Source organism: Citrobacter sp. JUb117 (genome assembly GCF_024809055.1).
Classification (GTDB): Bacteria; Pseudomonadota; Gammaproteobacteria; order Enterobacterales; family Enterobacteriaceae; genus Citrobacter; species Citrobacter gillenii.
Genome location: NZ_JANUFB010000001.1, coordinates 172268 through 229938 on the forward strand (window position 1 = coordinate 172268; position 57671 = coordinate 229938).

56 protein-coding genes and 5 tRNA genes (2 of these 61 running past the window's edge) are annotated in these 57671 nt (G+C 52.3%); 42 read left to right on the forward strand and 19 right to left on the reverse strand.

The annotated features are described in order from the left end of the window. Window positions 1-1394 carry the 5' portion of a potassium-transporting ATPase subunit KdpA gene (gene kdpA, locus M2374_RS00825; RefSeq protein ID WP_181688361.1) on the reverse strand. 286 nt of this gene lie to the left of the window's left edge, so the window shows 1394 of its 1680 coding nt (coding positions 1-1394); it begins with the start codon at window positions 1392-1394; its stop codon lies beyond the left edge, outside the window. Continuing rightward, the gene (gene kdpF, locus M2374_RS00830; protein ID WP_008456132.1) at window positions 1394-1483 is read right to left on the reverse strand and encodes a K(+)-transporting ATPase subunit F; all 90 of its coding nucleotides are present in this window, start codon (window positions 1481-1483) and stop codon (window positions 1394-1396) included. Before kdpF ends, kdpA begins: the two co-directional genes overlap by 1 nt. 307 nt (window positions 1484-1790) lie before the next feature. Between kdpF and M2374_RS00835 the strand changes: the two genes are divergently transcribed. The 4 genes from M2374_RS00835 (at window position 1791) to M2374_RS00850 (ending at window position 5188) form a co-directional block, all read left to right on the forward strand. Next, window positions 1791-1997 (forward strand): YbfA family protein, encoded by a 207-nt coding sequence (locus tag M2374_RS00835; protein ID WP_096757857.1) that lies wholly within the window; start codon window positions 1791-1793, stop codon window positions 1995-1997. A gap of 96 nt (window positions 1998-2093) precedes the next feature. After that, window positions 2094-2663, forward strand: coding sequence for a DUF1722 domain-containing protein (locus tag M2374_RS00840; RefSeq protein ID WP_137400299.1), 570 nt, complete (start codon window positions 2094-2096; stop codon window positions 2661-2663). A gap of 18 nt (window positions 2664-2681) precedes the next feature. After that, entirely contained in the window at window positions 2682-4100 is a 1419-nt protein-coding gene (phrB, locus tag M2374_RS00845) for a deoxyribodipyrimidine photo-lyase (protein ID WP_137400300.1), read from the forward strand. Between the two features lie 161 nt (window positions 4101-4261). Continuing rightward, window positions 4262-5188 carry an Rpn family recombination-promoting nuclease/putative transposase gene (locus M2374_RS00850; RefSeq protein ID WP_115259064.1) on the forward strand — a complete coding sequence of 309 codons (927 nt, stop codon included), beginning with the start codon at window positions 4262-4264 and terminating at the stop codon, window positions 5186-5188. A 52-nt stretch (window positions 5189-5240) separates the two neighbouring features. Here M2374_RS00850 and dtpD read toward each other — a convergent pair whose 3' ends face one another. Beyond that, window positions 5241-6722, reverse strand: a complete 1482-nt coding sequence (gene dtpD, locus M2374_RS00855) for a dipeptide permease DtpD (RefSeq protein ID WP_181539910.1) — start codon at window positions 6720-6722, stop codon at window positions 5241-5243. A gap of 288 nt (window positions 6723-7010) precedes the next feature. Here dtpD and ybgI point away from each other — a divergent pair, with 288 nt between their 5' ends. The 9 genes from ybgI to M2374_RS00900 all read left to right on the forward strand — a co-directional run bounded on the left by ybgI (window position 7011) and on the right by M2374_RS00900 (window position 13948). Next, the gene (gene ybgI, locus M2374_RS00860; RefSeq protein ID WP_096759449.1) at window positions 7011-7754 is read left to right on the forward strand and encodes a radiation resistance protein YbgI; all 744 of its coding nucleotides are present in this window, start codon (window positions 7011-7013) and stop codon (window positions 7752-7754) included. A 29-nt stretch (window positions 7755-7783) separates the two neighbouring features. Next, window positions 7784-8440, forward strand: coding sequence for a 5-oxoprolinase subunit PxpB (gene pxpB / locus M2374_RS00865; RefSeq protein WP_181688360.1), 657 nt, complete (start codon window positions 7784-7786; stop codon window positions 8438-8440). Beyond that, window positions 8434-9366 (forward strand): 5-oxoprolinase subunit PxpC, encoded by a 933-nt coding sequence (pxpC, locus tag M2374_RS00870; RefSeq protein ID WP_115259062.1) that lies wholly within the window; start codon window positions 8434-8436, stop codon window positions 9364-9366. The genes pxpB and pxpC overlap by 7 nt, the downstream gene beginning before the upstream one ends. Beyond that, window positions 9356-10090 (forward strand): 5-oxoprolinase subunit PxpA, encoded by a 735-nt coding sequence (gene pxpA, locus M2374_RS00875; RefSeq protein WP_181219203.1) that lies wholly within the window; start codon window positions 9356-9358, stop codon window positions 10088-10090. The genes pxpC and pxpA overlap by 11 nt, the downstream gene beginning before the upstream one ends. A 180-nt stretch (window positions 10091-10270) precedes the next feature. Then, window positions 10271-10993: a DUF969 domain-containing protein gene (locus M2374_RS00880; RefSeq protein WP_096757850.1), complete on the forward strand. Its 723-nt coding sequence runs from the start codon at window positions 10271-10273 to the stop codon at window positions 10991-10993. Next, window positions 10990-11985 carry a DUF979 domain-containing protein gene (locus M2374_RS00885; protein WP_096757849.1) on the forward strand — a complete coding sequence of 332 codons (996 nt, stop codon included), beginning with the start codon at window positions 10990-10992 and terminating at the stop codon, window positions 11983-11985. Before M2374_RS00880 ends, M2374_RS00885 begins: the two co-directional genes overlap by 4 nt. 9 nt (window positions 11986-11994) lie before the next feature. Then, window positions 11995-12639, forward strand: a complete 645-nt coding sequence (gene pcp, locus M2374_RS00890; RefSeq protein WP_181688359.1) for a pyroglutamyl-peptidase I — start codon at window positions 11995-11997, stop codon at window positions 12637-12639. A gap of 14 nt (window positions 12640-12653) precedes the next feature. Then, entirely contained in the window at window positions 12654-13445 is a 792-nt protein-coding gene (gene nei / locus M2374_RS00895; RefSeq protein ID WP_181688358.1) for an endonuclease VIII, read from the forward strand. 86 nt (window positions 13446-13531) lie between these two features. Beyond that, window positions 13532-13948, forward strand: coding sequence for a hypothetical protein (locus M2374_RS00900; protein WP_181688357.1), 417 nt, complete (start codon window positions 13532-13534; stop codon window positions 13946-13948). Between the two features lie 9 nt (window positions 13949-13957). On the opposite strand, the gene M2374_RS00905 is transcribed toward M2374_RS00900, so the two are convergent. Together M2374_RS00905 and M2374_RS00910 are read right to left on the reverse strand one after the other, a co-directional pair. Further along, complete coding sequence (locus M2374_RS00905; protein ID WP_181688356.1) at window positions 13958-15007, reverse strand: AbrB family transcriptional regulator; 1050 nt, start codon at window positions 15005-15007, stop codon at window positions 13958-13960. A gap of 174 nt (window positions 15008-15181) precedes the next feature. Then, window positions 15182-16465: a citrate synthase gene (locus M2374_RS00910; RefSeq protein WP_115259051.1), complete on the reverse strand. Its 1284-nt coding sequence runs from the start codon at window positions 16463-16465 to the stop codon at window positions 15182-15184. A gap of 694 nt (window positions 16466-17159) precedes the next feature. Here M2374_RS00910 and sdhC point away from each other — a divergent pair. The 9 genes from sdhC to M2374_RS00955 all read left to right on the forward strand — a co-directional run bounded on the left by sdhC (window position 17160) and on the right by M2374_RS00955 (window position 28075). Next, complete coding sequence (gene sdhC / locus M2374_RS00915; RefSeq protein WP_161959010.1) at window positions 17160-17564, forward strand: succinate dehydrogenase cytochrome b556 subunit; 405 nt, start codon at window positions 17160-17162, stop codon at window positions 17562-17564. Beyond that, complete coding sequence (gene sdhD / locus M2374_RS00920) at window positions 17558-17905, forward strand: succinate dehydrogenase membrane anchor subunit (protein ID WP_115259050.1); 348 nt, start codon at window positions 17558-17560, stop codon at window positions 17903-17905. Before sdhC ends, sdhD begins: the two co-directional genes overlap by 7 nt. Beyond that, a complete protein-coding gene (gene sdhA, locus M2374_RS00925) occupies window positions 17905-19671 on the forward strand; it encodes a succinate dehydrogenase flavoprotein subunit (RefSeq protein WP_115259049.1) in 1767 nt (588 codons plus the stop codon). The genes sdhD and sdhA overlap by 1 nt, the downstream gene beginning before the upstream one ends. A 15-nt stretch (window positions 19672-19686) precedes the next feature. Continuing rightward, window positions 19687-20403, forward strand: a complete 717-nt coding sequence (sdhB, locus tag M2374_RS00930; RefSeq protein WP_115259048.1) for a succinate dehydrogenase iron-sulfur subunit SdhB — start codon at window positions 19687-19689, stop codon at window positions 20401-20403. Between the two features lie 385 nt (window positions 20404-20788). Beyond that, window positions 20789-23590, forward strand: a complete 2802-nt coding sequence (gene sucA, locus M2374_RS00935; RefSeq protein ID WP_117342253.1) for a 2-oxoglutarate dehydrogenase E1 component — start codon at window positions 20789-20791, stop codon at window positions 23588-23590. Window positions 23591-23604: 14 nt separating this feature from the next. Next, on the forward strand, window positions 23605-24828 hold the full coding sequence (gene odhB, locus M2374_RS00940) for a 2-oxoglutarate dehydrogenase complex dihydrolipoyllysine-residue succinyltransferase (protein ID WP_117342254.1): 1224 nt from the start codon (window positions 23605-23607) through the stop codon (window positions 24826-24828). 91 nt (window positions 24829-24919) lie between these two features. Beyond that, window positions 24920-26086: an ADP-forming succinate--CoA ligase subunit beta gene (sucC, locus tag M2374_RS00945; protein ID WP_096757838.1), complete on the forward strand. Its 1167-nt coding sequence runs from the start codon at window positions 24920-24922 to the stop codon at window positions 26084-26086. Beyond that, window positions 26086-26955: a succinate--CoA ligase subunit alpha gene (sucD, locus tag M2374_RS00950; protein ID WP_115259045.1), complete on the forward strand. Its 870-nt coding sequence runs from the start codon at window positions 26086-26088 to the stop codon at window positions 26953-26955. Before sucC ends, sucD begins: the two co-directional genes overlap by 1 nt. Before the next feature lie 226 nt (window positions 26956-27181). Then, window positions 27182-28075 (forward strand): PocR ligand-binding domain-containing protein, encoded by an 894-nt coding sequence (locus tag M2374_RS00955; protein WP_181490432.1) that lies wholly within the window; start codon window positions 27182-27184, stop codon window positions 28073-28075. On the opposite strand, the gene cobA is transcribed toward M2374_RS00955, so the two are convergent. After that, a complete protein-coding gene (gene cobA / locus M2374_RS00960; protein WP_181688355.1) occupies window positions 28054-28842 on the reverse strand; it encodes a uroporphyrinogen-III C-methyltransferase in 789 nt (262 codons plus the stop codon). The two genes, M2374_RS00955 and cobA, sit on opposite strands and share 22 nt — an antisense overlap. A 405-nt stretch (window positions 28843-29247) precedes the next feature. Between cobA and M2374_RS00965 the strand changes: the two genes are divergently transcribed. Continuing rightward, window positions 29248-30150: a LysR substrate-binding domain-containing protein gene (locus M2374_RS00965; protein ID WP_153880574.1), complete on the forward strand. Its 903-nt coding sequence runs from the start codon at window positions 29248-29250 to the stop codon at window positions 30148-30150. Between the two features lie 42 nt (window positions 30151-30192). On the opposite strand, the gene cobO is transcribed toward M2374_RS00965, so the two are convergent. The 10 genes from cobO to glmS all read right to left on the reverse strand — a co-directional run bounded on the left by cobO (window position 30193) and on the right by glmS (window position 41440). Beyond that, a complete protein-coding gene (gene cobO / locus M2374_RS00970; protein ID WP_117342258.1) occupies window positions 30193-30795 on the reverse strand; it encodes a cob(I)yrinic acid a,c-diamide adenosyltransferase in 603 nt (200 codons plus the stop codon). A gap of 9 nt (window positions 30796-30804) precedes the next feature. Further along, window positions 30805-32457, reverse strand: a complete 1653-nt coding sequence (locus M2374_RS00975; RefSeq protein WP_115259040.1) for a class I fumarate hydratase — start codon at window positions 32455-32457, stop codon at window positions 30805-30807. Between the two features lie 123 nt (window positions 32458-32580). Then, window positions 32581-33582: a glutaminase A gene (gene glsA, locus M2374_RS00980; RefSeq protein WP_115259039.1), complete on the reverse strand. Its 1002-nt coding sequence runs from the start codon at window positions 33580-33582 to the stop codon at window positions 32581-32583. Between the two features lie 154 nt (window positions 33583-33736). Further along, on the reverse strand, window positions 33737-35041 hold the full coding sequence (locus M2374_RS00985) for a dicarboxylate/amino acid:cation symporter (protein ID WP_115259038.1): 1305 nt from the start codon (window positions 35039-35041) through the stop codon (window positions 33737-33739). 168 nt (window positions 35042-35209) lie between these two features. Continuing rightward, window positions 35210-35527, reverse strand: coding sequence for a DUF4387 domain-containing protein (locus tag M2374_RS00990; protein ID WP_115259037.1), 318 nt, complete (start codon window positions 35525-35527; stop codon window positions 35210-35212). Continuing rightward, window positions 35524-36894, reverse strand: a complete 1371-nt coding sequence (locus M2374_RS00995) for an acyclic terpene utilization AtuA family protein (protein ID WP_096757828.1) — start codon at window positions 36892-36894, stop codon at window positions 35524-35526. The genes M2374_RS00990 and M2374_RS00995 overlap by 4 nt, the downstream gene beginning before the upstream one ends. A gap of 3 nt (window positions 36895-36897) precedes the next feature. Next, the gene (locus M2374_RS01000; RefSeq protein WP_117342261.1) at window positions 36898-38139 is read right to left on the reverse strand and encodes a methylaspartate ammonia-lyase; all 1242 of its coding nucleotides are present in this window, start codon (window positions 38137-38139) and stop codon (window positions 36898-36900) included. Beyond that, the gene (locus M2374_RS01005; protein ID WP_096757826.1) at window positions 38139-39584 is read right to left on the reverse strand and encodes a methylaspartate mutase subunit E; all 1446 of its coding nucleotides are present in this window, start codon (window positions 39582-39584) and stop codon (window positions 38139-38141) included. Before M2374_RS01005 ends, M2374_RS01000 begins: the two co-directional genes overlap by 1 nt. 18 nt (window positions 39585-39602) lie before the next feature. After that, a complete protein-coding gene (gene glmL, locus M2374_RS01010; protein ID WP_181688354.1) occupies window positions 39603-40991 on the reverse strand; it encodes a methylaspartate mutase accessory protein GlmL in 1389 nt (462 codons plus the stop codon). Next, on the reverse strand, window positions 40991-41440 hold the full coding sequence (gene glmS, locus M2374_RS01015) for a methylaspartate mutase subunit S (protein WP_096757824.1): 450 nt from the start codon (window positions 41438-41440) through the stop codon (window positions 40991-40993). Before glmS ends, glmL begins: the two co-directional genes overlap by 1 nt. Window positions 41441-42664: 1224 nt before the next feature. Here glmS and cydA point away from each other — a divergent pair. The 18 genes from cydA to pnuC all read left to right on the forward strand — a co-directional run bounded on the left by cydA (window position 42665) and on the right by pnuC (window position 54476). Next, window positions 42665-44233, forward strand: coding sequence for a cytochrome ubiquinol oxidase subunit I (gene cydA, locus M2374_RS01020; protein ID WP_096757823.1), 1569 nt, complete (start codon window positions 42665-42667; stop codon window positions 44231-44233). Between the two features lie 15 nt (window positions 44234-44248). Beyond that, complete coding sequence (gene cydB, locus M2374_RS01025) at window positions 44249-45388, forward strand: cytochrome d ubiquinol oxidase subunit II (protein WP_115259034.1); 1140 nt, start codon at window positions 44249-44251, stop codon at window positions 45386-45388. Window positions 45389-45402: 14 nt separating this feature from the next. Then, window positions 45403-45516: a cytochrome bd-I oxidase subunit CydX gene (gene cydX / locus M2374_RS01030; RefSeq protein ID WP_096757821.1), complete on the forward strand. Its 114-nt coding sequence runs from the start codon at window positions 45403-45405 to the stop codon at window positions 45514-45516. Next, on the forward strand, window positions 45516-45809 hold the full coding sequence (gene ybgE, locus M2374_RS01035; RefSeq protein ID WP_096757820.1) for a cyd operon protein YbgE: 294 nt from the start codon (window positions 45516-45518) through the stop codon (window positions 45807-45809). Before cydX ends, ybgE begins: the two co-directional genes overlap by 1 nt. Window positions 45810-46084: 275 nt before the next feature. Further along, on the forward strand, window positions 46085-46489 hold the full coding sequence (ybgC, locus tag M2374_RS01040) for a tol-pal system-associated acyl-CoA thioesterase (protein ID WP_045441116.1): 405 nt from the start codon (window positions 46085-46087) through the stop codon (window positions 46487-46489). Further along, window positions 46486-47178 carry a Tol-Pal system protein TolQ gene (tolQ, locus tag M2374_RS01045; protein ID WP_096757819.1) on the forward strand — a complete coding sequence of 231 codons (693 nt, stop codon included), beginning with the start codon at window positions 46486-46488 and terminating at the stop codon, window positions 47176-47178. Before ybgC ends, tolQ begins: the two co-directional genes overlap by 4 nt. 3 nt (window positions 47179-47181) lie before the next feature. Continuing rightward, complete coding sequence (tolR, locus tag M2374_RS01050) at window positions 47182-47610, forward strand: colicin uptake protein TolR (RefSeq protein WP_005125437.1); 429 nt, start codon at window positions 47182-47184, stop codon at window positions 47608-47610. A gap of 64 nt (window positions 47611-47674) precedes the next feature. Beyond that, window positions 47675-48946, forward strand: coding sequence for a cell envelope integrity protein TolA (tolA, locus tag M2374_RS01055; protein WP_181688353.1), 1272 nt, complete (start codon window positions 47675-47677; stop codon window positions 48944-48946). Window positions 48947-49074: 128 nt separating this feature from the next. Further along, on the forward strand, window positions 49075-50367 hold the full coding sequence (gene tolB / locus M2374_RS01060; RefSeq protein ID WP_096757817.1) for a Tol-Pal system beta propeller repeat protein TolB: 1293 nt from the start codon (window positions 49075-49077) through the stop codon (window positions 50365-50367). A gap of 34 nt (window positions 50368-50401) precedes the next feature. Beyond that, window positions 50402-50920, forward strand: a complete 519-nt coding sequence (gene pal / locus M2374_RS01065) for a peptidoglycan-associated lipoprotein Pal (protein ID WP_006685431.1) — start codon at window positions 50402-50404, stop codon at window positions 50918-50920. A 9-nt stretch (window positions 50921-50929) separates the two neighbouring features. Then, complete coding sequence (gene cpoB, locus M2374_RS01070; RefSeq protein WP_096757816.1) at window positions 50930-51718, forward strand: cell division protein CpoB; 789 nt, start codon at window positions 50930-50932, stop codon at window positions 51716-51718. 165 nt (window positions 51719-51883) lie between these two features. Next, window positions 51884-51959, forward strand: a tRNA-Lys gene (locus M2374_RS01075). 35 nt (window positions 51960-51994) lie between these two features. After that, window positions 51995-52070, forward strand: a tRNA-Val gene (locus M2374_RS01080). A 3-nt stretch (window positions 52071-52073) separates the two neighbouring features. Then, window positions 52074-52149 (forward strand) — tRNA-Lys (locus tag M2374_RS01085). 49 nt (window positions 52150-52198) lie between these two features. Then, window positions 52199-52274: transfer RNA gene (locus tag M2374_RS01090), tRNA-Lys, on the forward strand. Window positions 52275-52321: 47 nt separating this feature from the next. After that, window positions 52322-52397: transfer RNA gene (locus M2374_RS01095), tRNA-Lys, on the forward strand. 290 nt (window positions 52398-52687) lie between these two features. Next, window positions 52688-53731 (forward strand): quinolinate synthase NadA, encoded by a 1044-nt coding sequence (gene nadA, locus M2374_RS01100; protein ID WP_115259032.1) that lies wholly within the window; start codon window positions 52688-52690, stop codon window positions 53729-53731. A gap of 25 nt (window positions 53732-53756) precedes the next feature. Next, window positions 53757-54476, forward strand: a complete 720-nt coding sequence (gene pnuC, locus M2374_RS01105; protein WP_117341646.1) for a nicotinamide riboside transporter PnuC — start codon at window positions 53757-53759, stop codon at window positions 54474-54476. Here the strand turns inward: pnuC and zitB are convergent. Both zitB and M2374_RS01115 read right to left on the reverse strand, forming a co-directional pair. After that, window positions 54473-55414, reverse strand: a complete 942-nt coding sequence (gene zitB, locus M2374_RS01110; protein ID WP_115259031.1) for a CDF family zinc transporter ZitB — start codon at window positions 55412-55414, stop codon at window positions 54473-54475. The genes pnuC and zitB overlap by 4 nt on opposite strands. 113 nt (window positions 55415-55527) lie before the next feature. Then, window positions 55528-55902 carry a YbgS-like family protein gene (locus tag M2374_RS01115; protein WP_117341648.1) on the reverse strand — a complete coding sequence of 125 codons (375 nt, stop codon included), beginning with the start codon at window positions 55900-55902 and terminating at the stop codon, window positions 55528-55530. Window positions 55903-56219: 317 nt separating this feature from the next. Between M2374_RS01115 and aroG the strand changes: the two genes are divergently transcribed. Further along, window positions 56220-57272, forward strand: coding sequence for a 3-deoxy-7-phosphoheptulonate synthase AroG (gene aroG / locus M2374_RS01120; RefSeq protein WP_115259029.1), 1053 nt, complete (start codon window positions 56220-56222; stop codon window positions 57270-57272). A gap of 118 nt (window positions 57273-57390) precedes the next feature. Here the strand turns inward: aroG and gpmA are convergent, their stop codons facing one another. Further along, on the reverse strand, window positions 57391-57671 hold the final stretch of the coding sequence (gpmA, locus tag M2374_RS01125) for a 2,3-diphosphoglycerate-dependent phosphoglycerate mutase (RefSeq protein ID WP_096757810.1). Its footprint extends 472 nt past the window's final position; only the last 281 of its 753 coding nucleotides appear in the window; the start codon falls outside the window, past its right edge; the stop codon is at window positions 57391-57393.

The following is a 57671-nucleotide window of genomic DNA, read 5'->3' on the forward strand; positions in this document are numbered from 1 at the left end:
TTGGCGGCAGATGACACGGCGTACAGTACTTCGCTGAAACCATGCGGGCCGGGGTTGAGCATGGCGCTGCGTCCGGCGTCGCTCATCATGGCTATCGCTGTACCGAGCAGCACCAGCGCAGGCGTCACCAGAATCGCCAGCGCGGTCATTTTCATTTCCCGCACGTCGATTTTCTTACCCAGATATTCCGGCGTGCGCCCGATCATCAGTCCGGCGATAAACACCGCCAGCAGGACGAACAGCAGCATGCCGTACAAACCGGAGCCCACGCCGCCGAACACCACTTCGCCAATCTGCATCAACCACATCGGTACCATCCCGCCCAGTGCGGTGAAGGAGTCGTGCATCGCGATGACCGCCCCACAGGAGGCCGCCGTTGTGACGACCGCGAACAGACTGCTGACCAGTACGCCAAAGCGGCTCTCTTTCCCTTCCATATTGAGACTGCTGTCTGCGCCAAATGCCAGCAGATGCGAGTTCCCTTGAACTTCCGCCCACATCACAATCGCCACGCAGATGACAAAAATCAGCGACATGGCCCACAGTAAGGTGCGTCCCTGACGGCGATCGCCCACGACATCGCCAAAGGCAAAGCACAGGGCGGCAGGAATGCAAAAGACAGCCAACATCTGCACCATATTGGTCAAGGCGGTTGGGTTTTCAAACGGATGCGATGAGTTAGCATTAAAGAAGCCGCCGCCGTTGGTACCGAGCATTTTAATGGCCTCTTGTGAGGCAACCGGTCCCATTGGTAACAGCTGTTTTACGCCTTCAAGGGTAGTAAGTGACTGATAGGGCAGCAGGTTTTGCAGCGCGCCTTGCTGAATAAAGAACAGGGCGATAAGCAGAGAAAGAGGGAGCAGGATCCACAGCGTAATGCGCACCAGATCCACCCACGCATTGCCCAGGGTATTCATACTCTGGCGCGTAAAGGCGCGGATTAGGGCAAAAATCACCGCAATACCGGTCGCCGCAGACAGGAAGTTCTGCACGGTTAAGCCAGCCATCTGACTAAAGTAGCTTAAGGTGGTTTCGCCACTGTAAGACTGCCAGTTGGTATTGGTGACAAAGCTCACGGCGGTATTCAGCGCAAGATGCCATGACAGCCCCGGTAGCTGCTGAGGATTCAGTGGTAACAAGTTTTGCGCCATCAGCAGGGAAAACAGCACCAGCAGACCCAGGATGTTGAGCATCAGGATCGCCAGCAGGTACTGTTTCCAGTTCATCTCATGTTGTGAAACGCCTAACCCGCGCCAGAGAATACGCTCAACACCGGTTACGCCCGGAAGGGGGATGTTGGTGATGAGTCGTGCCAGCACGGCACCCAGCGGTCTGGCGATGACAAATAACACCAGTAAGAAACTGGCGATGAGTAAAAATCCTTGTGCCGCCATCAGAACGCCTCCGCCTTAATCAGGGCATACACCAAATAACCGAGTAATAAAAAAACCAGCACAATGCCAGTTATCACGCCTGCACTCACGGTGCACCTCCTGTGACATCAATGTGATAACCAGAGCGTAGGTTTTTGGTTGCAAAGATTTCGCAAAAATTGGCGGGTGGGGTGTAAAAAAAGTATAAAAATGGCAAAGACCGTTATTTAACTAATGATTAGTATTAATTTAACTTTTATGTAACCTAATTACAGTTTCAGGCTAAACGGAGCATCAATAGATAAAAATAAGTGGTCGGATGAGTAGCAAAATTACACACAAGGCGGTATTATTTTCATCAGTTAACCAAATTTATTTTCCGGTGCTATTCACCGAACAGATATAGGGGAGAGGATTATGGACTTGTATAAAGAATATCCAGCGCACATTGTCTTATTACGCCGTACTTTCGCCGTCGTGGCGGGCGTGCTGGCGCTGCCGGTCATGCTGTTCTGGAAAGACCGTGCCCGTTTTTACAGCTACCTGCACCGCGTCTGGTCGAAAACCAGTGATAAACCGGTGTGGATGGATCAGGCTGAAAAAGCGACCTGCGATTTCTATTAAGTCATCGTAATTGCTAAAAAAACCGCCAACAGCAATGTGGCGGTTTTTTTATGCACGGACGTCTACACTTACCCGAATAACGGATAAGGAGTCGTGATGAGCAAGAGAATTCCTGTGGGTATCCACACCTGTGTTACGGCACCTGCGGTTGGTTGTTCTGCCAGAGAAGCCTGCCCGTTTGACGACAGTACCCTGGTGCGTATTTATGCATTGCATGAACTGTATAAGCTTCACCAGCGGGGGCTAACGCGCGGAGCGTTGATTGACTATCACACCCGCTACAAACTGATCCTGCTGGCGCATTCCCAGCCAGAGTATCGTGAACTTGGCCCCTTCGTTGCGGCCATCCACGAATGGCAAAGTCTTGAGGCGTTTTTTAATGAGTACCGCTTACGACTGACGCATTTGCTGTTCAATAATGCAACCCGACGTAATCACACCAATGTCCTGATGCACGTTCAGGGTTATTTCCGCAATCAACTCGATCTGCATCAACGTCAGGAACTGACCTCGATAATCGATAGCTATCGACGTGAAGCGCAGCCACTGCTTGCACCGTTAATGCTCATCAAACACTATATGGCCGAGCATCCGAACACCTGGCTGTCCGGGCAACGTTATTTTGAACTCTGGCCGGCAATTCTGGATTTGCGCGGCAAAAATTAATTTATCTGCGGGAGTTTTATGACCACGCATCTGGTCTGGTTTCGGCGTGATTTGCGCCTGCATGACAATCTTGCTCTTGCGGCGGCGTGTCGGGATCGTTCAGCCCGGGTGCTGGCGCTATATATCGCCACCCCAGAACAATGGGCGGCGCATGATATGTCTGCGCGTCAGGCGGCGTTTATCAGCGTGCAGTTGAATGCGCTACATGCGGCGTTGGCAGAAAAAGGGATCCCGCTGCTGTTTCATGAAGTTGCCGATTTTGCTGCCAGCGTGGAGACAGTAAAACGTGTTTGCGCGCAGCATGACGTCAGCCGACTGTTTTATAACTATCAGTATGAAATCAATGAACGGCAGCGTGATGCAAGGGTCGAGAAGCAGTTGCCTGACGTCGTGTGCGAAGGCTTTGACGACAGTGTGATCTTACCCCCGGGCGCGGTTATGACCGGCAATCATGAAATGTATAAAGTCTTTACGCCGTTTAAAAATGCCTGGCTGAAGCGAATTAAAGACGGCATTCCGGAATGTGTTAGCGCGCCAATGGTGCGGGATAGTGGGGCGCTCACCGCGCCGTTAACGCCACTCACGCTGAATTATCCGCAGCAGGATTTTGATGCAGCACTTTTCCCGGCGCAAGAAAAACGGGCTATCGCGCAGTTACGCCAGTTTTGTCAGCAGGCCGCGAGTGACTATGAACAACAGCGTGATTACCCGGCCATTGAAGGCACCAGTCGCTTGTCTGCGAGTCTGGCCACGGGCGGGTTGTCGCCGCGTCAATGCCTGAACCGTCTGTTAGCCGAACAGCCGAAGGCGCTAGAGGGCGGTGCCGGGAGCGTATGGCTAAATGAACTTATCTGGCGTGAATTTTACCGACATTTAATGACCTGGTATCCGGCGCTGTGTCGGTATCAACCGTTTATTCGCTGGACTGACCGCGTGCAATGGCAGAACAACGCGGCGCATCTTCAGGCGTGGCAGACGGGAAATACGGGATACCCCATTGTTGATGCCGCGATGCGCCAGCTTAACGCTACCGGCTGGATGCATAACCGTTTACGCATGATCACCGCCAGCTTCCTGGTAAAAGATCTGCTGATTGACTGGCGTAAAGGGGAGCAGTACTTCATGTCGCAACTGATCGACGGCGACCTGGCGGCCAATAACGGTGGCTGGCAGTGGGCTGCATCTACCGGAACCGATGCTGCACCGTATTTCCGCATTTTTAACCCTACAACTCAGGGGGAGAAATTCGACCGCGACGGTGAGTTTATCCGCCGGTGGGTTCCCGAGTTGCACGAGGTACCTGGTAAAGCAATCCACGACCCGTGGACGTGGGCAGAAAAAGCGCAGGTTACCCTCGATTATCCCCGTCCGATTGTAGATCATAAACAGGCCAGGCTAGCGACGCTGGCGGCCTACGAGGCGGCACGCAAGGGGTGAGCGTGCGGTCGATTTCTGCGTACTACCATCCGGTAGCATGAATGCGTTGCTGCCGGGCACATTTAGAATTGGAGCGTGTACGCAAGGCTGTGAATGCCTGGATGCACGCGTCACGCTCGGGCAGTAAAGTCCCGTCATCTTCTTTCAGGTGACGGAACACGATGACAACGCCAGCGACGTCCACACCGCATGATGCGGTATTCAAAACATTTTTACGCCATCCCGAAACAGCGCGCGATTTCCTCGACATTCACCTTCCGGCTTCTCTGCGGACGCTTTGCGATTTATCCACGCTGAAACTGGAGTCAGAGAGCTTTATCGACGCTGATTTACGTTCCCGCTACTCCGATGTGCTCTGGTCTTTACACACACGCGAAGGCGATGGTTATGTTTATGTTGTTATAGAGCATCAGAGTTCAGCCGATCCGCATATGGCCTTTCGTCTGCTGCGTTATGCGATGGCAGCTATGCAGCGCCATCTGGACGCCGGGCACAAGGAATTACCGCTGGTTATTCCGATGCTGTTTTATCATGGCTGTCGAAGCCCGTACCCGTATTCACTGTGCTGGTTGGATGCGTTCGCCGATCCCGTGGCGGCAAAGCAACTTTATGCCAGCGCATTTCCGCTGGTGGATATAACGGTTGTGCCAGATGACGACATCATGGCTCACAGGCGAATGGCGTTGCTGGAACTGATGCAAAAGCATATCCGTCAGCGGGATTTGATGGGGCTGGTAGAGCAACTGAGCACACTGCTACTAACAGGTTGCACTAATGACACGCAGCTACAGGCGATGTTTAATTACATTCTGCAATCCGGCGATGAATCTCGTTTCACTGAATTTATGCAAGAGATGACGCAACGGATCCCCCAACACAAGGAGAGGCTGATGACTATTGCGGAGCGGTTACGGTTAGATGGAGTACAGGAAGGACTGCAACAAGGGCTGCAACAAGGACTACAGCAAGGTAAGCAAGAAGCCGCGTTGCGTATTGCGCTAACCATGCTGGCACAAGGAATAGATCGCGAAATGGTATTACTGATTACCGGTTTGGCTGAAGAGGATTTGGCAGCGAATAATGCGTAACCGTCTGATAAAAAACAGGCCCGACTCATATGACATCATCGGGCCTGTTAACTCAGGACTCTAGCGCCAGCGCGCGTTTTTTAAATTTAAGTGACTGGTACAGCCAAATCAGCAGCACCAGCGCCACGCAGGCCAACGCACCCCAGGTAATTTCGCTAAAGACGTCAATATACGCGTTGATGGAATAGTTGATGGCCCCGGAGGCATCAAACGCGCCTTGTGACGTCTGGTCGGCAATCACCCCCGCCAGATAGTTGGCAATAGCGCCGGACAGCAGCATATAGATTCCGGTTAACACGCCGGTGACGCCAGGGATCTCAATGCGCGTAATCTGCGACATGGCGACCGGGTCGATAAACAGTTCGGCAAATCCCATTACCGCCAGCCCCAACACCATCAGCGGCATCGAGGAGTGGCCGTAAGCGGCGGACCAGCGGGCGCTTAAGGTCAGAATACAGAATCCGGCGCTCATCAACCCTAGGCCGAGGGCAAATTTTCCCCAGATGCGCACGGTACGATTACCACTGACGCTTTCTTTGACTACCCAGGCCAGCACGATGCCGCACAGCATCACGGCAAAGGCGTTAACCGACTGGAACATGGCGGTAGGAATGGAATATCCCAGAATATCGCGATTCACAAAGCGGTCGATATACAGGCTGATGGAGCTGCCGCCTTGCTGTGCAAAGGCCCAGAATAACAGACTGAAGAACGTTAGCGTGACGATAAGCCCCAGTTCTTTGCGCTGCTTTTGCGTTTGTGCCTGACGGTAAATTTTAGCCAGAACGGCCAGACCAATGACGGTGGCGACGATTAGCGCATATACGGACCACTCTTTCCAGAACAGAACGGTAATTAGCAGCGGTGCGGCGACCAGCAGCACTAACAGCCAGGCCCAGTTTGGCAGAACAAACGTTCTGGCACACAGGACCGTTTTGTTGACGCCGGTTGTATGGGCGAAATGCCGGTTGCCGCACAAGAAAATCACCAGTCCTGCCAGCATACCAATTGCGGCCAGCGCGAAGCCCATCGCCCAGCTGTATTCTTCCTGCACATAGCCACAGGCAATGGGGGCGATAATCGAACCGATATTTCCGGCGGCGTAGAGCAGTGAGAACCCGCCGTCGCGGCGCGGATCGTCGGTGTGATACAGTTCACCCAGCAGGCAGCTAATGTTGGATTTAAACAGACCGTAGCCGCAGACAATGATCGCCAAAGATAAATATAGGAACGCTGGCGCCATTTCACTGGCACCCAGTACCAGATGTCCAACCGCCATTAACAATGCGCCAATCATCACCGCCATACGGTTACCAAGGACCTTATCCGCCAGGTATCCGCCAAGAATAGGCGTGACATACACCAGCGAACAGTAAGCGCTGAACAACGCATACGCATGAGTATCGTTGTACTTGAGTTGGTTGGTGAGATACAGGATCAGCAGGGCGCGCATGCCGTAAAAACTGAAGTATTCCCAAATTTGCAGTGCGACGACGTAATAAATTGCGCGTGGCTGAGATGCGTGTTTATTCATTCTATTCTCGAAGTAAATGCCTCACGCCAGGATGAACGTACTGCGTGAGCGTGTTTCCTTGAAGTTATAACTTTGATACAGATCTGATTATTTTTGCAATATGCTGTCTGATTGCATAAATATACATGAATAAAATCACGTAGTGGTAAGCAATTTACGTTCAAACGGCGAGTGAGTGTTTCTTGATGTGTCAGTGAAATGGTTATCGACGAATGGAGGCGGGGACGCTATTTTACATAAGCAGTATTGCTGATTGGACAGGCAGAAATTATGACAACGAGGGCGATGATGAAAAACACCGAGCTGGAACAACTGATCAACGACAAACTGAACAGTGCCGCGATTAGCGACTATGCGCCGAATGGTTTGCAGGTTGAGGGCAAAGAGACGGTGCATAAAATCGTGACCGGCGTGACCGCAAGCCAGGCATTGCTGGATGAGGCTGTGCGCCTGGGCGCTGATGCGGTCATCGTTCATCACGGTTACTTCTGGAAAGGCGAATCTCCGGTAATTCGTGGCATGAAGCGCCATCGTCTGAAAACGCTGCTGGAAAATGACATCAACCTGTATGGCTGGCATTTGCCGTTGGATGCTCACCCCGAGCTGGGTAACAACGCACAGCTGGCGGCGCTGTTGGGCATTACCGTGATGGGTGAAATCGAGCCGTTGGTACCGTGGGGTGAACTTGCCATGCCGGTGCCGGGGCTGGAATTTGCCTCGTGGATTGAGGCGCGTTTAGGGCGTAAACCATTGTGGTGTGGCGATAGCGGGCCGGAAAAAATTCAGCGCGTTGCCTGGTGCACCGGGGGAGGGCAGAGCTTCATTGATAGCGCGGCCCGTTTTGGTGTTGATGCATTTATTACCGGCGAAGTCTCAGAGCAAACTATTCACTCAGCCCGTGAGCAGGGGCTGCATTTCTATGCCGCCGGACACCATGCCACCGAACGCGGCGGTATCCGGGCGTTAAGTGAATGGCTGAATGAAAATACCGAGCTGGATGTATCGTTTATCGATATTCCTAACCCCGCCTAATGAATCAGGTTGTAAAAAGAGGGACGAAAGTGCAGCGAGCGCGTTGTTATCTGTTAGGTGAAACTGCGGTGGTTCTGGAACTGGAACCCCCCATTACGCTGGCGACCCAGAAACGCATTTGGGGTTTGGCTCAGCGCCTGGTTGATGCCCCGAATGTGCTTGAAGTGATCCCGGGTATGAACAATATCACGGTGACGCTGCGTAATCCGCAAACCCTGGCGCTGGATGCCATTGAACGTCTGCAACGCTGGTGGGAGGAGAGTGAAGCACTGGAGCCGGAGTCGCGTTTTATTGAAATTCCGGTGACCTACGGCGGAAAGCAGGGACCGGATCTGGCCGATGTCGCACAAAACAGTGGATTAAGCGAAAAGCAGGTCGTTGAATTGCATGCTTCTGTTGACTATGTGGTCTGGTTTTTAGGCTTTCAGCCAGGGTTCCCCTATCTCGGGAGCTTACCGGAACAACTGCATACTCCACGACGTGCGGAACCGCGTCTGATTGTTCCAGCAGGTTCGGTCGGTATCGGCGGCTCACAAACCGGTATCTATCCGCTCGCCACACCGGGGGGATGGCAGCTGATAGGGCATACCGCCATTAAGTTGTTTGATCCCCGCCGGGATGAACCCATCCTGTTACGACCAGGAGATACCGTGCGCTTTGTACCGCAGAAGGAGGGAGTATGTTAACTATCATTCGTGCCGGTATGTACACCTCCGTCCAGGACGGCGGTCGTCACGGTTTTCGCCAGTCAGGAATCAGCCACTGTGGGGCGCTGGATAAGCCCGCATTGAACGTTGCCAACCTGCTGGTGGGCAACGATGCAAATGCCGCTGCGCTGGAGATAACGCTCGGCCAGTTGGTTGTGGAGTTTGACGCAGATAGCTGGTTTGCCTTGACCGGCGCGGGGTGTGATGCACATTTAGACGGTAACCCGGTGTGGAGCGGATGGCGACTGCCGGTGAAGGCTGGACAACGCCTGACGCTAAAACGTCCGCAACATGGCATGCGCAGTTATTTGGCAATAGCGGGTGGCATTGATGTTCCCGAGGTCATGGGTTCGTGCAGCACCGACCTGAAAGTCGGCATCGGTGGTCTGGAAGGGCGTCTGTTACGCGATGGCGACAGGCTGGCGGTGGGCGTTTCCACGCGACGGTTCAGCGGACCGCAGGGGGTAAAACAGCTCATGTGGGGGAACCGCATTCGTGCGTTACCCGGACCTGAGTATCATGAGTTTGATGAAGCTTCGCAGGCGTCATTCTGGCGTTCGCCATGGCAACTCAGCCCGCAGAGTAACCGCATGGGGTATCGCCTGCAGGGACAACCGCTAACGCGCACTACCGATCGAGAACTGTTGTCGCACGGTCTGCTTCCCGGCGTGGTGCAGGTGCCGCATAACGGCCAGCCTATTGTGCTGATGAACGACGCCCAGACCACGGGGGGCTATCCACGCATCGCCTGTATCATTGAGGCGGATATGTACCATCTGGCACAAATTCCCCTCGGCCAGCCAATTCATTTTGTTCAGTGCTCGCTGGAGGAAGCGCTAAAGGCGCGTCACGACCAGCAGCGTTATCTGGAACAATTAACATGGCGACTTAACGATGAAAATTGATCTGAATGCAGACCTCGGTGAAGGCTGCGCAAATGATGCCGCGCTGCTGCAACTGGTGTCTTCTGCCAACATTGCCTGCGGATTTCACGCCGGCGATGCGCAAACCATGCTGGCAAGCGTGCGTGAAGCGTTAAAAAATGACGTAGCAGTGGGGGCGCATCCCAGTTTTCCGGATCGGGAAAACTTCGGCCGTAGCGCCATGACCCTGCCCGTCGATACGGTTTACGCCCAGACGCTGTATCAAATCGGTGCGCTGGCGGCGATAACCCGGGCGGAAGGTGGCGTGATGCGCCACGTCAAACCGCACGGCATGTTGTACAACCAGGCCGCCAGGGATCCACAGTTAGCCGATGCCATCGCCAGGGCGGTGCATGCCTGCGATCCGTCGCTGGTGCTGGTGGGGCTGGCGGGTAGCGAACTGATTCGGGCCGGCGAGCATTATGGTCTGCAGACGCGTCAGGAGGTGTTTGCCGATCGCGGCTATCAGGCGGATGGCAGTCTGGTTCCGCGTAGTCAGCCGGGGGCGCTGATTGAAGACGAAGAGCAGGCGTTGGCGCAAACCTTACAAATGGTGCAGTCCGGGAGAGTAAAAAGCCAAACCGGAGAATGGGCCAACGTCACGGCACAGACGGTCTGTATTCATGGTGATGGTGAGCACGCACTCGCTTTTGCCCGCCGTTTGCGCAGCGCGTTTAATGCATGCAATATTGAAATTAGCGCATAAGATTTACCATACAAAACAATAACATATTACACAACAACATAAGCTCTAAATAATTCGAGTTGCAGGAAGATGACCAGTGAGTGAGTTACCAGGCGCTTACAGAAGTAAGTGACTGGGGTGAACGAAGGCAGTCAACGCACCTGCAGCTTGAAGTATGACGAGTTTTAACAGGAATGAATTATGGAAGAGGTAATTTCTCTTTGGCCATTGACGGGGATCGCCGTCATCGTGGTCGGATTTCTTTTACGTTTTAACCCGGTATTGGTGGTTATCATTGCCGGGATCGTCACCGGGTTGGCGGCGCATATGCCGATCGCCACTATCCTCGAAAAACTGGGTGAAGGTTTTCTCAACACCCGCAACCTGCCGTTTATCTTATTGATTCCACTGGCGGTCATCGGCCTGCTGGAGCGCCATGGCCTGAAAGAACGCGCCCAGGCGTGGATCGCGAAAATCCGTAGCGCCACCAGCGGCCGTTTGCTGATTGTCTATCTGTTTATTCGTGAAGCGACCGCCGCGCTGGGACTAACCAGTCTGGGGGGGCATCCGCAAATGGTGCGTCCGCTGCTGGCGCCGATGGCAGAAGGGGCCGCTGAGAAAAATCACGGTGAACTGCCAGGCTCTGTACGCTATCGCCTGCGTGCGATGTCAGCGGCGACCGATAACGTTGGGCTGTTTTTCGGCGAAGATATCTTTGTTGCCTTTGGGGCAATCATCTTCATGCACAACTTTATGCTGGAGTCCGGCGGGATCCAGACCGAGCCGTTGCACATTGCCCTGTGGGGGATCCCAACGGCGATTTGTGCCTTCCTGATCCACGGTGCGCGCTTGTGGCGGCTGGATAGCTATCTGCAACGAGAAGTCGCGAAAGCGAATGCCGCAGCGAAAGGAGAAGCGAAATGAATTTTCAGCAAAGCTATCTCTACTGGTTGGCGGGTGCGGTCTTGTTGATTGTGGCCGTGATGTCCTGGCAGGACAAAGCGAACCCCCGGCGTTTAACCACCGGTCTGTTCTGGGGCGTGTATGGTCTACTGTTTTTGCTGGGTGACTGGACCTATTCACTGTTTGGCGATAAACGTACGGTGCATATCGCGGTGGGTATCGCGGTGGTCGTACTGGCGCTGATCGCCGGTTTTGGCGGCGTGAAGCTCGGCAGCTACCATCAACGTACGCAACAACAGCGTGAAGAAAGCGCCAGTCGACTGGGCAACCGGCTGTTTTTCCCGGCGCTGGCGATCCCGGTGGTCACTGTTGTCGGCGTGCTGATGTTCAATCATATTCCGGGTTTACAGAATGCGCTGTTTGGGCCGGGGAATCACGCCACGCTGGTGACGCTGTTTTCAATGACCGCCGGTTCGCTGATTGGTCTGGCAATGGCGGTTAAAATGACCCATGAGCGGGCACATCAGCCGATTCAGGAAGCGCGTCGTCTGCTGGACTCCATCGGCTGGGCGTTCATTCTGCCGCAAATTCTTGCCACGCTCGGACTGCTGTTTACGGCGGCGGGCGTCGGCAGCGGCATTTCGTATCTGACGCAGGAATATCTGGCGGTGGACAGCCGCTTTATTGCGGTGGCGGTGTATACCATCGGTATGGCGTTGCTGACCATGATTATGGGTAACGCCTTTGCCGCCTTCCCGATTGTTACCGCCGGGATTGGGATTCCAATTCTCGTCTTGCAGCACGGCGGCAATCCGGCGGTGATGGCGGCAATTGGTATGTTCTCCGGGTATTGCGGAACGCTGATGACGCCGATGGCGGCAAACTTTAACATCGTGCCAGCGGCGCTGCTGGAGCTGCCGGATAAAAACGCGGTGATTAAAGCGCAGGTGCCGACCGGCATCCTGCTGTTGCTGGTGAATGTGTTCCTGATGTATTTCCTGATGTTCCTGTAAGGAGGAAGGATGAAAACGGTATTAATCACCGGATTTGAACCCTTTGGCGGCGAGTCAGTTAACCCTTCCTGGGAAGTGGTCTCGGGGCTCGACAATGCTATCATCGCTGGATGCCGCGTCGTGGCGCGCCAACTGCCGTGCGTATTTGGTGAATCTCTGGCAGTGCTCAATAGTGCGATTGATACGCTGTCACCGTCGCTGGTGCTGGCGGTCGGTCAGGCCGGAGGTCGTACAGACATCACCGTTGAACGCGTTGCTATCAACGTGGACGATGCGCGTATTGCGGATAACCGTGGCCAGCAACCGGTAGATGAACCGATTGTGGCCGATGGCCCGGCGGCGTGGTTCAGCACACTGCCGATCAAAGCCATGGTGGTGGCCATGCGCAGCGCTGGTATTCCGGCATCGGTTTCGCAAACCGCAGGTACCTTCGTCTGTAACCACGTGATGTATGGGCTGCTGCACAAACTGCGAGATACGCCGACGGTGAAGGGGGGATTCATTCATATCCCTTATCTTCCACAGCAGGCCGCAGTCCATCCCGGTGCGCCAAGTATGGCGAGTGATACGGTGCGTCGTGCGCTGGAAATCGCCATCGTCACGGCGTTACAGGTGGAGCGCGATATCGCCGTGACGGGCGGTGCAACACATTAACAAAGGACAGTATTATGCCTGAAGGCCCGGAGATCCGCCGCGCGGCGGATACCCTGGAGGCGGCAGTCAAAGGCAAACCGTTGACGGATGTCTGGTTTGCCTTTGAGCAGTTAAAACCGTATCAATCTCAACTGATTGGGCAGCGTATTACCCAGCTCGAAACGCGGGGTAAAGCCTTACTCACCCATTTTTCCAATGGTCTGACGTTATATAGCCATAATCAACTGTACGGCGTCTGGCGGGTAGTGGGCACGGGGAATATCCCGGAGACTACCCGCGTGTTGCGCGTTAGGTTGCAAACCGCCGATAAAACTATCCTGCTCTATAGCGCGTCGGATATCGAAATACTGACGCCAGAACAGCTCACTACCCACCCTTTCCTGCAGCGGGTAGGGCCGGACGTGCTGGATCTGCACTTAACATCCGCTGAAGTCAAAACGCGTCTGCTGTCACCGCGTTTTCGCAATCGGCAGTTTTCCGGCCTGCTGCTGGATCAGGCGTTTCTCGCGGGATTGGGTAACTACCTGCGGGTAGAGATCCTCTGGCAGGTTGGGCTGACGGGGCAACATAAAGCGTCGCAGCTGAGCGAACAACAGTTGGACGCGCTGGCGCAGGCGCTGCTCGATATTCCGCGTTTATCCTATAACACTCGTGGACTGGCTGATGAGAATAAGCATCACGGGGCGCTGTTTCGCTTTAAAGTCTTTCACCGCGACGGTGAAGCCTGCGAGCGATGCGGCGGGATTATTGAAAAAACGATGCTGTCGTCAAGACCATTTTACTGGTGTCCGGGTTGTCAGAAATAACATAACATGACGCGGTCCCGGTGATGCAGAGGGATATGTCGAATAAGGTCACCTGAATCTCTCAAGGTGATGAGCAGGAGTGGAATATGGATGTTAATCGTTATTTTTGTACCGCCTTACTTATCGCAACAGCCGGTTTCTTTGCCGCGTCGGCCAGTGCTGCTGAATCGGTAGCCCCTCAATGTGAGTCCGGACCGCGGGATATGGAATATATTTATGAACACGGAGCCCAGACTCGTTGTTTTTATCCTGCCATGACGCTGGAAGAAACGTATCAGGCACTGAGAAAAGCACGGTCGGACCGTCAAAACCTGACACCCACGTTGACCCCAGGTAAGGATCGTAAAATAGAAAATCTTGGGGATACGGATCTCGTGGAATATGTCTGGAAAGGCAAAAACAATCTGCATATTACGCAGAGTTTTCCGGGTGGTATGACCGAGTTTATGTTTACCGTGGATAAATCCGGAACGACCGTGACGGAGATTGGGCACCCGGATTAACGCCCCGCGTTAAGACGGCGGTTTTCGCGGCGCATGTGCCGAGATAAAGCGGGCGATGGCCGGCCCGGTGAGCAAAATGCTGAACAGCCGCAGGGTTTGCATCGCCATGATCAGCGCCATATCGGCGTGGCTCCCTGCGGCAATTACCGCGACGGAGTCCACTCCGCCTGGGCTGGTCGCCAGATAGGCAGTGAGAAAATCTATCTGCATGTAATGCGCCAGTCCCCAGGCCATAGCGGCGCAAATCGCCATCAGTGAAAAAATGGACAACAGGATCTGTGGCAACGGGCGCAGCGCCATAAAAAAGATCTGCTTGTCAAAACCGAGACCAATTTGCCAACCGATGGCCATATAGGCTACCGCCAGCAGCCATTCCGGCAGTTCAATCACCATCACGCCGCCTGCGTTCAGCAGCGCGCCAGCCAGCATCGGCAGCAGCATCACGCCTGAAGGTATACGCAGTAAGCGTCCGGCAGTACCAGCCACCACGGCCAGCAACAGGGTGCTGAACAAATTGCTGCTCAGCGGCGGAAACCAGACCATTTGCTCGCTGACCGCTTGCGCCCGATCGCCCATTACCAGTCGGGTGACCAGTGCCGCAGCGCCAACCACCAATAGCACCCGCAGATACTGCATAAACGCCACCAGACGGATATCGGCGCCATATTCCTGGGCCATAGCAACCATTGCCGCCGCGCCGCCAGGTGAAGATCCCCACGCGCCGGTATTGCCCGGCAGCTTACTGTAGCGAACCAACAGCCAGCCTATTGCGGTGCTGGAGATAAGGGTCGCCAGCAGGATGGCAATCACCACCGGCCAGTGTGCCGCCAGCGTTGTAAAAATGGAGCCGGTGAGGTTTTGCGCAATCATGCAGCCGAGAATGGCCTGCGCAGCAAGAAAGGTACAGCGAGGTGGATGCAGCGTGATGCCGCGCATACTGAAGATGATGCCGACGATCATCGACCCGAGCAGCAGGGGGCCAGGGAGATGGATAAACAGAAAGAGCAGGGAAAGAAGTAATGACAGCACAAACAATGCGGCCCACTGCAAAACAGGCATCCCATGCTCCTGAGTATCATTAAGTAACACTCAGTAAATCATAGAGAAAGCTGGATGAAAACAACGGGAGTCAAGAAAAAGAAAGAATGTGCCGGGCATAGCAAGATGCGGATTATCCGGCCTACGGAAATAAAAACGTAGGCCGGATAAGCGATAGCGCCATCCGGCAGAGAATTAGCGCTTAATATCAGCCTTAAAATCACGCTTGTCGTAGCCGGTGTACAGCTGACGAGGACGGGCGATTTTCATGCCGTCGGTGTGCATTTCGTTCCAGTGAGCAATCCAGCCAACGGTACGCGCCATGGCAAAGATCACGGTGAACATGGAAGACGGAATGCCCATCGCTTTCAGAATGATACCGGAGTAGAAGTCGACGTTCGGGTACAGTTTCTTCTCGATGAAGTACGGGTCGTTCAGCGCGATGTGCTCAAGCTCCATCGCCACTTCCAGCAGATCATCTTTAGTGCCCAGTTCTTTTAGCACTTCATGGCAGGTTTCACGCATCACGGTGGCGCGCGGGTCATAGTTTTTGTAAACACGGTGACCAAAGCCCATCAGGCGGAAAGAGTCATTTTTGTCTTTCGCGCGGCGCACAAATTCTGGAATGTGTTTAACCGAGCTGATTTCTTCCAGCATCTTCAGTGCAGCTTCGTTTGCGCCGCCGTGTGCCGGTCCCCACAGGGAAGCAATACCGGCAGCGATACAGGCAAACGGGTTAGCGCCGGAAGAGCCCGCGGTACGTACGGTAGAGGTTGAGGCGTTCTGTTCGTGGTCGGCGTGCAGGATCAGAATACGGTCCATTGCGCGTTCCAGGATCGGATTCACTTCGTATTTTTCGCACGGCGTGGAGAACATCATGTTCAGGAAGTTACCGGCGTAAGACAGATCATTGCGCGGGTAAACAAACGGCTGGCCGATGGAGTATTTGTAGCACATTGCGGCCATGGTCGGCATTTTGGACAGCAGACGGAAGGCGGCAATTTCACGATGGCGCGGATTATTCACGTCCAGAGAATCGTGGTAGAACGCAGCCAGCGCCCCGGTGACACCGCACATCACGGCCATCGGGTGGGAGTCGCGGCGGAAACCGTGGAACAGACGGGTGATCTGCTCGTGGATCATGGTATGGCGAGTGACCGTGGTTTTGAACTCGTCGTACTCTTCCTGCGTCGGTTTTTCACCGTACAGCAGGATATAACACACTTCCAGATAGTTAGATTCGGTTGCCAACTGGTCAATCGGGAAGCCGCGATGCAGCAAAATACCTTCGTCACCGTCGATGAACGTAATTTTGGATTCGCAGGATGCGGTAGAGGTGAAACCTGGGTCAAAAGTAAACATGCCTTTTGAGCCAAGGCTACGAATATCAATAACGTCCTGACCGAGCGTGCCTTTTAGCACATCCAGTTCAATAGCAGTATCACCGTTTAGAGTGAGTTTTGCTTTAGTATCAGCCATTTACGGTCTCCTTAGCGCCTTATTGCTTAAGACTACTCAGGTGAGATCTGTTTCAACTCATCAATTAACCGTTACCACTTTGTTATTCGGCTCGCCGCTCTGCGAAGAGGAGAAAACCAGGGTACAGAGCAATGGGCGCTTGCAGGTAAATCAGTTAACTCATGGTGAATTAGCAACAAATCAACAACTTAGCAATCCGAATTATTAAACCTGTCTACACTAATAACTGTCCTGAATTCATTGGTCAACCTTTCCACACTGTTACATAACTTACTCATCGGTGAAAGAGTGACCCCATAACTTTTACGCATTATATGCTTTTTCTGGTGTCGTTTGTAACAAGTTTGTTTAATGATTGTCAAATCAGATGATTAAAAATTAAAATAATGTTGTTATCGTGACCTATGTCACTGTTCGGGATAAAACCCGACAAACTATATGTAGGTTAATTGTAATGATTTTGTGAACGTCCTATACTGCCGCCAGGTCTCCGGAATACCCTGCAATCCCGAGCCAACCAGCGTTGTAACGTGTCGTTTTAGCAACTGGAAGCAGTGTTTTATATGACGCGTAGTTATAGTAAGGACGCTGTCTGACCCGCACGCAGACCGGAGGAAGGAAATCCCGTCGTCTTTCAGGCAACAGGAGTCTTCATCTTCTGTACCCGAAGTCTAAAGGGAATAATAAGAACAGCATGTGGGCGTTATTCATGATAAGAAATGTGAAAAAACAAAGACCTGTCAATCTGGATCTGCAAACGATTCGGTTCCCAATCACGGCGATAGCGTCCATTCTCCATCGCGTATCTGGAGTGATCACCTTCGTGGCGGTCGGGATACTGTTGTGGTTATTGGGTACCAGCCTTTCCTCCCCTGAAGGTTTCCTCGCGGCGTCTTCCATTATGAATAACTTCTTTGTGGAGTTAATTCTGTGGGGAATTCTGATAGCGCTGGCCTACCACGCCGTCATGGGCATTCGCCATCTGTTGATGGATTTTGGCTACATCGAAGAAACCCTCGAAGCAGGGACGCGTTCTGCCAAAATTTCTTTTGTTATCATTGTCGTGCTTTCACTTCTCGCAGGAGTCCTCGTATGGTAAGCAACGCCTCCGCATTAGGACGCAACGGCGTACATGACTTCATTCTGGTCCGTGCTACCGCTATCGTTCTGACGTTATACATCATCTATATGGTCGGCTTCTTCGCCACCAGTGGCACGCTGACCTGGGAAATCTGGACCGGTTTCTTCTCATCGGCATTCACCAAAGTCTTCACCCTGCTGGCACTGTTTTCTATCTTGATTCATGCCTGGATTGGCATGTGGCAGGTGTTGACCGACTACGTTAAACCACTGGCCGTGCGCCTGATTCTGCAACTGGCGATTGTCGTTGCACTGGTGGTTTACGTCATTTATGGATTCGTTGTGGTGTGGGGTGTGTAATGAAACTGCCAGTCAGAGAATTTGATGCTGTTGTGATTGGTGCCGGTGGCGCAGGTATGCGCGCGGCGCTGCAAATTTCCCAGAGCGGCCAGACCTGTGCGCTGCTCTCCAAAGTGTTCCCAACCCGTTCCCATACCGTTTCCGCGCAGGGTGGCATCACCGTTGCGCTCGGTAATACCCATGAAGATAACTGGGAATGGCACATGTACGACACCGTTAAAGGGTCGGATTACATTGGTGACCAGGACGCGATTGAATATATGTGTAAGACCGGCCCGGAAGCGATTCTGGAACTGGACCATATGGGCCTGCCGTTCTCGCGTCTTGACGATGGCACTATCTATCAACGTCCGTTTGGTGGCCAGTCGAAAAACTTCGGCGGCGAGCAGGCGGCACGTACTGCGGCGGCTGCTGACCGTACCGGTCATGCGCTGTTGCACACGCTGTATCAGCAGAACCTGAAAAACCATACCACCATTTTCTCTGAGTGGTACGCGCTGGATCTGGTGAAAAATGCCGATGGCGCAGTGGTCGGTTGTACCGCGCTGTGTATCGAAACCGGTGAAGTGGTTTACTTCAAAGCCCGCGCCACCGTGCTAGCGACCGGCGGCGCAGGCCGTATTTACCAGTCCACCACCAACGCGCATATCAATACCGGTGACGGCGTTGGCATGGCAATCCGTGCCGGTGTACCGGTGCAGGATATGGAAATGTGGCAGTTCCACCCAACCGGTATCGCCGGGGCAGGGGTTCTGGTCACTGAAGGTTGCCGTGGTGAAGGCGGTTACCTGCTGAACAAACACGGTGAGCGCTTTATGGAGCGTTATGCCCCGAATGCGAAAGACCTGGCGGGTCGTGACGTGGTGGCGCGTTCTATCATGATCGAAATCCGTGAAGGTCGTGGCTGTGACGGTCCATGGGGCCCACACGCCAAGCTGAAACTCGACCATCTGGGTAAAGAGGTTCTTGAGTCCCGTCTGCCGGGCATCCTTGAACTCTCCCGTACCTTTGCTCACGTTGACCCGGTGAAAGAACCTATTCCGGTTATCCCAACCTGCCACTACATGATGGGCGGCGTGCCGACCAAAGTGACCGGCCAGGCGCTGACCGTGAACGAGCAGGGCGAAGACGTAGTGATTCCTGGGCTGTTTGCGGTGGGCGAAATCGCCTGCGTATCGGTTCACGGCGCCAACCGTCTGGGCGGCAACTCGCTGCTGGATCTGGTGGTGTTCGGTCGTGCGGTGGGTCTGCATCTGCAGGAATCTATCGCCGAGCAGGGTGACCTTCGCGATGCAACAGAAGACGAGATTGATGCTTCTCTGGAACGACTGAACCGCTGGAACGGCAACCGTGACGGCGAAGATCCTGTGGTCATCCGTAAAGCGCTGCAGGAATGTATGCAGCATAACTTCTCGGTATTCCGTGAAGGTGACGCGATGGCGAAGGGTCTTGAAGAGCTGAAGGTGATTCGTGAGCGCCTGAAAAATGCCCGTCTGGATGATACCTCCAGCGAGTTCAACACCCAGCGCGTTGAGTGTCTGGAGTTGGATAACCTGATGGAAACTGCTTACGCCACGGCGGTGTCTGCAAACTTCCGTACCGAAAGCCGTGGCGCGCATAGCCGCTTCGACTTCCCGGAACGTGACGATGAAAACTGGCTGTGCCATTCCCTGTACCTGCCAGAATCGGAATCCATGACACGACGTCAGGTCAACATGGAACCGAAACTGCGCCCGGCATTCCCGCCGAAGATTCGTACTTATTAATGCGGAGACAGGACAATGAAACTCGAGTTTTCAGTTTATCGTTATAACCCGGACGTAGACGATGCTCCGCATATGCAGGATTACACCCTGGAAGCGGAAGAAGGTCGCGACATGATGCTGCTGGATGCGTTGATGCAGCTGAAGGAAAAAGACCCGTCACTGTCGTTCCGTCGCTCTTGCCGTGAAGGCGTTTGTGGCTCCGACGGCCTGAACATGAACGGCAAAAATGGTCTGGCCTGTATCACACCTATTTCTGCGCTGAATCAGCCGGGCAAGAAAATTGTCATCCGCCCGTTGCCGGGTTTACCGGTGGTGCGCGATTTGGTGGTAGACATGGGGCAATTCTACGCACAGTATGAGAAGATTAAACCTTACTTGTTGAATAATGGGAAAAATCCACCGGCTCGTGAGCATTTACAAATGCCTGAGCAGCGTGAGAAGCTCGATGGGCTGTATGAATGTATTTTATGTGCATGCTGCTCAACGTCCTGCCCGTCATTCTGGTGGAATCCGGACAAGTTTGTTGGCCCGGCGGGTCTGCTGGCTGCGTATCGCTTCCTGATTGATAGTCGCGATACCGAGACCGACAGTCGCCTGGAAGGTTTAAGTGACGCTTTCAGCGTATTCCGCTGCCATAGCATCATGAACTGCGTCAGTGTATGTCCTAAGGGGCTGAACCCGACGCGCGCTATCGGCCATATTAAGTCGATGCTGCTGAAGCGTAGTGCATAAGTCGTTGTTGCCGGATGGCGACGTAAACGTCTTATCAGGCCTACAGGTACAATCCCGTAGGCCTGATAAGTGAAGCGCCATCAGGCAAATCGTTAATGCAGGAAACCTCTAAAAACTGCCTCTTATCTCTGACAGTTTTTAAAGGTTCCTTCGCGAGCCAAACAAAAAGAGCTCGCAAGTGAACCCCGGCACGCATACGCGTATGCGTGGTAGTATCCACGGCGAAATACTCGTCATAGTTCAGGTTGCATGTGCGTTGGCTGCACTTGCTCACCCCGGTCACTTACTGGCTGTAAGCTCCCAGGGATTCGCAAGCTTGCCGCCTTCCTGAAACGTGAACTATTTAGAGTATTAAATAAGCAGAAAAGATGCTTAAGGGATCACGATGCAGAACAGCGCTTTGAAAGCCTGGTTGGACTCTTCTTACCTCTCTGGTTCGAACCAGAGTTGGATAGAACAGCTCTATGAAGACTTCTTAACCGACCCTGACTCGGTAGATGCTAACTGGCGTTCGACGTTCCAGCAGTTACCTGGTACCGGAGTCAAACCGGATCAACTCCATTCAAAAACGCGTGATTATTTCCGTCGTCAGGCGTTGGCTACCCCACGTTACTCTTCTTCTATTTCTGACCCTGATGCCAATGTGAAGCAGGTTAAAGTCCTGCAGCTCATCAACGCATACCGTTTCCGCGGCCATCAGCATGCGAATCTCGATCCGCTGGGACTGTGGCAGCAAGAAAACGTGGCCGATCTGGATCCGTCTTTCCACGATCTGACCGAAGCCGATCTTCAGGAAAGCTTTAACGTCGGTTCTTTTGCCGGTGGCAAAGATACGATGAAGCTGGGCGAGTTACTGGAAGCACTGAAGCAAACTTACTGCGGCCCGATTGGCGCCGAGTACATGCACATCACCAGCACCGAAGAGAAACGCTGGCTTCAACAGCGTATCGAATCCGGTCGCGCGGCGTTCAGTGGCGAAGAGAAAAAACGGTTCCTCAGTGAACTGACCGCAGCAGAAGGTCTGGAGCGCTACCTGGGGGCCAAGTTCCCGGGTGCTAAACGCTTCTCGCTGGAAGGTGGTGATGCGTTAATTCCGATGCTCAAAGAGATGATTCGCCATGCCGGCAACAGCGGCACGCGTGAAGTGGTTCTGGGCATGGCGCACCGTGGTCGTTTGAACGTGCTGGTGAACGTGCTGGGTAAACGTCCACAAGAACTGTTCGACGAATTTGCGGGCAAACATAAAGAACACCTCGGTACCGGTGACGTGAAGTACCACATGGGCTTCTCATCGGATATCGAAACCGAAGGCGGTCTGGTTCACCTGGCGCTGGCGTTTAACCCGTCGCACCTGGAAATCGTCAGCCCGGTGGTTATCGGTTCCGTTCGTGCGCGTCTGGACAGACTGGATGAGCCGAGCAGCAATAAAGTTCTGCCGATCACCATTCACGGTGACGCAGCGGTAACCGGGCAGGGCGTGGTTCAGGAAACCCTGAACATGTCGAAAGCGCGCGGCTACGAAGTCGGCGGCACCGTTCGTATCGTTATCAACAACCAGGTCGGATTCACCACCTCTAACCCACTGGATGCGCGTTCCACGCCGTATTGCACCGACATTGGTAAGATGGTGATGGCGCCGATTTTCCACGTCAATGCGGATGACCCGGAAGCGGTCGCTTTCGTGACGCGTCTGGCGCTGGATTTCCGTAATACCTTTAAACGCGATGTGTTCATTGATCTGGTGTGCTACCGCCGTCACGGCCATAACGAAGCCGACGAGCCGAGCGCAACCCAGCCGCTGATGTATCAGAAAATCAAAAAACACCCGACTCCGCGCAAAATCTACGCTGACAAACTGGAAACCGATAAAGTTGTTACGCTGGAAGACGCGACCGAAATGGTCAACCTGTATCGTGATGCGTTAGATGCGGGTGAATGCGTGGTGAAAGAGTGGCGTCCAATGAACATGCACTCCTTCACCTGGTCACCGTACCTCAACCACGATTGGGATGAGAACTACCCGAGCAAGGTTGAAATGAAGCGTTTGCAGGAACTGGCAAAACGCATCAGTACCGTACCTGAAGCGGTTGAAATGCAGTCGCGCGTCGCCAAGATTTACGGTGACCGTCAGTCAATGGCTGCCGGCGAGAAGCTGTTCGACTGGGGTGGCGCTGAGAATCTGGCCTACGCCACGCTGGTAGACGAAGGCATTCCGGTTCGTCTGTCGGGTGAAGACTCTGGTCGCGGGACCTTCTTCCACCGCCATGCGGTGATCCACAACCAGGCGAACGGTTCAACCTACACCCCATTGCAGCACGTGCATAACGGTCAGGGCACGTTCCGCGTATGGGACTCCGTTCTGTCTGAAGAAGCGGTGCTGGCATTTGAATACGGCTACGCCACGGCTGAGCCGCGCACGCTGACCATCTGGGAAGCACAGTTTGGCGACTTCGCCAACGGCGCACAGGTGGTTATCGACCAGTTCATCTCCTCTGGCGAGCAGAAATGGGGCCGCATGTGTGGTCTGGTGATGCTGCTGCCGCACGGCTATGAAGGTCAGGGTCCGGAGCACTCCTCCGCGCGTCTGGAACGTTATCTGCAACTCTGCGCCGAGCAGAACATGCAGGTTTGCGTCCCGTCTACCCCGGCTCAGGTGTACCACATGCTGCGTCGTCAGGCGCTGCGCGGTATGCGCCGTCCACTGGTGGTGATGTCACCGAAGTCATTGCTGCGTCATCCGCTGGCGGTGTCCACGCTGGACGAACTGGCTAACGGTGCGTTCCTGCCAGCCATTGGCGAGATTGATGAACTGGATCCGAAAGGCGTGAAGCGCGTTGTAATGTGTTCTGGTAAGGTTTATTACGACCTGCTGGAGCAACGCCGTAAGAATGGTCAGAAAGATGTTGCCATTGTGCGCATCGAACAGCTTTATCCGTTCCCGCATAAAGCGATGCAGGACGTGTTGAAACAGTACGCTCACGTACATGATTTTGTCTGGTGCCAGGAAGAGCCGCTCAACCAGGGCGCATGGTACTGCAGCCAGCATCATTTCCGTGAAGTGATTCCATTTGGGTCTGCTCTGCGTTACGCAGGTCGCCCGGCCTCTGCCTCACCGGCAGTAGGATATATGTCCGTTCACCAGAAGCAGCAACAAGATCTGGTAAATGACGCGCTGAACGTCGATTAAATAAAGGATAAATAATGAGTAGCGTAGATATTCTTGTTCCCGACCTGCCTGAATCTGTGGCTGACGCAACCGTAGCGACCTGGCATAAAAAACCGGGCGATAGCGTTAAGCGCGATGAAGTGCTGGTAGAAATCGAAACTGACAAAGTGGTACTGGAAGTACCGGCATCAGCGGACGGTATTCTTGATGCGGTTCTGGAAGATGAAGGGACAACCGTCACGTCTCGCCAGATCCTCGGTCGCCTGCGTGAAGGTAACAGCGCCGGGAAAGAGACCAGCGCCAAGTCTGAAGAAAAAGATTCTACTCCGGCGCAGCGCCAGCAGGCCTCGCTCTCCGAGCAGAATAACGATGCCCTGAGCCCGGCGATTCGTCGCCTGCTGGGTGAGCATAACCTCGAAGCCAGCGCCATTAATGGTACCGGCGTCGGCGGCCGCATCACTCGTGAAGATGTTGAAAAACATCTGGCTAAAGCTCCGGCAGCGAAAGCGGAAGCCAAAGCACCGGCAGCCGCACCTGCCGCTCAACCTGCACTGGGTGCGCGTGGTGAGAAACGTGTTCCGATGACCCGTCTGCGTAAGCGCGTGGCCGAGCGTCTGCTGGAAGCGAAAAACTCCACCGCGATGCTGACGACCTTCAACGAAGTCAACATGAAGCCAATCATGGATCTGCGTAAGCAGTACGGTGATGCGTTTGAAAAACGTCACGGTATCCGTCTGGGCTTTATGTCGTTCTACGTGAAAGCCGTGGTTGAAGCGCTGAAACGCTTCCCGGAAGTCAACGCCTCTATCGATGGCGATGACGTGGTGTATCACAACTACTTTGATGTCAGCATGGCGGTCTCTACGCCGCGCGGCTTGGTGACTCCGGTTCTGCGCAATGTTGACCTGCTGGGTATGGCTGACATCGAGAAAAATATCAAAGAACTGGCAGTGAAAGGTCGCGACGGCAAGTTGACGGTCGAGGATCTGACGGGCGGGAACTTCACTATCACTAACGGTGGTGTGTTCGGTTCCTTGATGTCTACGCCGATCATCAACCCGCCGCAGAGCGCCATCCTGGGTATGCATGCCATCAAAGACAGGCCGATGGCGGTAGACGGCAAGGTTGAAATCCTGCCGATGATGTATCTGGCGCTGTCTTATGACCACCGTCTGATCGATGGTCGTGAGTCAGTGGGCTTCCTGGTGACCATTAAAGAGTTGCTGGAAGATCCAACGCGTCTGCTGTTAGACGTGTAACTATAAAGAGTATCACCTGCCCCGTAGGTCTGCGGCCTTATCAGGCCTACGGGTTATAAGATAACGATTACCTGAAGGATGGACAGAACACATGAACTTACATGAATATCAGGCAAAACAACTTTTTGCCCGCTATGGCTTACCGGCACCGGTGGGTTATGCCTGTACTACTCCGCGTGAAGCCGAAGAAGCTGCCTCTAAAATCGGCGCAGGTCCATGGGTAGTAAAATGTCAGGTTCACGCTGGTGGCCGCGGTAAAGCGGGCGGTGTGAAGGTCGTTAACAGCAAAGAAGACATTCGCGCTTTTGCTGAACACTGGCTGGGTAAACGTCTGGTCACTTACCAGACGGACGCCAATGGCCAACCGGTAAATCAGATTCTGGTTGAAGCTGCGACCGATATTGGTAAAGAACTTTACCTCGGCGCTGTGGTTGACCGTAGCTCCCGTCGCGTGGTCTTTATGGCCTCTACCGAAGGCGGCGTGGAAATCGAAAAAGTCGCGGAAGAAACCCCGCACCTGATCCACAAAGTCGCACTGGATCCGCTGGCGGGCCCAATGCCGTATCAGGGACGTGAGCTGGCATTCAAACTGGGTCTGGAAGGTAAACAGGTTCAGCAGTTCACCAAAATCTTTATGGGTCTGGCGACCATCTTCCTTGAGCGTGACCTGGCGCTGATCGAAATCAACCCGTTGGTTGTCACCAAGCAAGGCGACCTGATTTGCCTCGACGGCAAACTGGGTGCTGACGGCAACGCACTGTTCCGCCAGGCTGACCTGCGCGAAATGCGCGACCAGTCTCAGGAAGATCCGCGTGAAGCGCAGGCAGCACAGTGGGAGCTGAACTACGTTGCGCTGGATGGCAACATCGGTTGCATGGTTAACGGCGCGGGCCTGGCGATGGGCACCATGGACATCGTTAAGCTGCACGGCGGCGAACCGGCTAACTTCCTCGACGTTGGCGGCGGCGCAACCAAAGAGCGCGTGACCGAAGCGTTCAAAATCATCCTTTCTGACGACAATGTTAAAGCCGTTCTGGTTAACATCTTCGGCGGTATCGTACGTTGCGACCTGATCGCTGACGGTATCATCGGCGCGGTAGCGGAAGTGGGCGTTAACGTACCTGTTGTTGTCCGTCTGGAAGGCAACAATGCCGAACTCGGCGCGAAAAAATTGGCTGACAGCGGCCTGAATATTATTGCAGCGAAAAGTCTGACGGATGCAGCTCAGCAGGTTGTTGCCGCAGTGGAGGGGAAATAATGTCCGTTTTAATTAATAAAGATACCAAGGTAATCTGCCAGGGCTTCACCGGCAGCCAGGGGACATTCCACTCAGAACAAGCGATTGCTTACGGTACACAAATGGTCGGCGGCGTTACGCCGGGCAAAGGCGGCACCACCCATCTGGGTCTGCCGGTGTTCAACACCGTACGTGAAGCGGTAGAAGCGACCGGTGCGACTGCATCAGTTATCTATGTACCGGCACCGTTCTGCAAAGATTCCATTCTGGAAGCTGTTAACGCGGGCATCAAACTGATCATCACCATCACCGAAGGTATTCCGACGCTGGATATGCTGACCGTGAAAGTAGCGCTGGATGAAGCAGGCGTGCGTATGATTGGCCCGAACTGCCCAGGCGTTATCACCCCGGGCGAATGCAAAATCGGTATCATGCCGGGTCACATTCACAAACCGGGCAAAGTGGGCATCGTTTCCCGTTCCGGTACGCTGACCTATGAAGCGGTTAAGCAGACCACTGACTACGGTTTCGGCCAGTCCACCTGTGTGGGCATCGGTGGGGATCCAATCCCTGGTTCTAACTTTATCGACATTCTGAAGCTGTTCCAGGAAGATCCGCAAACCGAAGCGATTGTCATGATCGGTGAGATCGGCGGCAGCGCGGAAGAAGAAGCCGCAGCCTACATTAAAGATCATGTGACCAAACCGGTTGTCGGCTACATCGCTGGCGTGACCGCGCCGAAAGGCAAACGTATGGGCCATGCGGGCGCGATTATCTCTGGTGGTAAAGGGACAGCGGATGAGAAGTTCGCTGCACTGGAAGCCGCTGGTGTGAAAACCGTACGCAGCCTGGCTGATATCGGCGAAGCGCTGAAGACCGTGATTAAGTAATAAGTAAAAAAACAGCCCTGACTATCAATATGGTCAAGGGCTGTTCCCGTTTCGACATGGTTGGCCATCTGATGATGGCCTTTTTTATTTTCTGCAATCCACTATCTTGAAATTTGATCACAATCATCTTCACAAATGAGATTATTTTTTGCGGTCAGCATCATTCTTTCTTTAGACTAAATTCTGCATATTACCGGCTTTAATATCAACATTGCCGGAGGATGGCGTGCCGCTGAAAATTAAGGATGACGACTTACAGTGTTTTTTCTCCATCGCCGATGTTTTTGCCAGAGCGACAGGATTAGCGACGGTAGTGATTGATGTTACAGGCAAGGTGATATCGGATTGCCATAATTTTAACGCATTCTGTACACTCATGCGTACCAATGAACAGTACCGAGCGAGTTGTCAAAAGTGTGATAAGTATTGCGCTTTTGAAGGGTTAAAACAGCTAAAACCAAGAATACTCTGCTGTTATGCAGGATTAAGCCTCTTCTCAATGCCACTCATTAATGAAGGGAATCTTTGCGGTTTTATTATCTGTGGCCAAGTACGAGCCAAATATCAGGAATATAAAACAATAGTTATAGATGAGAAATCACAATGGATGAGCGACCCTGAAATAAAGGCTGCATGGGAACGCGTGATTGTTGTGGATAATAATATATTGACCGCGTCGGCAAACTTACTGAACTTTATTGTTAATAATTATGAACAAAAGGATACGGTAGATGAAATGGTTAATAACCCTAAAGTAAGTACCCCGCAGATTTATTTTACTGAGCTTTCCCGGCATGAAAAGAAACTCATGGAAGCGCTACGTTATATTGATGAGAATTTATATAGTGAGCTATCTCTTGAATCCGTGGCAGCGCATGTTTGTTTGAGCGCTAACTATTTTAGCCGCTTCTTTAAGAAGCGTCAGGGAGTGAATTTTAAAACATGGGTGAATCAGAAGAAAATGCAAAAAGCTGGCGAGTTATTGCATGATCCTGTGCATTCAATAGACAGCATTGCCCGGAAACTTCAGTACGCGCAAACCAGTTACTTTTGCCGTGTTTTCCGGGCGGCGCATCAAACGTCACCCCAGTCTTTTCGTCACGCGAGACTTTCGCAGTAGAGGCTTTCCGGTAGCGTGAGGGCTTCAGGAATAAAAGACAGTCTGTCGCTTAGGGTCACAACCTCACCGATAACGATCAGCGCGGGTGGCACGATGTTCGCTTCCTGCGCTTTGTTCAGTAATGACCCCAATGTACAAGTCAGTCGGCGCTGATTCTCCCGCGTAGCGGACATGATAATAGCGGCGGGGGTGTCGGCAGATTTTCCCCCCATGAGCAACTCTTCACAAATAAACGCCAGATTGGCGATCCCCATCACGATAACCAGCGTACCGTTGAGTTTGGCCAGCTGACGCCAGTCCTGCTGCTGATTTCCTTCACGCATATGACCGGTGACCACGTGAAATCCTGAAGCATAATCGCGATGCGTTACCGGAATACCGGCGCAGGTCAGGCCGCCAATAGTGGAACTGATGCCGGGTACGACTTCAAAAGGTATGCCGATTTCCACGAGATCCTCAACTTCTTCAGCCCCCCGGCCAAACACATAAGGATCGCCGCCTTTTAAGCGCACGATATGGTGATGGGTTTCAGCGTACTGGACCAGCAGCGCGTTGATTTCATCCTGTGGCACACAATGAAAGCCCGGATTTTTGCCGACATTGATGAGCTGGCAATCAGGTGCCGCCCATTCCAAAATTTTAGGATTGACCAGCCTGTCGTAAATAATGACATCGGCTTGCTTAATGCACATCATTGCTTTGAGGGTGAGTAACGATATATCACCGGGACCGGCGCCAACGAGCCAGACCTTTCCGAAAGTTTTCACATTGTGTCCTTTATCACGTCTAACATTAGAATGGCAGAAACTACATCAAGGAATGATTAAAAGCAGTCGTTTGCCGGGTGGTTATAACACTAAATTATCCTAAAATATCTCAGCAATAATATTGATTAAACTCGCATAGTTTTTTCTGCAATAAACAAGATCATTTGAAAAATTATTAAGAACTTATAAGCACTATTTGCCCAGGTTTAACCTTATTTAAATTGTGTTTACTGCCCGGCTTGCGTATTATTGGTTAATATTTATCCGCCTCAGTGTGAGTAAATCATGGATTGGATCAATGACATCAATGGACAAAATAAAATATAACTTTCGATGCTTGTCTGGGTGTAATGAAATTTATTTTATATATTAAACTTATTTTGTACGCTGCATATGGAAGAGGTTATGAGAGGAAAAATACCGAAGACGGAGTTGCTGGTAACTTTTGAAGTGGTTGCGCGTCACGAAAGTTATACCCGGGCAGCAGAAGAGCTTGCGTTGACACAAAGTGCTGTTTTTCGCCAGGTGAATGCGCTGGAGGACTTTCTAAATACAGCGCTATTTAATCATGCCAAAAAGCGAATTTTCTTAAATGCGGCAGGGAAGCATTATTTAACTATCGTCAAGGAAACGCTTAACAAACTGGAACGTGACACCACCACCATAATGACCTGGCAACCGACCGTGCAGGTTATTGAGTTGGCGGTTAATCCTACGTTTAGTACGCACTGGCTGATTCCTAACTTACGTGAGTTCAATAAACTTAACCCTGATATTATCGTTAATATTCACTCTTTGGCGAATATCGGCGATTTTCTCAATCGCGAATACGACGCGGCAATCATGCGGGAAGATTTTTACTCGCCATGGTCTGGGGTGGAGTACCTTTTCGAAGAGGAAATTTTACCTGTATGCAGCAGATGTTTGCTGACGGAAGCCGATCGCAAGCTGGCCGTGAACGATCTGCTGAATGAGTTTCCTTTGTTGCACCAAAGTACACGTATCAAAGGCTGGCAGGAGTGGTTTGCCTTGTCTGATGTCAGCAGTCCGTTGGTCAATAAAGGTCCGCGCTTTGATTTGCTCTCGATGCTGATCGCGGCAGTACGCTCGAATTTGGGCGTCGCGTTGTTACCCCGATTTGCTATTCAGCACGATCTGGACTGCGGTGATATGGTGATTCCCTGCGATGTCCCGATGCGTACCGGTAACCGGTTCATTATGACGTGGCGTGAAGAGAAGGCGGAATCTCCGCATTTACAGACTTTCCGTAACTGGTTACTCGGTAAATCTGTGGTGTCAGTGACGTGATGACAACGCCGGCCTACAATGTTGTAGGCCAGCGTGTTTTTCCTACCAGTCAATCCCAACTTGTGCCTGAATACCGCTATCAAACGCGTGCTTGACCGGACGCATCTCACTGACCGTATCGGCAAGTTCCAGTAAAAGCGTGTGGCATCCGCGGCCTGTGACAATTACGCTCTGTTCGGCTGGACGATTCTCGATGGCAGCGATCACTTCCTGAGTATCCAGATAGTGATACGCCAACATATACGTCAGTTCATCCAGTACGACCAGGTCGTAGTGCGCATCGGCGAGCATGCGCTTACTTTCCTGCCAGACCACCGTTGCTGCCGCAATGTCCGCTTCCTTGTTCTGGGTTTCCCAGGTAAAGCCGGTGCCCATAATATGGAATTCAACGCCGAGCGGTTGTAACGTGTTGTATTCGCCATTATCCCACTGGCCTTTAATAAACTGCGCGACGCCAACGGTTTTTCCATGGCCGACCGCGCGCGTCGCGGTACCAAAGGCGGCTGTGGATTTCCCTTTACCGTTGCCGGTGAAGACAATCAAAATCCCTTTCTTTTCCGTTGCCGCCGCCACGCGGGTATCAACCTGATCTTTCAGTTTCTGCTGACGCTGGCGGTGCCTGTCGTCATTGGCTCGCGCTTCCATTGTTGCTCCTTAATGTCCTGCAGGGCAGGTTGTGCAGCGATGCTGCTGCTCAAACTGACTAAAGAAGTTGTTGCCTTTGTCATCCACTAATACAAAGGCGGGCATATTTTTCACTTCCATCATCCACACCGCTTCCATACCCAGTTCAGGATATTCAAGACAATGCAGGCTCTTCACATACTGCTGGGCCAGCAGCGCCGCTGCGCCGCCGATGCTGCCGAGGTTAAATCCACCATGCTTCTGACAAGCATCGGTCACCTGCTTGCTGCGATTGCCTTTTGACAACATGATCAAACTGCCGCCTGCTGCCTGGAAAGCATCGACATAACCGTCCATGCGCCCGCCGGTAGTGGGGCCCATTGAACCGCAGGCCAGATTGTTAGGCGTTTTGGCGGGACCGGCGTAATACACAATGTGATTTTTCATGTATTCCGGCATCGGTTCGCCGTTATCCAGACGTTCTTTGATCTTGGCATGGGCGATATCGCGGGCAACGACAATTGGGCCGCTGAGTGACAGTCGGGTGCCAATCGGCAGCGCGGACAGATCCTGCATGATCTCGCGCAGCGGACGATCCAGATTCAGTTGTACGGTCTGACCGCTGTTTTCTACGCGCTGAGAATCGGGAATAAATTTTCCCGGATTATGTTCAAGTTTCTCCAGCCAGATACCGTGCTTATTAATTTTGGCTTTAATATTGCGGTCTGCAGAGCAGGAGAGGGCCATGGCGATAGGGCAGGAGCCACCGTGGCGTGGCAGGCGAATGACGCGAATGTCGTGCGCGAAGTATTTACCGCCAAACTGTGCGCCAATACCAAACTCGCGGCTGGCATTGAGCAACGCCGTCTCCAGTGCGGTATCGCGGAACGCCTGACCCAGTTCGTTGCCACTGGTTGGCAGGTTATCGTAATATTTTGTTGAAGCCAGCTTAGCCACTTTCAGCGATTGATCGGCAGAGAGCCCGCCCACGACGAACGCAATGTGATACGGCGGACAGGCAGCGGTGCCCAGTGATTTCATTTTCTCGATCAGGAAGGCGGTGAGTTTTTCTGGCTGCAGAATGGACTTGGTTTCTTGATACAGCGCCGCTTTGTTGGCCGAGCCGCCGCCTTTATTGACGAACAGGAAGCGGTATTCGTTACCCGGAGTTGCACTGATGTCGATTTGCGCAGGCAGGTTCGTTTGGGTATTGACCTCGGTGTACATATCCAACGGGGCATTTTGCGAATAGCGCAGGTTATTTTCCGTGAAGGTGGTATACACGCCTTTGCTTAATGCTTCCGCGTCATCGCCGCCGGTCCAGACCTGCTGTCCTTTGCTGGCAACAATCGTTGCGGTGCCGGTATCCTGGCAGTTGGGCAGTACGCCTTTGGCGGAAACTTCCGCATTGCGCAGCAGTTGAAGTGCGACATATTTATCGTTACTGCTGGCCTGCGGGTCGTGCAAAATGCTGGCTACTTGCTTCAAATGTCCGGCGCGCAGGAAAAAGGACGCTTCATAAAATGCCTGCTGTGCCAACAAGGTTAACGCCTCAGGCGCCACCTTGATCACTTCCTCTCCGTCTAACTCAGTTACCGTAACGTATTGGTTAGTGAGTAATTCATATTCTGTATTATCTTTACTCTGAACAAAGAGTTCCTGCCAGACAAATGGTTTAGACATTTTTACTTCTCACCTTTAGGTTTTTAGGTAACGTCGGTTCCGGCCAACAAAAAAGTAAACTTTGTTGGCCGGAGAAGTTTTAGCGAGGAGGCCGGATACGCATTAGCGCTATCCGGCACGGGATTATTTCGCTAAAAAGACGTTGGCTTTTGTCGCTTCGGCGACATATTCGATAGTTTTCTGGGCACGAACGCTGTTACCGGCTTCATCCAGCGGCGGAGAATAAACAGCTATCGCATATTCACCCGGGACAACAGCAACCATTCCGCCGCCAACGCCGCTTTTCGCCGGCAGGCCGACGGTATACAGCCACTTGCCACTGCCGTCGTACAACCCGGCAATCGCCATTTCAGCCAATACTTGCGGCACATATTTTTCGTTCAACAACTGCTTGCCGTTAAACGGAGACTTTCCTTTGTTGGCGAGGACAGCACCCATTTTGGCCAGTTGCTCAACGGTGATATCGACTGAGCATTGACGGGTATAAATTTCAACGGCTTCGTCGGTGTCGCCATAGAAGCTGTTGTAGGATTCCATCAGCTTCGCCAGCGCCTGGTTGTGCTGGTTGGTATCCATTTCAGATTTGAACACCGGTTCGTTCACGGTCAGTTTGGCATCTGCCCAGACGTTCAGGTTATCGAGGATTTTGTTCCAGCGATCGGTTTTGTCTTTGGCTTCAATCAGGCTAACGGTGCTCATTGCGCCGGCATTAACCAGCGGGTTTTCCGGTGCGCCTTTAGTCAGTTCAACGGCTAAGCCTGAGTTGAATGGCATGCCGGTGGCATTGGCGCCGAGTTTATCCAGAACCACCTGTGGGCCATGCTGCTCCATAGCCAATGCCATGGTGAAGACTTTGCTCAGGGATTCCATCGGGAAGGGTTTGTTGACATCGCCAACCTGGTAGATTTTGCCGTCAACGGTGGCAATGGTGATGGCAAAATTTTTCGGGCTATAGGTCGCCAGAGCAGGGATATAGTCGGCGACTTTTCCGTCATTGTTACTTTTAAATTTCTGGTGTGCCTGTTCGATCAGTTTGGCGTAATCCGGCGTGGTTTGCGCGAACGTGGTTGCGCTAAACAAGACGCTGAAAGAAAAGAGACTTACGCCGAGAAGTGTTTTATTCATTGTGTTTTCCTGGTGGTGTTGTGAAAAAAGATCCGTAGACCGGAAAAACCTTATCGACCTGGTAAGACGCTTCGCGTCGCCATCAGGTGTGGCTCTCTTGTCGGATAGCGGCGTAAACGCCTTACCCGGTCTACAGATCGCAGTTATCAAATGATTAAGACAAAGCAACTTCCGTTTCAGTAACCGGACGATCCTGTTCCGGGGTTTTCACTGGTGCAGTTCCGCGACAACCCTGGCCGAAGTGTTCACCTTCCCAACGACCCACGATGGCAGCACCCATGGCATTACTCATTACGTTAGTGGCAGAACGACCCATATCGAGGAACGGATCGACGCCCATCAGCAGGATCAGGCCGGCTTCCGGAATGTTGAATTGGTTCAGCGTAGCGGCGATAACTACCATTGACGCACGCGGTACACCCGCCATCCCTTTAGAGGTCAGCATCAGGATCAACAGCATGGTGATTTGCTCACCCATGCTCAGTTCGATATTGCACGCCTGGGCAATAAAGACGGTGGCAAAGGAGCAGTAGGCCATGGAGCCGACCAGGTTAAACGAGTAACCGATAGGCAGTACGAAGCTGGCAATTTTGGAAGAGACGCCAAACTTCTCCAGTTTATCCAGCGTGCCTGGGAAGGCCGCTTCAGAACTGGAGGTGGTAAAGGCCAGCAGAGCCGGTTCGAGAATGGATTTTGTCAGACGGCTGATGCAAGGACCAATCAGCAGCGTTGACAGACCAATCAGGATGGCCCACAGCATACCCAGCGTCAGGTAGAACTCACCCATGAAGATCCCGGCGCTCACCATCACACCCAGACCACGTTCGGCAATCAGACCGGAAATCGCAGCAAAAACGGTCAGTGGTGCGAACAGCATGACGTAGCCAGTCAGCTTCAGCATCACGTGTACCAGCGAGTCCAGTACCTTCACGATAGGATCGGCTTTTTCGCCAATGGCGGCCAGACTGCAACCGAGGAAAATTGAGAACACAACGATCTGCAGGATTTCGTTACGTGCCATCGCGTCAACGATACTGGTCGGTACCGCGTGCGAGATAAATACTTTCAGCGTGAACGGTTCTGACTTAACGGCTGCGACAGCACCGACGTCATGCGGAACAAAGTTGATGCCCGCACCCGGCTGGAAGATGTTAACGATAACCAGACCCAGCGCAATTGACACCAGAGAGGCGCAAATAAACAGGAAAAAGGTTTTAGAAAATATACGCCCCAGCGTTTTGGCATCGCCCATTTTGGCAATACCAACAACCAGTGTGGAGATAACCAATGGCGCGATAATCATTTTCACCATACGTAAGAATATAGTGGTGAAAATAGAAATATCCGCTGCATAAGATTTTGCTGTTTCAGCCGCGGCCATATTATTTATGGCCACCCCGGCAATCATGCCGAGTATCAGGCCTAATATGATCATCTTCGTTAAACTAATTTTCTTCATGTGTACTCCATCGGATAAAGGCTGGTAATGAAAATTGTGTAGGGTGGCGGGCACCTGAGCTGGAACAGTAGCTCAGGCGCACGCCTGTTGTGACCAACCGCATGAATACTTCGAAGCACTGTGATACTGCTGAATTCTGTGCTCCAATGGTTGTTATTTTGTTTTTTATTACAAATCGAACTCAATACTTAATAATGGAGCATGTTGCTGCGCGCCATAAACATCATTGTCACCGACGTTGCCGGAAATAATATCGCGAGGCATGACGATCTTTACCGCATTTGCCGGGTCAAACCAGACAATGTTATGAATAAAGTCAGGCTCGACATTATATAATCCAGCAATCAGTTGCGGTGTTAATTGCTCGGACGCTTTCACTCGTTGATAGTCTTCCTTGGTTTTAAATAAAATATCTAAAACCAGTTCGTACGGTCCGGCATTTTTGGAACGGATGACCTGCGCCAGTGAACAAATTGAGTGTTTCATGCCTGAACTCCTTCTGGCGTGACCTGTTCAATGTGGAAATCAAAACGCAGTGCATCGCTTGCTTCAATCAGGTGATAGATTGAGAACTCATACACCGGACCACTCTGAATATCAGATGGCGAGAACGGGAAAGCGAGGTTGCCCGCAGTCGCAATGCGATTTTCATAGCCGTAGTGCAGCAGGGTAGAGCGCACCAGCGAGCAGACGCTGTTGGCGATATCCTGCGTCGGTGCGACCACGTCCAGTAAAATCCCCAGTTCGTGACCGGCGGTTTTAATTGGCTCATGATTGCCCATCACACCGTTCTTCCCGTACAGGTGGAACGTCATGCGGATACTGTCATCATTCAGTGAAAGGTTACGTGCTACGCTTGCCTGTACCTCTTCAAGAATGGTGTCAATTCCGGCAATCATAATCGGGTCGCGTGTCCCGGCGATGGTCAGGCAGCGGAAGCCAACCTGACGTGCACCTTCCAGTTTCAGCGCATACGGCGTCTCTTCATGACGTGAGCCGCTGACATACACTTCGCCGTCGTTTACCTGCGTGAAGGTACACGCCTTCAGGTTCAGCACGCCGCCCGGTCCCGGCAGGAAGTACGGATCGGACTTCTCATACAGAGTGTGCGCTGCGGCGGACGTTTCAGTGAACTTACGCTTTGGATTGAACGCTTTCAGCGTAAAGCCGTTGTCGTCAATGATCCCCATCGCACAATCTGAGCCGGAGCCCGGGGTGGCGGCAATAGCAGCACACTCAAGGATCTTACCGCAGTGAAGCGCCAGACCTTCATCAAAGCCCTGCATAATCGGCAGTGCGGCAAAGCAGGCCGGATCGTAGGCTCGTCCGCCCAGTACCACCTGCGCACCGGCTTCCAGCGCACGCTGGAAAGGCTCGACGCCCATCTGTGCGACGATGTAGGTGCTCTCTTCAATCGCCTCGTGAGTCAGTTCAGGGACAAAATCCAGGGCGGTGATTTTGCCGTTATCCAGCGCCTGATGAACGACCTCTTTGTCGACATCAGACGGGATCAGCGCCATAGAGAAGGACAGTTTTTCTTCCTGCGCAATCTCATGGATAATTTGGCGACACCACTCCAGATGCGGAGCAGCACCTGAACCACCGGCTGTGCCGATGACCACCGGGATGTTGTTCTTAACGCCTGCTACGATCATATAGCGCAGATCGCGTTTTACGCCGGCCCTGTCGGTAAACGGTTTACCTGCCCCGAGGTAGTGGGGACCAGGATCGGAGGAACCCGCGTCAACAGCAATAAGATCCGGTGACTCTTCCATGGCTTTACGAAAACTTTCTTCCGGGAAGCCATAACCCAGGATAGCCGTAGGCGATAAGATCTTAAATGTGCGTGCCATCTCTTAATCCTTAGTCTGCAACAGCGCGATGGTGCGGTTCATTTCGTTAAACACGATGTTGAGACCTTCATCGAAACCCATACCCGGTTTGATCAGCATGCGCATTGGACGCGCGGCCAGCGCGACGTGTACGCAGGTACGTGCACTGATCTCGGTTTCGTTACAGGTGCCGCCCTGATAGGCTTCCATTCCGTGTTTGTTGCAATACAGCACTGCATCAACGATGTTGTGAACACCACCCAGATCCGGGGTCTTGATTTGCACCATGTGGCAACTGCCCGCATCGGTGAAGTCGACGATATCCTGATAGGTGTTACACCATTCATCGGCCACGATTTTCACGCCGGAGCCCAGACGAGCCAGCTCATTGGTGATCTCAGTCAGCATGCGGATCTGATCCGGTTTGTTACCGGCATCAACCGGACCTTCGATGTACAGCGGCAGGCCCTGGGCTTCAACTTCCAGGCTGGCGATGTATTCGGCGCAACGAACCGGATCCATATCGAAAATCAGACCGATGGTGCCGTACACATCAATGTGCAGCGTAGGCTGATACGCTTCGTTGGTGCGCAGGGTTAAGATGCGGTTGGATAACCAGCGCACATACTCACGCAGTTTTTCACCTTTAAAGCCCAGCTTCTGCTCGACGTTGTTGATCAGCGCGTGCGGCAGAACGTCCACACCTTTGAGGATCATTTTGTCTACGGCGATATAACGGTCATCGCCGCTCTGGCCGAATAAAGGAATCGCTTCCGGAACGCATGGCAGCTGCCATTCGTCACAAACGACTTCTGCTTTCAGACGACCGGTCGCCAGCGCAGCGGCATCCAGCAGCGCCTGAGACAGGCCGTAGCGAACGGCGGTATGCAGCAGACGACCGTCAATGCTCAGTTCGTCGAAGAAACGGGCGTTTGGCAGGAACGCATCGACATCGCGACCTTCCAGCAGCGGTTTGATGTGATCGTTGAGGAACGGAATGAAGTTCTCTGCCAGGAACAGCGGGTCACGACCGCCCGCACCGGAATACTGTACGGCTGCACAATCACCGACCGCTACCGCGCCGTTTTCCAGAATCAGCTGAACCGAAACGCATTCACCCGCCTGGCGAACAGAAGTAAATCCAGGCGTTACCGGCGTGCCGGTATAGATGAACCCATCGTGACCTGCGCCGTCTTTAATGGCCTGCTGGTCGTCAAAATAAAATGAGGAGTAGCCAGCTGTGAAAAGGGCCTGTTTAATTTTCATTATGGTCTTCCTATTAATTTACTGTGGGATACGGCGTTGATGTCATCAATGACCATCTGGAAAGAAGGCTTGCGGCCTTCAAAGTGGGCGCGCTCTGCGACGTAGTCGTGGTGCAGGGCGAGAATATCTTTCGGCAACGGTACGGAGCCGGCTTCAAGAATACGGATTGCGCCTGAGTTATCGCGAACCGGCAGGATTTTGCCAGCATTACAGGCTGCAGGTGCGAAAGGCACGTCCAGTACGCCTGCTTCAAAGGCCAGCACGGTACCGCGTGCAATGTCGCCATTACCCAGTTCGAAGACTTTCTTCAGCACTGCGTGGACTTCGCTCTTAATCAGTTCTACTTCCTGCTCCACGGCTGCGCACTGCGGGAATTTCTGGTCGCTAACCATGTTCAGCATCTGACGTGACGCTTTGAGGCCTTGGGCGTTTGCTGCCGCAGTCGGGATACCAAATGCTTCATGCGGGCTCTTGGTGATCACTTTCGTTGCGCCAGACATGCCAGCCACTGCCGCACCCCAGGCGATGACGGAGAAAGCTTTCGCTTCGTCTTCCGGGAATCCGCCCATCCACTGGTGGAATACGGTGCTCAGTTCATAGTCGTCGAAGCCGTAGTTATGGAAGTATTCGTGTGACAGTTCACGCAGCGCTTGAATCGCAGCAATGTCCTGCGTCAGGCTACCGACCTGGCCGTAGCCCACGGTAATGGACTTCACGCCTTGCTCCAGCGCCAGCAGACCTTCGATGATCGCGACGGAGTGAGACATGAATGGCGGAATCAGGGTGCCGGTCAGCGGACCAAAGGGTTCACGGTTAATGCGAATCCCGTTTTCTTCGTACAGTCCCATCAGACGGTCGCAGTACTGCCAGTCACGGATGGATTTTTCCAGGGTGACGCGCTTGGCGTAAGGGATGTTGTAAGAGATACCGCCACCTTCGTAGCTGGTAAAACCACTGGCCATGGCAATTTCTGCCAGCAAGCGCGCATCTGGCGTACCGTGGCGAACCTGGATAGGTTTCTCCAGGGATTCCGTCATCCGGCGGCAGGCAGCAACCCCGTGGTTGACGACCGGTAAACCATTCAGCTTGGACGTACCCGCTTCGATAGATTTCTGGATCCCGACGGCGGCTTCTTCATAACGGTTCAGACGGGTATAAGCATCGATGGTGCTGGGCAGCAGGTCGCACTCTTGCTGCAATGTTTTGAGCAGCGCAATGTGCTCATCCATTAATGCAACGCCTGCACGCGGCTGGCTCAGGGTTTTACCTTCCTGATCGGCCTTCAACAGCGCGAGGGAGAAGCGCTTCTGGTCTGGAATTGTTTGTTGGTACTTCACGCCATCTTCGAAGTTCTCAACGTCTTTGCCGGTTTCCCAGGTTTGTAACACCTGCAGCCTTTCGGTCATAAATTCGTCATGGGTCAGTTTTTTATTTCGAAGTTCCATTCGTAGCTGCCTTAAGTTTTATAGGGTTAAACACTGAATGCTGGTGTGAGCAGCGGCTTGCGGGTACAGCCTGGCGACGTTTGCCAGTAGAGGGAGCAGGCCATGTGAATCGCGGTAATACTCAAACTGATTCGGTAACAGAATTCTTTTACCCTGGTCGTCCAACTCCCGATATTTGAGCCAGTTATGAATATCAAACTGGCTGGCGCGCGAGAGCCATCCCCCTGAACCGACAACTTTGCGTACGGTGGTGAGATCGCGACCCATCTGTAAATCCACGTTACCTACGCAGGTGCAAACCTGCTTTTTAGTGCCCGCGTGGCGCTCAGTGGCATAGCCCACGCACAAACCTGCCAGCAGGGTGTCGAAATATTTCTCTTCCTCGCTGAGTGGCAGGTAATCCGGCTGCCCAACCAGATGGCGCAGATAGCGGTAAAACGCCTCTTCGCGCTGTGGCTGTTGGGCAAAGATAACTTTCACCATTTCCTGCGTGCTTTCTCCGACGACAACGGCGGAAACTCGCATCCCCAGATCGCCTTCAACAGTACGTTTGACGAAGGGTTCTGGGACGCCGTGCAGAACGGTGTCAGGGGAGAGGGTATTCGCGCTGGCTGAATAGACATCCGTGGTGGCGCCGCCCATGTCGATCAGCATGAATTCCTTCCATGCGCTGTCGTAGTCGCTAATCGCTTTTACCAGTTCATACACCGTCCACGGCGTGGGCATCGGCTCTTCACCGGTTTCGCCGACAATAACGTCCAGTCCTTTGCCTTTGACGATGCGGGACAAAAACACATCGCAAATGGCCTGACGAGCAGCAAACGGATTAGGGTGGTCGAGATCGGGCAGGATGTTATCTACCGTAGTCAGATCTTTATGTCCCAGGAGAGTTTGCACATCGTCCTGAATGTCGCGGTTACCAGCGTAGATAATGGCGCAATCAAGCTTTGACTCGGCCAGCGCACGCGCATTAGCCAGACCGTAGCTTTCTTCACCGCCATCCGTGCCGCCGGTAAACAACAGGATGTCTGGTGGTGATGATTCCAGCTCCTGAATGTCATGGCGGTTAAGTTTGTACGAATAATATTGCGCGATTTTTGCGCCAGCCGAATGGGCGGTTACTTTGGCCGATTCCAGCGTAATGGAAGGCACCAGCCCCATTGCTGCAACGGCGAGTCCACCTTTGGCTGACGAGGAGTATTTCAACTGCACTTCACCGCTTTTCAGTAACGGGCGAGCATCGGCAACATTTAGCACCTGATTCAGGCTGGCAAAAAAACCGTCTGCCAGATGATGTGTGGTGGTTGGGGTCAGGACATGGTTTACCAGCGTTAATTCTTCACCTTCATGTGCGAAGAGGGCTGCCTTGGTCCATGTCGAGCCGATATCGACAGAAACTGTTTGCATCAGATAGCCTCTTCCAGGCAACGCTGCTCGAGGCCATTGTGTTGGTGAATGTCATTGGTGATAAGCGCACAAACATCTTCCAGGTCGTGGCTTGGTGCAAAGACGCGGTTAAAGCCCATTTCTTTAAACTTCACTTCGACGTCTGCAAAGTCATGTTTACCCACAACCAGGTTGCCGCCGACATAGAGCAGAATATCACCGAGGCCACGTTCGATGCAGCGCTCACGCAAGCCGAGGCAGTCGATATCACCGTGGCCATAGATAGATGACACCACGATGGCATCCGCGCCTGTTTCAATCGCGGCATCAATATATTCATCCTGACTCACCATCACCCCGAGGTTGATTACGTGAAAATCGTGGGAGGTAAAAACGCGATCCAGAACTTTATTGCCTACTGCATGGCAGTCAGCACCGATAACGCCAATAACAAGTGTAGATTTCTTCATGGGAATCCTCTGTAGGGCTGATGGTCAATAAGTAAAAATTATTTTTTAATATTTAGAACATGGATTGTGACAACCTCTTAATAGAGTCGGAGTTTCTGTGGAAGCTGAAAAGGAAGCAATTGATCTATTTTCAAAATATCCTGATTAAAATGATTGTTATAATTGCATTTTGGTAAATCTGTGATGATTCAATGGGTTGTGTTGTTGTTTTTGTCGCATTGTCATTTTGTTAGTAAATTCACTAATAAATGACTTGCCATCTTTGTGATCAAAATCTTATTTTGTTATGCGAGGTTTTAATGTGCGATTTTTAATAATATAAAAAGGTAGGTTCACTAAATAACTTGTGAACGACATAACGTTTTTTTATTTATATATCTTATATGGCAGAAATATTTTTTGTTAAATTTAAGATAAAAATGATAATAGATTGTTCGGAACATATTTAATCTTTGCCGCATAAGCATAGAGAAGGAATGACCTATAACTTATAATGATGATTCGGGCGATGATGTTTGGGTTTCGGCGCGCAGCGGTGATCCCGCTTCGTAGAGTCACTGAATGCAGCCGCATTTCACTTCTGATTGAGATAGTTACATCTCGGTGTTAATTATAAGTAAAAATAAAATGAATTATTTGTATAAAATAACAATGTTATGGCTTGCTAAAAAAAAACTGTGAGCTACCCAGCAAGAGTGACTCTTTATCTACCTCCTGACCGTTGCCATCTTGATGGCTTAAAAGATCGTGTGGATTTTAATTAATAATCTATCATTTATGGTAACTATGATTACTTATTGTAAAACAAGAAATTAACATGAAATTCACTAGTCATGTTATCGGTAAACATCATTAACATTAAATCTGTAAATTGATTTAAATCAATGTTTAAAACTTGGTAAACACCACCAAATGAGGTTAAATTGCTGCAGATCAAATTGGTCTGAAAGTGGTAAATTAGCTATAAATTGATCACTATCGAAAAATGCAAATTTGTCTCGATAAAAACCTGTTTATTGTAAGGATTTTACGGCGTAATATAATTGCGGGATCAATTTGAGTGTTTTATTAACATGTTTGTAACTTTTCATCATTGTCCTTTCTTCAAATGAGAAGAAAGAGCGACGGTGGAAGGACGCAAATAAATTTGTATTGGGGCATGCGTGTGACCCTTTCTAACGGGGTTCACTCTCGGAGTCTTCATGCGATGAGCAAGGAGTCATGATGTTAGATATAGTCGAACTGTCGCGCTTACAGTTTGCCTTGACCGCGATGTACCACTTCCTTTTTGTGCCACTAACGCTGGGTATGGCGTTTTTGTTGGCCATCATGGAAACGGTCTACGTCCTTTCCGGCAAACAGATTTATAAAGATATGACCAAGTTCTGGGGCAAGTTGTTTGGTATCAACTTCGCTCTGGGTGTGGCTACCGGTCTGACCATGGAGTTCCAGTTCGGGACTAACTGGTCTTACTATTCCCACTATGTCGGGGATATTTTCGGTGCGCCGCTGGCGATCGAAGGTTTGATGGCCTTCTTCCTCGAATCCACCTTTGTAGGTCTGTTCTTCTTCGGCTGGGACCGTCTGAGTAAAGTCCAGCATATGTGCGTCACCTGGTTGGTGGCATTGGGTTCTAACCTGTCTGCGCTGTGGATCCTCGTGGCGAACGGCTGGATGCAAAACCCAATTGCAGCGGATTTCAACTTCGAAACCATGCGCATGGAGATGCTGAGCTTCTCTGAACTGGTGCTTAACCCGGTTGCACAGGTGAAATTTGTTCACACTGTAGCGTCTGGTTATGTCTGCGGCGCGATGTTCGTTCTGGGTATCAGCTCTTACTATATGCTGCGCGGTCGTGACTTCGCATTTGCTAAGCGTTCTTTTGCCATCGCTGCCAGCTTCGGTATGGCTGCCATTCTGTCTGTTATCGTTCTGGGTGATGAGTCCGGTTACGAAATGGGCGACGTGCAGAAAACCAAACTTGCCGCGATTGAAGCAGAGTGGGAAACCCAGCCTGCACCGGCATCCTTTACGCTGTTCGGTATTCCGGACCAGGATGCGCAGGAAAACCATTTTGCGATTCAAATCCCTTACGCGCTGGGCATCATTGCCACCCGCTCTGTTGATACGCCGGTCATTGGTCTGAAAGACCTGATGGTGCAGCACGAAGAGCGTATCCGTAACGGGATGAAAGCGTATCAGCTGCTGGAAGAACTGCGTGCGGGTTCCACCGATCAGGCCGTTCGTGACCAGTTCAACAGCATGAAGAAAGACCTGGGATATGGTCTGCTGCTGAAACGCTATACCGACAAAGTGACCGACGCGACCGAAGCACAAATTCAGCAGGCAACGAAAGATTCTATTCCTCGTGTCGCTCCGCTGTACTTTGCGTTCCGTATCATGGTGGCGTGCGGCATTCTGATGCTGGCTATCATCGCGGTTTCCTTCTGGACAGTGATTCGTAACCGTATCGGTGAGAAAAAATGGCTGCTGCGCACGGCGCTGTATGCGCTTCCGCTGCCATGGATTGCGATTGAGTCCGGTTGGTTTGTTGCAGAGTACGGGCGTCAGCCGTGGGCGATAGGTGAAGTGCTACCGACAGCCGTGGCGAACTCGTCACTGACTGCGGGCGACCTGATCTTCTCGATGCTGTTGATTTGCGGCCTGTATACCCTGTTCCTGGTGGCTGAACTGTACCTGATGTTCAAGTTCGCACGCCTTGGCCCGAGCAGCCTGAAAACCGGTCGTTATCACTACGAGCAGTCCACTGTGACTTCTCAGCCGGCACGCTAAGACAGGAGTCGTCAAATGATCGATTATGAAGTATTGCGTTTTATCTGGTGGCTGCTGGTTGGCATTCTGCTGATTGGTTTTGCAGTCACTGATGGTTTCGACATGGGGGTGGGCATGCTCACCCGTTTCCTCGGTCGTAATGATACCGAGCGTCGAATTATGATTAACTCCATCGCCCCACACTGGGACGGTAACCAGGTTTGGCTCATCACCGCGGGCGGCGCATTATTTGCTGCCTGGCCGATGGTGTATGCCGCTGCGTTCTCCGGCTTCTATGTGGCGATGATTCTGGTACTGGCGTCCTTGTTCTTCCGTCCGGTCGGTTTTGATTACCGCTCTAAGATTGAAGACATGCGCTGGCGCAACATGTGGGACTGGGGCATCTTCATTGGTAGCTTCGTACCGCCGCTGGTCATTGGTGTGGCGTTCGGTAACCTGCTGCAAGGGGTTCCGTTCCATATGGATGAGTACATGCGTTTGTACTACACCGGTAACTTCTTCCAGTTACTGAATCCGTTTGGTCTGCTGGCCGGTGTAGTAAGCGTGGGCATGATCATCACTCAGGGCGCGACCTATCTGCAGATGCGTACTGTAGGTGAACTGCACCTGCGTGCACGTGCTACTTCACAGGTTGCCGCGCTGGTTACTCTGGTGTGCTTCGCGCTGGCCGGTGTCTGGGTGATGTACGGTATTGACGGTTATGTTGTGACCTCTGCACTGGATCACCACGCTGCCTCTAACCCGATGACCAAAGAAGTCGCGCGAGTTGCGGGCGCATGGATGGTGAACTTTAACAATGCACCTATCCTGTGGCTGGTTCCGGCTCTGGGTGTAGCCCTGCCGCTGCTGACCATCCTGACGTCTCGTATGGAGAAAGGGGCCTGGGCGTTCGTCTTCTCTTCACTGACGTTGGCCTGCATCATCCTGACTGCGGGTATCGCAATGTTCCCATTTGTGATGCCATCCAGCACCATGATGAATGCCAGCCTGACCATGTGGGATGCTACCTCCAGCCAGAGAACATTGAACCTGATGACCTGGGTTGCGGCGGTGTTTGTACCGATCATTCTGCTCTACACCAGCTGGTGTTATTGGAAAATGTTCGGTCGTATCACCAAAGAAGATATTGAAAACAACACCCACTCTCTGTACTAAGTAAGGAGCTTAAAATGTGGTATTTCGCATGGATTTTGGGAACGCTTCTTGCCTGTGCATTTGGGATAATCACAGCGCTGGCGCTTGAGCATGTCGAAGCAGGCAAAGCAGGGCCAGAAGAAAGCTAATGACCAACGTTATCGCGATGTTATATAACGCGATGGATAAGCGCCCCTTGCGGGCGCTTTCTTTAGTCATGGCGTTAGTGTTGGCAGGATGTATTTTTTGGGATCCCTCACGCTTCGCAGCAAAAACCAGCGAGCTTGAAATCTGGCATGGCCTTCTGCTGATGTGGGCGGTCTGCGCTGGCATTATCCATGGCGTCGGGTTTCGTCCTCGCGCGGTGCACTGGCAGGGCATCTTCTGCCCGCTGATAGCCGACATCGTGCTGGTGGTTGGTCTGATTTTCTTCTTCTTTTGAATAAGAAACATCCTTAAATATTTATGGGCTTGCATAAGCCCATAATTTTTTACTCTCCGTTTACTTTCCCCCATTCCAAAGCATCATTCCCGCGCGTATAGTAGCACCGGTTAAAAGCTCTAACTTTTGTTGCATTACCGGGATGTAAAGTGAATACAACGCGATATACAAACGACATTCTTGAAGCATCGCGGCGGCAAGAACGCGAGTCACCTGGCGCTTACAAAAGTAAGTAACCGGTGTGAGTGGGCGAAGCCAACAAAGAGGCAGTAAGAATGAATAAGTATATTTTTCGATGGCCGGTTCGTGTCTATTATGAAGACACCGACGCCGGTGGGGTGGTTTACCACGCCAGTTACGTCGCTTTTTATGAACGAGCACGCACAGAGATGCTGCGTCATCATCACTTTAGTCAGCAAGTGCTGCTGGCCGAACGTGTAGCCTTTGTGGTGCGCAAGATGACCCTGGAATATTTTGCGCCAGCCAGGCTCGACGACATGCTCGAAGTCCAAACCGAAATTACGTCAATGCGTGGCACCTCATTGGTTTTCACGCAACGCATTGTCAACGCAGAGAACACCGTGCTGAATGAAGCCGAAGTTCTGATTGTTTGCGTTGATCCACTCAAGATGAAGCCTCGTGCGCTTCCCAAGTCTATTGTCGCGGAGTTTAAGCAGTGACTGACATGAATATCCTTGATTTGTTCCTGAAGGCAAGCCTTCTGGTTAAACTTATCATGTTGATTTTGATTGGTTTCTCAATCGCATCCTGGGCCATTATTATCCAGCGGACCCGTATACTGAATGCGGCTTCACGTGAAGCAGAAGCGTTTGAAGACAAGTTTTGGTCCGGCATCGAATTATCGCGCCTGTATCAGGAAAGTCAGGGGCGTCGTGATAACCTGACGGGTTCTGAACAAATTTTCTATAGCGGATTCAAAGAATTTGCGCGATTGCATCGGGCTAATAGCCATGCACCGGAAGCGGTGGTTGAGGGGGCATCCCGTGCGATGCGTATCTCCATGAACCGTGAGCTGGAAACACTGGAAACGCATATTCCGTTCCTCGGCACCGTCGGTTCCATCAGTCCGTATATCGGTCTGTTCGGTACCGTTTGGGGGATCATGCATGCGTTTATCGCCCTCGGTGCGGTAAAACAGGCAACCCTGCAAATGGTTGCTCCGGGTATCGCAGAAGCACTGATTGCCACCGCAATCGGTCTGTTTGCGGCAATCCCGGCGGTAATGGCGTACAACCGACTGAATCAGCGTGTGAATAAGCTGGAACTGAATTACGACAACTTCATGGAAGAGTTCACCGCGATTCTGCACCGCCAGGCGTTTACCGTTAGCGAGAGCAACAAGGGGTAAACCATGGCCAGAACGCGTGGACGAGGTCGTCGCGAACTTAAGTCCGAAATCAATATTGTACCGCTGCTCGATGTACTGCTGGTGCTGCTGCTGATCTTTATGGCAACGGCGCCGATCATTACCCAGAGCGTGGAAGTCGATCTGCCGGATGCGACCGAATCGCAGGCCGTCAGCAGTAACGACGAACCACCGGTCATTATTGAAGTTTCCGGTGTTGGGCAGTACAGCGTGGTGGTTGAGAAAGACAGAATGGATCAACTGCCGCCGGAGCAGGTTATCGCGGAAGCGAAAAGCCGCCTGCAGACCAATCCGAAAACGGTCTTCTTAATCGGTGGTGCGAAAGACGTGCCTTATGATGAAATAATTAAAGCGCTGAACCTGTTACACAGCGCAGGCGTGAAATCGGTTGGCTTGATGACGCAGCCAATTTGATGTCTGCGTATTCCTGGCTTGAAAGATAGCGCGTAACAGGCGAACAGTTTTTTGGGAACCCAGAGTGTCAAAGGCAACCGAACAAAACGACAAGCTCAAACGGGCGATAATTATTTCAGCGGTGCTGCATGTCATTTTATTTGCGGCATTGATCTGGAGTTCGTTCGATGAGCACATTGATGCTTCAGGCGGCGGTGGCGGTTCGTCTATTGACGCCGTCATGGTCGATCCTGGTGCCGTTGTTCAACAGTACGACAGGCAACAGCAGCAGCAGGCAAGTGCGAAACGCGCAGAAGAACAGCGTGAAAAGCAGGCGCAGCAGCAGGCCGAGGAACTTCGTGAGAAGCAGGCGGCCGAGCAGGAACGACTGAAGCAGCTAGAGAAAGAACGTTTAGCCGCGCAGGAAAAAGTGCGCGAACAGACGGAACAGCAAAAACAGGCTGAAGCTGCGGCCGCGAAAGCGCAGGAGCAACAGAAGCAGGCTGAAGAAGCGGCGGCGAAGGCTGCTGCAGACGCCAAAGCCAAGGCGGACGCTCAGGCGAAACAAGCTGCAGATTCTGCGAAGAAAGCCGCTGCTGACGCGGCGAAAAAAGCAGAGGCTGACGCCGCAGCAAAAGCCGCCGCTGATGCGAAGAAAGTTGCCGAGGCGCAAGCCGCCAAGGTTGCTGCAGATGCAGCGAAAAAAGCCCAGGCAGAGGCCGCTAAGCAAGCTGCTGCCGAGAAGGCCGCCGCAGAGAAGGCCGCTGCAGCTGCAGAGAAAGCCGCAGCCGCGAAAGCTGCCGCCGCTGAAAAGGCCGCTGCTGATAAGAAAGCAGCAGCCGAAAAAGCGGCAGCAGACAAGAAAGCCGCCGCTGCAGAAAAGGCCGCCGCAGACAAGAAAGCTGCTGCTGATAAAGCTGCAGCTGCTAAAAAAGCTGCAGCGGAGAAAGCCGCGGCAGCCTCTGGCGTTGACGAGCTGTTCGGTGACTTAAGCTCCGGTAAGAATGCACCGAAATCGGGTGGTGGAGCGAAAGGTAGCGGACAACCGTCGAAAGACAGTGGTACAAGTGGTGCGAATGGTGGCGCAACAGGTGCTGATATCAGCGCTTACGCGAAGCAAATTCAGGTCGCGATTCAGAGCCGTCTGTTTGATGCGGGCCTCTACCAGGGTAAACAATGCGTACTGCACATTAACCTGGCACCAGATGGACGATTAAAGAGTGTGACATCTGAAGGTGGAGATCCTGCACTATGCCAGGCCGCGTTAGCGGCGGCGAGATCGGCAAGTATTCCTAAACCGCCTAACCAGGCTGTTTACGAAAAGATAAAAGACGCCAAACTGGATTTTAAACTGTAACCGTTTTTCCGTATTTTCGGACGAAAACAGTCTAAGGTTGAGACAGAGTTCTGGTAGTTTTGTGTATTTGAGTTTGTTAACATTCTGCTAAATTATCGTGGGCTTTTGGTCCAGATAAGGGAGATATGATGAAGCAGGCATTACGAGTAGCATTTGGTTTTCTGATGCTGTGGGCAGCGGTGCTGCATGCAGAAGTACGTATCGAGATCACCCAAGGGGTGGACTCGGCGCGCCCGATTGGTGTTGTCCCGTTCCAGTGGGCAGGGCCGGGTGCTGCACCTGAAGATATCGGTGGTATCGTGGGCGCTGACCTGCGTAACAGCGGTAAATTCAACCCATTAGACCGGTCTCGTCTGCCTCAGCAGCCGGGCACTGCGGCTGAAGTTCAGCCTGCGGCATGGTCTGCGCTGGGTATTGATGCCGTAGTAGTCGGTAAGGTTACGCCGAATCCGGACGGTTCCTACAGCGTGGCTTATCAGCTGGTGGATACCGGTGGTGCGCCGGGTACCGTACTGGCACAGAACACCTACAAAGTGAACAAGCAGTGGCTGCGTTACGCGGGCCATACTGCCAGTGACGAAGTGTTTGAAAAACTGACCGGTATTAAGGGCGCATTCCGTACCCGTATCGCGTACGTTGTTCAGACTAACGGTGGCCAGTTCCCGTATGAATTACGCGTATCTGACTACGATGGCTACAACCAGTTTGTGGTTCACCGCTCTCCGCAGCCGTTGATGTCTCCGGCATGGTCTCCGGACGGGTCTAAACTGGCCTACGTAACCTTTGAAAGCGGTCGTTCTGCACTGGTTATCCAGACGCTGTCTAACGGCGCTGTGCGTCAGGTTGCGTCGTTCCCGCGTCACAACGGTGCGCCAGCATTCTCTCCGGATGGCAGCAAACTGGCATTTGCCCTGTCTAAAACCGGTAGTCTGAATCTGTATGTGATGGACATTGGCTCTGGCCAAATCCGTCAGGTCACTGATGGTCGCAGCAACAACACGGAACCAACCTGGTTCCCGGACAGCCAAAACCTGGCCTTCACGTCTGACCAGGCCGGGCGTCCGCAGGTATACAAAGTTAATGTCAACGGCGGTGCTCCGCAGCGCATAACCTGGGAAGGTTCGCAAAACCAGGATGCGGATGTCAGCAGCGACGGTAAATTTATGGTAATGGTAAGCTCAAACAGTGGGCAGCAACACATTGCCAAACAAGATCTGGTAGCGGGTGGCGTACAAGTTCTGTCGTCAACGTTCCTGGATGAAACGCCAAGTCTGGCACCTAACGGCACTATGGTAATCTACAGCTCTTCTCAGGGGATGGGATCCGTGCTGAATTTGGTTTCTACAGATGGGCGTTTCAAGGCGCGTCTTCCGGCAACCGATGGTCAGGTTAAATTCCCTGCCTGGTCGCCGTATCTGTGATAATAAATAATTGATTAATAAAGGAATCATTGAAATGCAACTGAACAAAGTGCTGAAAGGGCTGATGATTGCTCTGCCTGTTATGGCTATTGCGGCATGTTCTTCTAACAAGAACGCCAGCAATGACGGCAGCGAAGGCATGCTGGGTGCCGGCACTGGTATGGATGCAAACGGCAGCGGCAACATGTCCTCCGAAGAGCAAGCGCGTCTGCAGATGCAACAGCTGCAGCAGAACAACATCGTTTACTTTGATCTGGACAAGTACGATATCCGTTCTGACTTCGCTGCAATGCTGGATGCGCACGCTAACTTCCTGCGTAGCAACCCGTCTTACAAAGTCACCGTAGAAGGTCATGCGGACGAACGTGGTACTCCTGAGTACAACATTTCCCTGGGTGAGCGTCGTGCGAACGCCGTTAAGATGTACCTGCAGGGTAAAGGCGTTTCTGCTGACCAGATCTCCATCGTTTCTTACGGTAAAGAAAAACCTGCAGTACTGGGTCATGACGAAGCGGCTTACTCCAAAAACCGTCGTGCCGTACTGGTTTACTAAGAGAATTGCATGAGCAGTAACTTCAGACATCACCTGTTGAGTCTGTCGTTACTGGTTGGCATAGCGGCCCCTTGGGCCGCTTTTGCACAGGCGCCAATCAGTAGTGTCGGCTCAGGCTCGGTCGAAGACCGTGTCACTCAACTCGAGCGTATTTCTAACGCTCACAGTCAGCTTTTAACCCAACTCCAGCAACAACTCTCCGATAACCAGTCCGATATTGATTCCCTGCGTGGTCAAATTCAGGAAAGTCAGTATCAACTGAATCAGGTTGTTGAGCGCCAGAAGCAGATTTTGACGCAGATGGACAGTCTTAGCAGCGGTGGTACGCCAGCGGCGCAGCCAGCAGCGGGCGACCAGAGCGGGGCTGCGGCCCCTGCGTCGGGTGCAGGCGCAGCAGCGACGTCAGGCGTTCCAGCAAGCTCTGGCGATGCGAATACCGATTACAATGCGGCAATTGCGCTGGTGCAGGATAAATCCCGCCAGGATGACGCGATTGAAGCATTTCAGAACTTCATCAAAAATTACCCTGATTCCACCTACCTGCCGAACGCGAATTACTGGCTGGGACAGTTGAATTACAACAAGGGTAAAAAAGATGATGCGGCGTTCTATTTTGCATCGGTAGTTAAAAACTTCCCGAAATCACCGAAGGCTGCAGACGCGATGTACAAAGTTGGCGTCATCATGCAGGACAAAGGTGATAAAGAAAAAGCCAAAGCGGTTTATCAACAGGTTATCACTAAATACCCTGGTACTGATGGCGCGAAACAAGCGCAAAAACGCCTCGGCGCGATGTAATGCGCACCATGCGACCAGAAATCGTGTTATTTCTGGTCGCGTCGTGTGATTCCTAAGCAGTTGAGTTATTTACATCGAAATTTTTGTTGCGCTAAAATCTGAAATCAGTAATATATGCCGCCGTTGCCAAGGGATATCAAACAGCCCGAAAGCGGCAAAAAAAGTGGGGCGTTAGCTCAGTTGGTAGAGCAGTTGACTTTTAATCAATTGGTCGCAGGTTCGAATCCTGCACGCCCCACCACTAACTTAGCAGTAAGCAGTATCCAGCGTAGTATCGGGTGATTAGCTCAGCTGGGAGAGCACCTCCCTTACAAGGAGGGGGTCGGCGGTTCGATCCCGTCATCACCCACCACTCGGGGCGTTAGCTCAGTTGGTAGAGCAGTTGACTTTTAATCAATTGGTCGCAGGTTCGAATCCTGCACGCCCCACCAATTATTTTTGGTGGTTCCGAGTAAAAAATATTTCAGGCAACACCCGTATGGGGCGTTAGCTCAGTTGGTAGAGCAGTTGACTTTTAATCAATTGGTCGCAGGTTCGAATCCTGCACGCCCCACCAATATCGCGGTGGGTTCCTGAAAAGAGTAAAGCAGTAAACCCCATATGGGGGCGTTAGCTCAGTTGGTAGAGCAGTTGACTTTTAATCAATTGGTCGCAGGTTCGAATCCTGCACGCCCCACCAGTGTAAAAAGGCGCCCTAAAGGCGCCTTTTTGCTATCTGCGATTTATAAGATTCGAACCTACTTTCCTGATGGTGCCGCGCTTATCAGATCTACGAAGCTACAAATCGACACCGTACCTGTAGGCCGGATAAGACGCCAGTCGCCATCCGGCATTGTCCAACGCAATTATTGTGACTTTTTTACGCCAATCCGCTATCTTGTTTAGCATATAAAACAAATCTAACCGATTATGGCGTACGTCACGCTTTTACTCGGTTATTTCGTTAAGCCAGTAAAACGAGAAAGCATGATGAGCGTGATGTTTGACCCTGAAGCCGCAATTTATCCGTTTCCGCCTAAGCCGCTGCCGCTGAGCGAAGATGAAAAACAATTTTATCGCGAGAAAATCAAACGCCTGCTAAAAGAGCGCGATGCTGTAATGGTGGCGCACTATTATACAGACCCAGAGATCCAACAGCTGGCTGAGGAAACCGGTGGATGCATTTCTGACTCGCTGGAGATGGCGCGGTTTGGATCAAAGCATTCGGCCTCTACGTTGCTGGTGGCTGGGGTCCGATTTATGGGCGAAACGGCTAAAATCCTCAGCCCGGAAAAGACCATTCTGATGCCAACGCTGCAGGCGGAATGTTCCTTAGACCTGGGCTGTCCAATCGACGCATTCAGTGCATTTTGCGATGCGCATCCGGACCGCACCGTCGTGGTGTATGCCAACACGTCGGCGGCAGTGAAAGCGCGTGCGGACTGGGTGGTGACATCCAGCATTGCGGTTGAACTTATTGAGCACCTGGATAGTTTAGGTGAAAAAATCATCTGGGCTCCGGACAAGCATCTGGGAAACTACGTGCAAAAACAGACCGGAGCCGATGTTCTTTGTTGGCAAGGGGCCTGTATCGTCCATGACGAATTCAAAACACAGGCATTAACGCGCATGAAAGGGTTATATCCCGACGCAGCCGTGCTGGTACACCCTGAATCGCCTCAATCAATAGTCGATATGGCCGATGCCGTGGGGTCGACGAGTCAGCTCATCAACGCGGCAAAAACGTTACCGCATAAGCAGCTTATCGTGGCGACTGACCGGGGTATTTTTTACAAAATGCAGCAGGCTGTGCCGGACAAAGAGTTGCTTGAAGCCCCGACTGCCGGCGAAGGGGCAACCTGTCGCAGCTGTGCGCATTGCCCGTGGATGGCGATGAACGGCCTCAAAGCGATTGCAGAGGGCCTTGAGCAAGGTGGGGCAGCCCATGAGATACAGGTTGATGACGCGCTGCGAGAAGGGGCACTATTGCCGTTAAACCGCATGCTGGAATTTGCGGCTACACTACGAGCTTAAATAAATTATTGCTCTGGGGGAAAAGATGGATTTTTTTAGCACGCAGAATATTTTGGTTCATATCCCGATTGGCGCGGGGGGATACGACCTGTCATGGATTGAAGCAGTGGGGACCGTTGCCGGTTTACTGTGCATTGGTTTGGCAAGCCTTGAGAAAATCAGCAACTACGTCTTTGGTCTGATAAACGTCACGCTGTTTGCGATCATCTTCTTTCAGATCCAACTCTACGCCAGCCTGTTATTACAGGTGTTCTTTTTTGCCGCCAATATCTACGGCTGGTATGCCTGGTCCCGGCAAACCAGCCAACATGAGGCTGAGCTGAAAATTCGCTGGCTGCCGCTGCCGAAAGCGCTAGGTTGGCTGGCGGCTTGCGTGGTGGCGATTGGTCTGATGACGGTATTTATCGATCCGGTCTTCGCGTTTCTGACCCGTATGGCCGTGAACATTATGCAAGGGCTGGGATTACAGGTTGCCGCACCTGAGTTGCAACCCGATGCATTCCCGTTCTGGGATTCCTGCATGATGGTGCTGTCGATTGCGGCGATGATCCTGATGACGCGGAAATACGTCGAAAACTGGCTGCTGTGGGTGATCATTAACGTCATCAGCGTGGTGATCTTCGCCCTGCAAGGCGTGTATGCGATGTCGCTGGAATACATGATCCTCACCGTTATTGCGCTTAACGGCAGCAGGATGTGGATGAACAGCGCGCGCGAACGTGGCTCACGCGCGCTCTCCCATTAGTGATGGTGATGTGAATGGCCGGACAGTCCCTGATACAGGTGGCAGTCCGGCCCGTTGCATGGCTGATATTCCATCTGGATCGTTGCGTGTTCAATCTGATAATGATGCGTCAGGAAATGTTGAATGCGTTCCAGCAATGCGTCGTGATCGTGCGGGGGAACCACCTGCACATGTAGCGTCATCACCGGTTTTTCACCCACCATCCAGACGTGCACATGGTGCACGTTGCGAACTTCAGGAATATCCCGGCTGAGGTGGCGCTGTAGCGCGGGAATATCCAGTGACAGCGGTGCGCCTTCGAGTAATTCGTTCACGCTATCTTTCAATAACCGCCAGGCGCTACGCAGTACCAGCACGGAAACCAGAATCGACAGGATCGGATCCGCTGGCGTCCAGCCGGTCCAGATGATGATCAACGCCGCGATGATCGCGCCAACCGACCCCAGTAAATCGCCCATTACGTGCAAGGCCGCGGCGCGAACATTGAGGTTCTTCTCCTCGCTCCCGCGATGCAGCACCCAAAAGGCAAGAACGTTAGCCAGTAAACCTGCCACGGCAATCACCATCATCATGCCGCCAGCTACCGGCCGTGGGGTATAGAAGCGCTCTATCGCCTCCCAGACGATTAAAATGGTGATCACCACTAGCGCGATAGCGTTCACAAACGCGGCCAGCGTCGTGAGCCTCAGCCAGCCGAACGTGTGTCGGATGGTCGGCGGTCGGCGAGCAAACCTGACAGCCAGCAGTGCAAAAAGCAGAGCGGCTGCATCTGTCAGCATATGGCCGGCGTCCGCCAGCAGCGCCAGCGAGCCTGACAGGATCCCGCCGACCACCTCCACGAACATAAATCCCGCCGTAATGCAGAAGGCGAACAGCAGTCGACGGGCGTTATTATCTTTGGGCAGGTCAGGGGAAGTGGGGGTATGTGAGTGCGCCATAATGTCATCCCTTTGTTATTCTCATCATTACTGTATGACATCATACCGGGTTTGGGCTGACAAAATTAAAAAGGAGAGCTTTTGCTCTCCCGTTATTAGCCATATTTTTAGCTTTACTGGGTGGTGCCGTCGGTTTTGGTGTCTACGTCATTGTTGATACCGTTTCCGGTCTCTACCTTCTTGTTGATATCCGGACAACGACCGTCTTTGCACATTGAGTTTTTGTGCATCTCGTCTTTGGTCATCCCTTCATGATTCATTGATGAACCGTTCGGATGGAGCATGGTGCCGCCCGAATTAACGTTGTTGTTGTCGACATTATTCGGTGCCACGTTCTCGCGTGCGTCCGGTGCGGTTTGCCCGGCATCCGCCGAAGAATTCGCCTGACCGTTATTTGACTGCGTGTTTGCGTCTGCAGCCAACGCCGCGCCGCTGGCGAGGCTAAGAGTGGCAGTAAGAAAGAGTGAGGCCAGCTTTGTCATTTGCATAATATGCTCCTGTTATGGTCGATATGTCGGATAACCTCTTCCAACAGTGCATGTGCCAGTTAAATCCTCAGAAGGTAGTTAACTATTTCAGTATGAAAATTAAAACCAGCATAGAATATTGAAATTAATAAATAAATAAGCTATTGCAGTTATAAATTGTAGTTTGGATCTCGTTTATCGCTACTTTATTGCGTTTTTTTGGCTTATTCCAGGATTAATCCGTCCAAAGTGTAAAACCCCGTTTACACTTTAGAACTGAAGATATAGATTGGAGGGATTGCATTCATTTATATAAGTATGGCAACGCTGGAATAATCATGAATTATCAGAACGACGATTTACGCATTAAAGAGATCAACGAGTTACTCCCCCCGGTCGCACTGCTGGAAAAATTCCCTGCTACTGAAAATGCCGCAAATACGGTTGCTCACGCCCGCAAAGCGATTCATAAAATTCTGAAAGGCAGCGACGATCGCTTACTGGTTGTGATCGGGCCGTGCTCGATTCATGATCCGGCAGCCGCCAAAGACTATGCCGCTCGCCTGCTGGCGCTGCGTGATGAGCTTAAAGACGAGCTTGAAATCGTCATGCGCGTCTATTTTGAAAAGCCGCGTACCACCGTAGGCTGGAAGGGGCTGATCAACGATCCGCATATGGATAACAGCTTCCAGATCAACGATGGCCTGCGCATTGCGCGTAAGTTGCTGCTGGATATTAACGACAGCGGCTTGCCAGCAGCGGGTGAATTCCTTGATATGATCACCCCCCAGTACCTGGCCGATCTGATGAGCTGGGGGGCTATTGGCGCACGTACGACTGAGTCCCAGGTTCACCGTGAGCTGGCGTCCGGTCTTTCCTGCCCGGTTGGCTTTAAAAACGGGACTGACGGTACGATCAAAGTGGCCATTGATGCCATCAACGCCGCTGGCGCGCCGCACTGTTTCCTGTCGGTGACCAAATGGGGTCATTCAGCCATTGTGAATACCAGTGGTAATGGCGACTGCCATATCATTCTGCGCGGTGGTAAAGAGCCAAACTACAGTGCTCAGCACGTTGCAGACGTGAAGGAAGGGCTGGTTAAAGCAGGTCTGTCCCCGCAGGTGATGATTGACTTTAGCCATGCAAACTCCAGCAAGCAGTTTAAAAAGCAGATGGATGTCGCGAAAGACGTTTGCGGACAGGTTGCTGGCGGTGAGAAAGCGATTATTGGCGTGATGATTGAAAGTCATCTGGTTGAAGGTAATCAGAATCCGGATAGCGGCGAGCCGCTGACCTACGGTAAGAGCATTACCGATGCCTGCATTGGCTGGGAAGATACTGATGCGGTGTTACGCCAGTTGGCAAACGCGGTCAAAACGCGTCGCGGCTAACCGAGTCTCGTAGGCCTGATAAGCGTAGCGCCATCAGGCTTTTCTGCGCAGACTGCCTGGTAGCGGCGAAATAAAAAAAGCGCGGATAATCCGCGCTTTTTTATATTCAGCGAAGAAATTACTTCGCTTTACCCTGGTTGGCAACGGCGGCCGCTTTTGCCGCGATCTCGTCAGCATTACCCAGATAGTAACGTTTGATCGGCTTGAAGTTTTCGTCGAACTCATACACCAGCGGTACGCCGGTCGGAATGTTCAGTTCCAGAATTTCATCTTCGCCCATGTTATCCAGGTATTTAACCAGCGCACGCAGGGAGTTACCGTGAGCGGCGATAATCACGCGCTCACCGCTTTTCATGCGCGGCAGAATGGTTTCGTTCCAGTAAGGGATAACACGCTCGA

What these genes read in the sequence shown, in the direction of transcription:
- tolR (WP_005125437.1), top strand. Translation starts at nt 47,182, where the DNA reads ATGGCCAGAACGCGTGGACGAGGTCGTCGCGAACTTAAGTCCGAAATC.
- M2374_RS00910 (WP_115259051.1), bottom strand. Translation starts at nt 16,465, where the DNA reads ATGGCTGATACTAAAGCAAAACTCACTCTAAACGGTGATACTGCTATT.
- M2374_RS00995 (WP_096757828.1), bottom strand. Translation starts at nt 36,894, where the DNA reads ATGGCACGCACATTTAAGATCTTATCGCCTACGGCTATCCTGGGTTAT.
- M2374_RS01005 (WP_096757826.1), bottom strand. Translation starts at nt 39,584, where the DNA reads ATGGAACTTCGAAATAAAAAACTGACCCATGACGAATTTATGACCGAA.
- odhB (WP_117342254.1), top strand. Translation starts at nt 23,605, where the DNA reads ATGAGTAGCGTAGATATTCTTGTTCCCGACCTGCCTGAATCTGTGGCT.
- M2374_RS00965 (WP_153880574.1), top strand. Translation starts at nt 29,248, where the DNA reads ATGAGAGGAAAAATACCGAAGACGGAGTTGCTGGTAACTTTTGAAGTG.
- cydX (WP_096757821.1), top strand. Translation starts at nt 45,403, where the DNA reads ATGTGGTATTTCGCATGGATTTTGGGAACGCTTCTTGCCTGTGCATTT.
- tolB (WP_096757817.1), top strand. Translation starts at nt 49,075, where the DNA reads ATGAAGCAGGCATTACGAGTAGCATTTGGTTTTCTGATGCTGTGGGCA.
- dtpD (WP_181539910.1), bottom strand. Translation starts at nt 6,722, where the DNA reads ATGAATAAACACGCATCTCAGCCACGCGCAATTTATTACGTCGTCGCA.
- M2374_RS00900 (WP_181688357.1), top strand. Translation starts at nt 13,532, where the DNA reads ATGGATGTTAATCGTTATTTTTGTACCGCCTTACTTATCGCAACAGCC.
- M2374_RS01115 (WP_117341648.1), bottom strand. Translation starts at nt 55,902, where the DNA reads ATGCAAATGACAAAGCTGGCCTCACTCTTTCTTACTGCCACTCTTAGC.
- nadA (WP_115259032.1), top strand. Translation starts at nt 52,688, where the DNA reads ATGAGCGTGATGTTTGACCCTGAAGCCGCAATTTATCCGTTTCCGCCT.
- pcp (WP_181688359.1), top strand. Translation starts at nt 11,995, where the DNA reads ATGAAAACGGTATTAATCACCGGATTTGAACCCTTTGGCGGCGAGTCA.
- M2374_RS00990 (WP_115259037.1), bottom strand. Translation starts at nt 35,527, where the DNA reads ATGAAACACTCAATTTGTTCACTGGCGCAGGTCATCCGTTCCAAAAAT.
- nei (WP_181688358.1), top strand. Translation starts at nt 12,654, where the DNA reads ATGCCTGAAGGCCCGGAGATCCGCCGCGCGGCGGATACCCTGGAGGCG.
- M2374_RS00835 (WP_096757857.1), top strand. Translation starts at nt 1,791, where the DNA reads ATGGACTTGTATAAAGAATATCCAGCGCACATTGTCTTATTACGCCGT.
- zitB (WP_115259031.1), bottom strand. Translation starts at nt 55,414, where the DNA reads ATGGCGCACTCACATACCCCCACTTCCCCTGACCTGCCCAAAGATAAT.
- sdhC (WP_161959010.1), top strand. Translation starts at nt 17,160, where the DNA reads ATGTGGGCGTTATTCATGATAAGAAATGTGAAAAAACAAAGACCTGTC.
- sdhA (WP_115259049.1), top strand. Translation starts at nt 17,905, where the DNA reads ATGAAACTGCCAGTCAGAGAATTTGATGCTGTTGTGATTGGTGCCGGT.
- M2374_RS01000 (WP_117342261.1), bottom strand. Translation starts at nt 38,139, where the DNA reads ATGAAAATTAAACAGGCCCTTTTCACAGCTGGCTACTCCTCATTTTAT.
- M2374_RS00850 (WP_115259064.1), top strand. Translation starts at nt 4,262, where the DNA reads ATGACAACGCCAGCGACGTCCACACCGCATGATGCGGTATTCAAAACA.
- cydA (WP_096757823.1), top strand. Translation starts at nt 42,665, where the DNA reads ATGTTAGATATAGTCGAACTGTCGCGCTTACAGTTTGCCTTGACCGCG.
- ybgE (WP_096757820.1), top strand. Translation starts at nt 45,516, where the DNA reads ATGACCAACGTTATCGCGATGTTATATAACGCGATGGATAAGCGCCCC.
- ybgC (WP_045441116.1), top strand. Translation starts at nt 46,085, where the DNA reads ATGAATAAGTATATTTTTCGATGGCCGGTTCGTGTCTATTATGAAGAC.
- ybgI (WP_096759449.1), top strand. Translation starts at nt 7,011, where the DNA reads ATGAAAAACACCGAGCTGGAACAACTGATCAACGACAAACTGAACAGT.
- M2374_RS00880 (WP_096757850.1), top strand. Translation starts at nt 10,271, where the DNA reads ATGGAAGAGGTAATTTCTCTTTGGCCATTGACGGGGATCGCCGTCATC.
- cpoB (WP_096757816.1), top strand. Translation starts at nt 50,930, where the DNA reads ATGAGCAGTAACTTCAGACATCACCTGTTGAGTCTGTCGTTACTGGTT.
- pnuC (WP_117341646.1), top strand. Translation starts at nt 53,757, where the DNA reads ATGGATTTTTTTAGCACGCAGAATATTTTGGTTCATATCCCGATTGGC.
- sdhD (WP_115259050.1), top strand. Translation starts at nt 17,558, where the DNA reads ATGGTAAGCAACGCCTCCGCATTAGGACGCAACGGCGTACATGACTTC.
- sucC (WP_096757838.1), top strand. Translation starts at nt 24,920, where the DNA reads ATGAACTTACATGAATATCAGGCAAAACAACTTTTTGCCCGCTATGGC.
- sdhB (WP_115259048.1), top strand. Translation starts at nt 19,687, where the DNA reads ATGAAACTCGAGTTTTCAGTTTATCGTTATAACCCGGACGTAGACGAT.
- sucD (WP_115259045.1), top strand. Translation starts at nt 26,086, where the DNA reads ATGTCCGTTTTAATTAATAAAGATACCAAGGTAATCTGCCAGGGCTTC.
- glmS (WP_096757824.1), bottom strand. Translation starts at nt 41,440, where the DNA reads ATGAAGAAATCTACACTTGTTATTGGCGTTATCGGTGCTGACTGCCAT.
- M2374_RS00905 (WP_181688356.1), bottom strand. Translation starts at nt 15,007, where the DNA reads ATGCCTGTTTTGCAGTGGGCCGCATTGTTTGTGCTGTCATTACTTCTT.
- glsA (WP_115259039.1), bottom strand. Translation starts at nt 33,582, where the DNA reads ATGAATAAAACACTTCTCGGCGTAAGTCTCTTTTCTTTCAGCGTCTTG.
- M2374_RS00840 (WP_137400299.1), top strand. Translation starts at nt 2,094, where the DNA reads ATGAGCAAGAGAATTCCTGTGGGTATCCACACCTGTGTTACGGCACCT.
- M2374_RS00885 (WP_096757849.1), top strand. Translation starts at nt 10,990, where the DNA reads ATGAATTTTCAGCAAAGCTATCTCTACTGGTTGGCGGGTGCGGTCTTG.
- M2374_RS00975 (WP_115259040.1), bottom strand. Translation starts at nt 32,457, where the DNA reads ATGTCTAAACCATTTGTCTGGCAGGAACTCTTTGTTCAGAGTAAAGAT.
- aroG (WP_115259029.1), top strand. Translation starts at nt 56,220, where the DNA reads ATGAATTATCAGAACGACGATTTACGCATTAAAGAGATCAACGAGTTA.
- phrB (WP_137400300.1), top strand. Translation starts at nt 2,682, where the DNA reads ATGACCACGCATCTGGTCTGGTTTCGGCGTGATTTGCGCCTGCATGAC.
- cydB (WP_115259034.1), top strand. Translation starts at nt 44,249, where the DNA reads ATGATCGATTATGAAGTATTGCGTTTTATCTGGTGGCTGCTGGTTGGC.
- pxpA (WP_181219203.1), top strand. Translation starts at nt 9,356, where the DNA reads ATGAAAATTGATCTGAATGCAGACCTCGGTGAAGGCTGCGCAAATGAT.
- glmL (WP_181688354.1), bottom strand. Translation starts at nt 40,991, where the DNA reads ATGCAAACAGTTTCTGTCGATATCGGCTCGACATGGACCAAGGCAGCC.
- pxpC (WP_115259062.1), top strand. Translation starts at nt 8,434, where the DNA reads ATGTTAACTATCATTCGTGCCGGTATGTACACCTCCGTCCAGGACGGC.
- sucA (WP_117342253.1), top strand. Translation starts at nt 20,789, where the DNA reads ATGCAGAACAGCGCTTTGAAAGCCTGGTTGGACTCTTCTTACCTCTCT.
- cobO (WP_117342258.1), bottom strand. Translation starts at nt 30,795, where the DNA reads ATGGAAGCGCGAGCCAATGACGACAGGCACCGCCAGCGTCAGCAGAAA.
- pal (WP_006685431.1), top strand. Translation starts at nt 50,402, where the DNA reads ATGCAACTGAACAAAGTGCTGAAAGGGCTGATGATTGCTCTGCCTGTT.
- M2374_RS00985 (WP_115259038.1), bottom strand. Translation starts at nt 35,041, where the DNA reads ATGAAGAAAATTAGTTTAACGAAGATGATCATATTAGGCCTGATACTC.